The following is a 51,114-nucleotide window of genomic DNA, read 5'->3' on the forward strand; positions in this document are numbered from 1 at the left end:
TCTTTTATATCTACTAACGGCTTCAGTAAGAAGTTTTCTTTTGTAAACGCGAAGGGAAGCAGGATGTTTTTTGGGTGCCACTCCGATTTCAAAAGTTAAGTACAAACTATTCATCCCTTCAAGAATGTTCACCACATACCATCTAATATCCAAAAAAATCTCGAATAGTTGATCGGGTACACCCATGATAGGTTTCCCATTATGGATTGTTACAGGAAACATGTCTGAAGCGGCAGGGGAGAGAACGTAGGTATGGTCTAATTTTCCTCTAAACCCCCTCCTAAAGTTTTGAAACTCATGACTTAACTTATCAAGAAGTACAAGCTCCTGATTTTCAGGGTATAGTTCGAAAATTTTGTTTTTATTTTCTGTAGTTTTATCAAACATCTTACTTTTCTTTTTGGTTTGTTGTAATATGAAAATAAAATACAATAATAAAGAGGACAATTCAATGGTCGATAAAAACCAAGAAGGTTCAGCAATAGAAGCCCAAAAAATATTTGAAATGATTTTAAAAAGAAAAGGCATTGCTGATTACGGCTATAACGATGAAAGTCTTAAAGATTTTGAACCAGCTATAAAACTATCTTTTTTCAATTCTAACGATGCGTTTCTACCAAGCTGGATGTTAAGATCGGACGAAATCTCAGTAATGATGTCTGGAAAAAGGCTTTGGGATGTTTTGTATAGAGGCAATGCATCTGCAATGATGGGATACACAACCACCCCAATCAAGGATGGCATGGAAATTCCTGACTCGTATAAGAAGCATGATGTAGCAACATCTGATGATATACCTTTCGCTTTAAAAGTGTTGATGTGTCAATTAGCCCTCCAACAAAGATTGGTTTTAAAAGATAGAAAATTCAATGTTCAGAATGACGTTGGTTTTTATCTAGCGGGAAACGGTACTGTTGAAGATGGTGAAACCATAGAATTTCCCGATGTTGACTATTCATTAGCGTATGAATGGAATAAAATATCCTTTGATTTCAATAAGCAATATAAAGTAATTAAGCCTGAATTGGAAAATAATAAAGAAATTGAAGAGTTTAGTGTAGAGCTAAGCGAATAAGGTTAAAAAATGGAACAAGATTTCGACGCGATATACACTGGAAGAGCACAAACAGTTAACGTGCCATCAGTAAACCCTTCTGAAATAATAAAGAAAAAGCGTGAAGCTCAACAGAAGGATTCGGATTTCAAAAGCAAATCCGATGTTGTAAAACAAAGGAAATCACTGGAGATTAAGAAGAAATCTGCAAGAATTCGAGATTTTACGAATACAGTTTCGGAAATTTCTCCTTTGATTGATATTTCAGCTTCAAACTGTTCTTCGGATAATGATTTCAAAGAATCACTATTAACGTATTACTGTTTGCAGCAGAAGATCAAGCAGCATGTTTTTGAGAACATGGGGATAACGGCGTATACACCTGAGATAAAGTCATCTGGATTTAATCTTGGACACAATATTTCTAAGCTGATTAGCTCTGGTGCATTAAATAACTTTGAAGAAGAAAAAGTTAATCTAATTATTGATATGATTACTGAACTTAATAAGTCCAGTAACGTGGTTAGAGAACTATATGAACAGAATGTTATTACATCCGATACGCTCGTGAACATAAAATGCTCTATCTTTCCATATGCAATTAAGATAGAAAGTATTTTAGATCAGATGGGTTTCTATGGTGATAAGAAACTTGTTCATGTTAAGTGGTTCCACAATATGTCTCTTACTTTAGCTAAAGACATTGCATTCAATTGGGATAAATATAGCGGCTTCCGTGAACGAGAGGTATTGTTTGAGAATATGCTCAAATATTGCTGTGAAATATCAATGGATACATGGTTGGAACAAATTCTAGAGTCTTTAGACTCTGATTTCGTACATATAACTGAAACCAATTTGATTAATCATCTTCCTAAATTCAGGGCTGCGACTAGAAAGTTTACAATGGGATATGAGTCCCATCACAAATACAATTTTGAATGGCTTGAAAGTGAATTTTCATCGTATGTTTATGCCTTACTTTCTGATAAAAAAATTTCACACTTTAATAATAAACAGAACGGGATTTATATTGGAAAGCTTGTGAAACTAGTAGACGAAACACTTGAAAAGTCTTGGATTTCATGGTCAGAAGAAATGATTGAAATGGTTCAAAATATGTCTCAACAAGATAGAAAGGAATGGTTTCAGGGAGAGGGTAGTAAGCCTATGAAAACAATTGGAATTAAAGAGGATTTAATTTCATTCATAGATGAGGATATCCATAATCATTTAGAACTGTTTACTGATCAGTCCGACCTTGAGCAGCGCTCAAAAACTAGATTGGCAATTTTATGGGGTATGAGTAATGCGATTTGTAAGAAAAAAAGTAGCTAGTGTTGCTTTAGCCGTAGGGCTTGTATGTTCAGGGAATGCTTTAGCATTCCCAACAATCGATTATCCTGAAATTCCTCCTAGCGTTTTAGAGAATATTCGCAAGGTGAAGCAACACGGTGAATTGATTGCTACTTATACCACTTGGATTGACCAAAATGTAAATACTTACTTAATGAGGATTGAATCAACATTAGGTATTAGCTTTATGAAAAACAATAAAACACTAAAGCTAAATGAAAGCCTCCATAATCTTAAAGTGCAAGAGCAAAGCCAACCATTGACAAATGTTTGTGCGATCATCGCTAAAAGACCAACAGCTACAAGTAATACTGGGAACGCTCAGAAAACTGCTAATGAAGCAGATAATTACGCTTATAATTCAGTTGCATCTTACTCTTTGAATACCAAAGATAGAAGTGCTTCAGATCGTAAGGTGAAAATAATTTCATCTGATTCTGAGCGAAATATTAACACTCAGGCTGGAAGGGTAGCGGAGTTTAATAGTAAAATAGTAAATAACTATAAAGAATTAAAGCCTGGATTTTCTGATATAGAGCTTTCAGATTCTGAGCGTATTGAAGCATTGCAAGCACAAATAGAAGCACCAATGTCTACGCAAGGTGACTATATGATGAATCCAAATGCCTTTTTAAATTATTCACAAAAAGAAGAAGAGGCAATGAAGGATTTCGTTAACTTGGTTATTCCACCTTATGTTAATCCTAACGCGTATGCAAAAGCTGGTGATGATGATGAGTTAATAAAAGACCTTTCTCAACAAGTTAAACGATCTGCATTGCACTCGGTTCTTTCTAATAATGTTGCAGAAAGAATTCCAAACGATGAAGGAGTCTCTAAACTTGCGTTACTAAATGAAACTGATAAGTACTACTGGAAAGGTGAAGATTCATCTGGTGGTGTTGAGGATACATTTGTAACCAGATTGAATACTGAAGTTTTAACCATGACTTCAACACCAATCATGAGAGAACAGGCTCTGATGATGGCTACAAGAATTCAATATGCTATAGATGAGTATAAGCAAAATCTAGAAAAAGAATACATGCTGGCAAATGAAATTATAGAAAAAACCAACGGGTAATAAAATGAGCAAGAATAAAGGTTCAGATATTGCGAAAATTCTCCATGAAAGAATAAATAAATTCATTTCAGGTGAATTTCGAGAAGAATTAAGAGAGATAATTTATCAAGAAAATCAATCTGATAAGATGAAAAGTCAGATGGAAAATCTTGATAAGGTATATGCCGAAATGGGCATTGAGAAAGAACCTGAAGAGGGTGCGTACACATATGATGATGTAGATAACGACTTATGTAAGCGCATAAAACCTTGGATGGAAGGGTTCGAAAGATGGTTCCCTGAAGATTACATCCAGGCTTTTGACATCTACTTTAATAATACTAACACTTGGGATGCAATCAACACTTATGGCAATAATATTAGCCATACACGTCATGTAAACCAACTAAGAACTGTTGGTAAAGAGTTTAGCCCATTAGAAGCTGAATTTTCAGCAGAAAATTTATTAAAAATTTTCCACGAATATGGTTTTGATATCGCAGAACTAGACCACAAAAACAACGTTATATTGAAAGATTTAATTGATTACAAACTAGAACATGGAATGTTATCGCTAGAAGATTTAAAAGAGGTTGCAGCTATGCCCGAGTATAAAGATAAAGTAGATCCAGAAGAAATCAAAAAATTAGAAGAGCAGCAAGAGGCATTGAAAGCTGATGATACTGATATTGGTTTAGAGTCTGAAGCCAGCGATAAGGTTTCTAATAAGCCTGAAGATGAACCTGAATCAGATAATAAAGATGGTAAAGGAAATCGCTCAACTAACGATAACCCATACTCGAAGGGGGCTAAAAGCCCAAGGCAGTCTGTTGAGCAAGGTGGCATGTCTACACCTGACAATGACAAAGCTGATGCCATCCCTTCAGGCTTGCAACAGCAAGCGGCACCTCAGAGACAGTCTGGTGGACAACCAATATACGATCCTTTATATGGTGTAACGAAAGGTGTTTCAGGGATTTTTAGAGGCGCTAAAGACATTACGATGAGCGCTTTTAGTGCTTATGCTGCAAGAGGTAAACAAGCCCCAAGCCTATCAGAAATTGGTCATGAAATGACTTCAATTGCTGGTTCTCTATCTAGCCTTAGTGAACAGGATCGTCTTAAAGCATATTCTAAGCTTGATGAGAAAACAGCAGCTTTCAATGAGATTGCTAATTATAAGAGCCAAAAAGCCAATAATTCTCATGTTAAGAAAGACCTTGATGAGGGCATGGAGCTATTCAAGCAAACTAAGCAACAGATTGATGACTTTAAAAAATCAAATGAAAGTAGTCTAAGCGAAGAAGAGAAGTCGCGTTTAGAAAAAATGCAGGAAAAGCTTGCTGAAATCCAGAAGGCGATTTCTGAAATGCTTGAAAAGTTCTGCCAGAAAGTTAGTAGTATGTTAACTCGATAAAAAAGGAGCCGAAAGGCTCCTTTTTAGATTAAGCAACTTCCAAACTTAATTGCTCAATGATTGACTTACTTTTATCGCTAATATCGGCAGAAGCTATATAGGAATCAATAACTTCAGATAGATTTGTTTCGGCAACTTCTGTTTGAGATGCAATCATCAAGTTTTTAGCAAATTGATCTTTATTCTCTGCAATATTTGTTACTGGAACAAAGTTTTCTTCAAATACTACTTCCTGGTGTGGAACTTCAATTTTTGTTAAACCATCATCAGGAGTCCAAACTAGAAAGGATGGATCAGAGTCTTTTGGCGTTTCTCGCACAATGGAATTGCAAACAGATTTTCTTTCGTTTGGGCTGGACACTGAATCCCATGTTCCAAACACTATCGCATCTGCACTACAAAGCTCCATATCAATCTCATTGTACTTGTTGCATAGCACAACTGATTTGCCAGAAATTGCAAACGCATCATCTACAGGAATGTTTGTGAATCCGTTCGGAAGTTGATCGTTGTAGTAGATTTTCAAATTGTGAATATCTTCTTCATCTTCAATCTTAAAATCTTCTACTACAGTGTCGCTCCCAACGATATTGAACAAACCAATCTTTTTCAGCATGGAAATGGAGTTACACTCTGACCCGTTCTTCTGATAAACAATTGGATTACATTCAGAGAATAGATCTAAGAACATTTCTAAAGCTTCATATTCGAAATTCTTCCTAAATACATTTCCAAATAGAACAATCTTCAACTCATTTTCATTTGCATAATTAATAGCATATGAAAGCTTTTCTTTTAACGTTTGGGTGAAGCTATCATCTAAGCGCCCCTTTGGAGCACTTTTTTCTGCACATAAGTTGATGTTGTTTAGGAACATTAGACCTTTAAATACACACTGCATAAAATCCCCACTTAGTGCTTATGAATTGTTTGATTACAAAGAGGGCAAAAGCCTGTACTTTCCAAAAGAACTTGTTTTTGTCTTTTAGCGTTGTTCAGGTTAGCTTCTTCAGTTTTTAAGTTTTGACCGTGTGTTCTAATTTCACTTCGAACAGTGTTAATCTCAGAGATTAAAGACATAATATCATTCACGTTCTGAACTTTCGGAGTTAGATTGAACTCTTTAGGAAGTTTAGACAGCAAAGTGATAGTAGACTTACAATCTTCAATGCCGCTAATGATTTCCTGAAGCTCTGAAATTGGCTTCACATCAGGCTTAGGAAGTTCAACACCCTCAATCGACTTCAATGTTCGAATAGTGTGGTTAAGCGTGGTCATTTCATTGATTAAAGATTCAAGCTCAGTAGTTTCTACAACCTCAGGAACAACAACTTTCATATCTTTCAAATTGCTGATCTCAGTCATTACAGACTGAATCTTTTCCATTTCGAAAACAATCTGAGACAATTCGTTTGTGTCATAATATTCGACAGATTCTACTTTCATAGACTGAACTGCTGAAACCGCTTCAATAAAGCTTTGTTCGGCTTCCATCTGTTTGATGAGGTCAGTTAGTCCTTTCTCAGATTCTGAGTTTTTCTTGATAGTGCTAATGGCTTCATCTAGCTCTTCCAGGTCAGCATGAGATTTTTCCATTTCTCTCAGGGCTAGAAGTTTAGAGTCTAGCTTTGCTAGTGACTGTTTACTGCTTAGGTGATTCCTGCGATGCATGTCCACCAATTCATGATGGCGAGAAATCATCTTTTGAATTTTTTTGGAATTATCATCCAAGTTTAGCATTTCAGCTTTTTTATGCTCTGAAACGCTCTTGTCGAGAATGAATGACGCATCATGCTGATCACTAATATGAATGTTCACATCATTGACTAAAGGCATGAACAAAACTTCATCTAACCATTCAGGGGCTTTTTCACCGCTCGTAGAGCGATTAATCTCTTCCGCATTTTCATCAAACAATTGATAAAGGGTTTTCTTTTTGCCCTTTAATGAATATTTAAAGCTAAGTGTATAGTCTTCTTCAAGACCCAGTTCAACTTGTAAAAAGTCCATATTATCGCGAACTTGATTGTCGCGACCTTTATTGAGCATTACCGCTTCAATAGCTTGAACAATAGCTGTTTTACCAACATCGTTGTCACCAACGATGTAGTTTACAAATGGTGATAGCTCTAGATACGTGTTTTCATGTTGCTTGAAGTTGGTCAGGCGTAAATGCTTAATGCCAATGTTTTCGTGCAAAGCGCTTTCTTCACTTCCATCAAGACCTTGAACTTTAATATTTTCGTGGTCGATATCTGAAAGCACTTCACTTACAATTTTTCCACCCTTGCGCTTTAGGTGATGAATTCTACCTTTACCCATGAAGCGTTCTGGTTCTTTATGAGTGATGTAGATTACCTGTACACCAAGCATGGTAGAAAGTGAGTAGAGCATCGAAGCGAACGATTCTGCGTATCTTGGGCTAACTGCTGCATCAGCTTCATCTAAAACTAAGAATCGACGGTTTGTAGTTCGGCACAAGCAAATGAAGCGAAGACCAATAGCAATCAGGTTTTCGATACTACCACCTTTATCAAGGTAAACATCGCGAAGCTTGCCTGAAACGGTTTGAACCTCAATTGATAGTGTAGGTCTGCCGCGTTTGTAGCTGTTATTTAATACAACTCGGTCACACTCATCATTGTGAGGCATAATCTCTTTGATTTGAGTTGTAAGAAGATTCTCATACAGCTCTTTTGATGTGGCTTGTGTTTGAGAGTAAATGCCAGCCAGTGCTTGTGCTACTTCATCCTTATTTGCAAGGTATTCACTTGCCTCGTCTGAAGCAACCATTAGCTGAGACTTCTCAACAACAAGAGCCTGTTGATATCCTGACAGCTTGACCAAGCTGTTTGAAATATCAGTTCTGTAATTATCTAACTGCTGGACAGATACACTATTCATATTTACACCTATCACTGACCAATTTTTTGTTCAATGTTTCTGATGTTATCTCGAATATTGATTGCCTGTTGGTATGCCTGTGGAATCACCTGCTGATTATGAGCTTGGTTACTCGCAAGAAGCTCTTTCAGCTCTTTTAATGATTGAACGCCATACTTTTCTTTCGCGATTTGAGTAAGCTGCTTCATTCGCTTTTCTGATTCGCTTAGTCGAGTTTGCAGTTCAATTAACTTATTAGAAGAGGCTAATTCAATTTGTTGAATCTCACGGAATTGCTCAAGAAGTTGAGCATCACTTAATGAAGCGCCCTGTTCTTGGCTTACTAGACCGTTATGCTCTTGGTGATGCATATGCCCATTATCTTGTTGACCGATGTTTTGATCATGCTGAGTAAATTGTGATGTTTGAGTCATCATTTAATTCCTATATAAAAAATATTTGTTAAGTAAATAATACATAAAAAATGTTAAAAGTCAACTCATGCTTGGAGCGTTATCTTGCGATTTTTTAAGGGCAATTCTATGGATTTTAGTGCCAGCGCCTTTCTCAATCTCTTTAACAAATCTACTTGTATTAGTTTCAATTGTTGAGTTATCGAAAGTTTTTCTGTATTTCGCATAAGAGATAGTAAGTTTCTTTTTAGCTCTTGTGATTCCAACATAAGCAAGTCTTCGGGCTTCTTCAACATCCTCATAGCTCGGCTCGTCTGTCTTACCAATCATGCTTTCTTCATCAAATCCGATCATATAAACATTATCAAACTCTAGACCTTTGCTTGCATGTAGAGTCATAAGCTTAATTTTTGAGTCTCTTTCACGATCCAACTCTGGGTTTTTATCAACCATAAAAATTAAGTCATCAATAATGTCATCCATAGAGAAACCTTGGTCTAGATTTTTATGGATTCGATCAATTATAAACTTAACATCTTGTATGTGAGCTTCTAGCTCTGCTGACTCAACCTTTTTCTTATTTTTTCCATCTTTAGGTTTTAAGTACGCATCCCATACTTTAGCAAGCACATCGGTAATAAATTTTGGTGAATCTTTGTATTTAACAGCTTTTCTTAATTCTTCTGAAATTTCTAGAAGAGGTTGAATTTTTTGAGCATAAACCTTATATCTAGCGCCACTTTTTGCAGATTTTGAAGTCAGTTTGTCCTGGCTTTTAATCTTTAAAAACTCATGAACGTTAACACCATCAGCAGCCATTGATTTCTTCGCTGCATCAAGTGATACGCCTAGTGTAGATGCGTTAATTAGTCTCATGCCAGCCATGCTATCGTATGGGTGGAATATGAATCGGATAAGGGCAATTGCATCCTTTACATGTTTCTTCTGATAAAAGCTAACGTCACCAATGATTTCATATGGAATATCACTAGTAACTAAGAACTTTTCCAGTTCTCTCTTTGTATTCCTATTTCTATAAAGAACAGCAATTTCTTTTCCTTCAATTCCTGCAACCAAGTCTCTCTTAATTGCTCCTGCGATGGACTCTGCTTCATGCGTTTCATTGTAAAACTCTACAATTGAAGACATGTTAGACTTTCTTGCGGCTGCTACTGCTGGCTCTTCTACAACCTGTCTTTTGTTAATCATAATGCCTGAAGACAGTCTCTGATCCATAGCTGTAGCACAAGCATTGGCGAAATTAATAATGCTTGGGTAGGAGCGGTAGTTATTATTGATATCAATTATTACAGTGTCTTTGTAACGCTTTTTGAAACCTAAAATAATGCTAATATCAGCACCACGGAAAGCGTAGATACTTTGTTTTTCATCACCAACAGTACAGATATTGTTGTGGTGTTGAGCGATTGAATCCATGATGTTCTGTTGTACACGGTTTGTATCCTGATACTCATCTAGCATTAAGTACTTGAATTGTTCAGAAAGAGCCTTAGAAATATACTCATCTTCTTGAAGCATCTTATCTGCATGTAGCAAGATATCATCGAAGTCTACACCATTGTGATCGCGACATAGCTCATTGTATTTTTTCCATACGGTAGCAGTGATACGAGCTAATTCTTCATTTTCAGAACCTATCACATTAGTCGCAATATAATCTTTAAGATCTAGCGCATTGGCACGAGCAAGACTCATTTCCTTCTGCATATCTTTCCAAGTCCATTCATTGTCTTTAATGAATTCCTTATCAAGATCTGGAAGCTCAGAAATTGCTTGCTTAAGTAGGCTAGCTGCATCAGCATCATCAAGGATAGTTAGCTCTTCCGCATTAATACCAACTCTCTTCAGATAACTGCTTTCAGGAAACTTCGTCAGAATTTCTTTAAAAATGATGCCGTGGAATGTGCCTGCACAGATGTACTCAGCATTGGCTCCAATTTCTGGCATTTCTTCAAGACGCTGTTTGATCTCTTTGGCTGCTTTTGAGGTGAAAGTAACAACCATAATGTTTTTAGGAGATATGCCTTTTACAAGCATGGTTGCACATCTGTGAATCAGAGTCTTAGTTTTTCCCGCTCCAGCACTAGCAATGATCATAACGGGACCCTCAGTGGTAACGGCAGCTAAATACTGCTGTTCATTGAGTTCCCTGTTGATTTTTTTGATGATTTTATCTAGATCATTATCCATTTTAACTTCATTCATCTTATTAAAAAATTTAGTGATTTTTAAACATTATACAATATCTTAAGGGACTAGGAAACAGTAAGATTTTGCCTTGACTAATTTAAAAGCTAGATAAAAAATATCTTTTAGATTAAAATTCAGAATTAATATTAATTTAAAATAAAAAGACTAGTGAAATGTTTGAGTTACCACCAAACCTTCCACCTGTAAAGCCAGTTAGTGAAAGCGTTATTGAGCAGTGTGTTTCATACTCATCTCAATACTTCAGAATAAATTCAAATGTAATAAAGGCAATAATACTGGTCGAGGGTGGAAAATCAGGAACGATGTCCAGAAATAGTAATGGTACTTACGATATGGGTGTGATGCAGATCAATACCATTCACCTGCCTGACATCCAAAGGAAGTATCCAACTGTCACATGGCGCGATGTTGCTTATGACCCATGTGTAAATATTGGAATTGGAACCTGGATACTAAGCAAGCGATTAAAAGAAACTAATGATTATTGGGTTGGTGTTGGTAATTACCACAGTAAAACCCCTAAGTATAGAAATAGATACTTAAAGAAAATTTATAAAGCCTACAATGGTTTATTAAAAAGAAAAGGCAAATTAAAATGAAAATAATTATTTCTGAAAAATCCAGTGTTACCAAGGAGCTTGGTAAGGCTATGGGTTGGGTTCAGAGTGGTGCCATGATTAAGGGTAAGTTCGAAGGTGAAGATGTTATTGTAATATCTGCGGCTGGACACCTGATGGGACTTAAAGATCCTCAAGAGGTTCACCCTCACATGAGCTGGGATGACCCTGTATCACTTGTCCCACTACCAACTGACTACACCTTAGTACCTATCAAAGACAGACCTGGTTCAAAATCACACTTGCAGCCAAAAGCAAGGCTTAAAGTTTTCAAAGACGTTTACGAAAAAAATAAAAGAAACGTCACTGAGATTATTATTGCAACCGACTCGGATAGAGAAGGTGAAGCAATTGGATGGGAAATAATCAACCATCTGGGTTGGAAAGGTCGTATAAGAAGAGCTTGGTTTGCTGCTGGAGTTGATGAAAAGTCACTTAAAGAGGCGATGGAAAACCTAAGAGACGCTGATGTGACAAAATCTTGGTGGAGAGCCTCAGAAGCTCGAAATTGTTCAGATTATGGCTACATTAACTTAACTATGGGTTATACATTCTATGCTGGTTACGGCAAGTTTGGTCGTGAACTTTCGCAAGGTAAAGGCTCAGAAGGTGTAATGTCAGTTGGTCGTGTTCAAACCCCTGCGCTTGGCATGATCGTTAAACGTGAACTTGAAATTAAAAACTTTATTGCTAGAGACCATTTCAAAGTATCTGCGAATTTTGATGCATTAGGCGCTGAGTTGTTCGCTGATTACCTGCCTTACGTTACAGAAGATGTAATTGCCAACAATCAAGATGGTATTTATTGGCAACCATCAAAAGTCGTACCAAAAGAGGGTGAGGCTGCACCACTGGACACACCTCTATTCGTTGATGAAGCGAAAGTTAACGCCTTTATGGATAGACTTAAACAATTTGCATCAAAAGCGGTAATTACAGGTTATAAGGAAGGATCATCCAGCCAATCACCAGATAAAACTTATGCTCTATCTGGCGCTCAGAGCGCGATTGTTGGCGCGTGTGGTATTTCTGCACAAACAGCTCAGTCGATTCTTGAGGATTTGTATTTAAAAGGGTATTTGTCTTATGCTCGCACCTCTAAAGCTGAAATACCAATAAACTACCATCAGCCTCAGCGTAGAAACGAAATGCTTCAAGCTACAATGCAAATTCCTGAGCTTTCAAAGCAAGCAAAAGAGGTTGCTGATATCCACAATGGCAAACATCCAAATTACAAGCCATTCACACCTAAAACTTACTCCAAAAAAGATATGGAGCACCACGGCATAGTCCCTACTACAAAAGTAATGACGAAAAGCGATTTTGATACGCTTAAGCCTGATGGTAAAGGTTACACAACCGAACATATGCAGAAAGCCTATGTAATTGTTTGTAAGAGATATATCCAAGCACTGTATCCACCTGCACAGTATGCAACTCAAGAGATTGAAGTCACTGTACCTTGCGAAGATCTACTTAAAAGAGATGTTTCAGTATTTAGGGCGCGAGGAAAACGCGTAATCGATCTTGGTTGGAAAGCTGCATTTGGTGGAAGCACTAAAGAGTCTGTACTTCCTAAGCTTGAAAAGGGTGATTCAACACCATTACTTGAGGCATTCAAAAAAGCGGCAACAACTAAGCCACCAGAAAGATACAAAGAAGAGGACTTTCCAGATGCTATGGCTAACCTTGCTAGGTATGAGTCAGACCCAGAGCTTAGAAGGGCTTTAGCAAAAAGTGAAGGTATCGGTACTCCTGCTACACGCGCTTCAATTATTGAAATCATCAAAAAGAGAAAATATGTTGAAGTCAAAAAAGGCGTTTTCTATGCCACACAAAAAGGCATGGATTTAATTGAGGCGGTGCCTGAGTTCTTGCGCAACGCTTCATTTACTGCTAAGTGGGAAGACTATCTAATCAAGCTTTGTACACTTCGTGATGATAATAAAGCTGTTCAGATGAGAGATGCGTTCATCAAAAAACAAAGGGACGCTGTTGAGTTTCTGATAAACGACATGATTCAAAAATATCAGAACAACTTAGGTCAAAAAATTGCGAAAGCTCCTAAAGAAGTGTCACCAAACATGATTAAAGCTATTAAGACCATCTGTAAAGTGAAGGGGCTTAATCCACCAGCAAACGCAAGTTCTGATCCTGTTGTGGCTATGACATTTATTACAGAGCATCAAGATGTACTAAGAGTGCCTTCACAAGCACAGCTCAACTTAATTGAGAGAATTATAGCTGAGATCCCAGAAGCTGAAATTCCTGAGAATTATGTTGAAGACAAAAAAGTGTGTAGTGAAATAATTGAAAAGTACAAAGATCAGTTATTCAGTAAACCTACTCCTGGCATGGTGAAGTACATGAATGACCTTGCTTCTAAATGCACTGTAGAATTCCAAATGCCAGAAAATGCTGAAACTAGCGCTGAAGTTTGTTCTGCAACCATTGAAACATTGAAAAAATTAACTTCTAAACCTGTTACTGAAGGTCAGTTGAAGTTTATCGACCAAATTGCAGAAGTCGCTTCAGAGAAGCAGCAGCCAACAGAAGATGATAGGAAGTATGCGTACTGCGCTTCTCAATATATTGAAAAATACAAAAATCTTCTTAATGCTAAAGGCAGCAAATCTGGCTCAGGCTCAAAAGGAAGAGGTCGTGGTAAAGCTGGAACTGGCGGTGCTAAATCTGGTGCAGGAACTGCTAGAAAGGTTCCAAGAGGAAAGAAAACCTCAGCATAAAAAAATCAGGGTGAAAACCCTGATTTTTTATATTGAGTATCCTGAATCACTTGCGTTTTTCATGTTAGGGCTTGGCTCTGCTAAGTAAAACCCTTGAGCATAATCAATGCCTAATCCCTTTACAGCTTCGAGAATTTCCTGTGAGTCAACAAATTCAGCGGTTACAGTAATGTCATTCTGTTTAGCGTAAGAAATAATATTCTTAACTCTTTCAAGATCTTCCTTAGAATTCATCATTCCTTGAACAAGATTTCTGTCTATTTTTATATTGTTAAAAGGTAAGCTTTTTACCACTTTCTCATCCATGAACCCTGATGAAAAATCATCAGCGGAGATTTTTATGCCAGCATCTTGCAGTATCTCAAAATACTCTCTTAACTTAGGGATATCTGGAGAATGACCCGTTTCAGTTAACTCAATTGAAATTAATGATTTATTCTTACACGCTCTCAGCTCATTACACAATGCGGAAAAAAAATCATCATTCATAAGGCTTGATGAAGAAACGTTCACAGCAATAGGTTTGGAAGTGGAGTTTTTATTTATTTTATTAATAGCAAACGACACGTTTGCAAGATCCAATTGAGGTATCTCTCCATTTCTTTCCATTTCTTGAATATCGTGGAACGCAGTACTTCCATCTGTTTTTCGCAAGAGCATTTCGTAATGATGTACAGAGTTATCATTCGAAGACATTATTGGCTGAAAATAACGGACGTAGTTGGTGAAATATTTATTCATATATTTTTCTCTTTATATTGTTATCTTCAATTCTATTTATATATTTATATCTTTGCAATGAAAGACTGCGAATTGTATACTTTTAAATAAAAAGGAAACTAAAAAGATGAGTAATAACCCAGCTTTTAAATCAATTAAAAATATTGTTTCTGATATTTACTCCAAAACGACTTCAGACAACTTTTCTCAAGAAACGCTGAATGAATATAGGGGAAGTGTTTCAGAGACTGTTTCTAGGCTCTCAGACCTTCAGGGAGAGTTCGTAGATAAAGGCGATAACATGGGCGCTTATCTATGTGAATTGAAATCACTAGGGCTTTCTAGCAGCGTGGACTTAATCGCTTCCACAAGTAAGGTATCGACAGGTCAGATAAATATCGATCAGCAAGCGTCTCTGTTTATGAACAACATACAAAACGGATTATCGAAGCTGACTCTTATTTCAAAGATGGATACGCCTGAGGATGTTGAGCGAAAGCAATTTATGGCTGATGCACAATCGTTTTATGATCAAAAAACTCCTGAGCATCTCGATAGCATCAACAATCAAATCGATAGCGTGGTTAAATCGGTAATGTCTGGAGACAAGGTGTATTCAGTTACTGAAGATCTAATGTCCTGCGTTGATAAGTATGGTAAAGAGTTCTGTGACGCTGTATACACGCCTCGTCAAAGAGAGGCATTAGTAGAGTACTCTGAGCCAAAACAAGATAAGGGCTTGGTTAAAGGGTTTGGTCTTGATGGCTACAGCCAGGATGACATTGCTCGTATAGAAAGAGAGTTCCAAAATCATGCAAAAGAAAAGAACTGGGGTAAATTAGAATGGTAAGAGACTTTCTTGATTCAGAGAAGAATGTGTTTATTAGATACCTTTTGTTACTGTGGGTGGTTGTGTCCGCAATAGCATCGGTAAGCGCAAGTATATCTATTTTATTGGCATCAAATGCGACTGATGCGATGATACTAAATGCGGTGCAAAGTGATGACTTTAATGTGTGGGGTATGGTTTCCACTGTCATTACAAGTGGTGGATACATCAAAAGTGCATCATTGACTATGCTGATTGTTTATGTGGTTGTTTCATACATTTCACTGTATTTCTCATCAAGCATATTGAACCTCTATGTGAAAGACCTTCCTATTAAAACGCTGTTTAGAGCTAAATACTGGACTAGTTTCTATAGGGGAGGGGTTATGTACGATGAGTACATTCCCAAGGCAAAGGCGAAGAAAAAGCTATAAAAAAGCGGGGCATATCCCCGCTTTATTATTAGATAATTTTCTTTTCTTCGTAGGTAACTTTAATACCTTGGATCTTGTTCATGAGATTGGCTTTAGCATCACTAGATTTAGCCTCAACCTCGTAATCGAGCTTGGCGCGTTTCAAGTCGAGAATGTTAGCTTCAGACTTATTAAACTCAATTGAGATTTCATGTGACCTTGGCAAGTCTGAAATATCAGCATATCCAATGTCCTTAGCTTTCTTTCTCAAGATTCGCTGAGCTACTTGAATACGTCTAATCTGAACGTCGATTAGCTTGAGTGGATCCATAGCCGCTTCTGCTCTAGCAATGGCATCTCTAGTCTCTTTAATTTGAGACTCTACCTGCTTAAGCTTCTGACTTAGAGGTGTTTTCTTGCGACCTTGCTTATTAGCGCGTTCTGGCTCGTCAACAGGGTTATTGATAGCGTGAACAATTTCTTCCTGCTTGCGAAGTAGTAGCAGTAAGTCTTTGTCAAGCTTACCTAAATTGTCTAGTTTTCGAGCGGGACCGCCCGACAACTTACGATTAGAAAGCTCTTCCTTAATAACTTCTTCAAAGTTACGCGGAGGAATGCCTGCTGCTTTTTCTTCTTTTCTGTATTCCTTCTGAGCCGCACCAAGCCGTTGTTTTGCTCGGTAAAAAACAAGCTCAATCGGAAGTGGTGACTTGCCTGGTTTACGCTTTAGGTCTTTTTGTGCCTCTTGAAACTCATCCCAATCATCAAGAGACATACCAACAGGCGGAAGATCCGCTAGGTCTTCACTTAACCCTTCTTTTCTTTCAGTTAGTGACTTGATTTTAGCTTTAATTTCAAGTGCCTTAGCTGACTTCTTGTTAGAGATCGCTTTAAGCTCAGCTTTAAGTGCGCGAATCTGAGTCGATAAGTTATCAACTTCAACAGCAAGCTTAGTTCTTGCATTGAACAGATTTAGAATCGATTCAGACTCTTCCTTGGTCTCACAGTTATCCAAATCAAGCTCGAAATCGATTGCTGCTTTAGCCTCAAGGTAAGCAGTCCTAGAATCAGATAACTCTTTAGCAGCAATTTCTAAAGCGGTCTTTTTCGGTCTACCCTGCGTTTTCGTCTGAGTTGATTCAGTCATATGTATTCTCCACACTTAAATCGACGCGAGCAATATTATATCAAATATATAATAAATAATAGCATTTTTTAACTGAAGTAGAATTTATCTCATAAATTAACAAAAAAGGCAGCTTACGCTGCCTTTTGTAGACCTGTCATTTTGATTAGCTGGTCAACATCATCAGGTGTTACTTTCACACCTTTAAACATGCCATCTAGATTACCAGACTGGACTTTACCAGCTTTCTCCAAATCACCAAATCCACGCTGTCTCATGTCTTCTTCAGCTATGTCGTAACCCTTTTCGAATCTAACCAGAAGCTCCAATCGGTTTCGGCTTTTCTCAGACATTTCGTTCGTGAATTTATCAACGCCCATCAAGAAGATACCCTTACCACCTTTACGTGATACGCGCCCTCTAAATTGGTGTAACGTTGATGCGCCGTACCTATCAGCATCTTTAACGTATAATCCCATCAAATCAGGTACAGTAAGACCGATCTCAATCACAGAGGTTGTAATGATGACATCACAAAGACCATCTTTCGCTATCTGAAGAGCTTTGCTCTTCTCTTCAGCCGATAAGCCACCATGAATCTTAACGACTCGACCTGGATAAATCTTATCCCACATTAGATAAGCTGATTCAACATTACGCTTGTTTTCTTCATGATCTTCAAGGTCTTCTCTTTCAATAATATCAATATCGATTTTATTCATTTTAAGAAGCTTGTCGAACTTGGTTTTCTCAGCTTTTCTTAATAGTACCTGAATGTATGGAATTTCGCTCTTAACACCATCACGAGTACATTCCGAAAGCAATTCAAGTATTTTACCTTCGATAGGTTGACCTTTTAAATTGAGATCAAAAATCGAATAGTCTTTTTCCCTTACAGGATAGAGCACCGCAATTTGTTTTTTCTCTTTCTCAACAATTTTCCTCAGAGTATTCATTACTTGTTTTTGATGCTCTTTACCTACAATAGCTGTACGGATATTTTTCTCAACAGGACACTCTGTAAGGTAGGAAACTTTTTTATTACCGTAAATAACCAAAGCTGTTGTACGAGGAATAGAGGTAGCTGTAGCTTCTAGGAAGTTAGTGTGCTCACTCATAATGCATACTTTTTGTTGGCTACCTAGCTTCTGCTGCTCATCGACAATCAAGAAATCAACAACATACTCACCTTCATAAGCATCCAACCAGTGAAGGATTGCAGATGTACCAACAATTATTGGTTTTTGTTTTAACTCTTCTTCAGTTGGTCTAGGCTCATCATCACTAATAACTAGTTTGACACCATCAACATTGAATGTTTCTCTGATCTCATCAGCAATCTGAATAGCAAGTAAGGTATTAGGTGTAAGAATAACAACCGAAGAATCACTACGGTGCGCACAAACAGCAGGAATCGCGTAAGTTAGTGTTTTACCGAAACCAACGTCACCTGATAACAATCGATCCATTGGGTAGTCTGAATTTAAGTCTTTACAAATATCCCAAACAGAACGCTTTTGGCTTGGAGTAAGGTTGTAAGGAAGCATTTTTAGACACCTAGTGATCTCATTAACTTCAAATGAAATCCTAGATCTTTCATTTCGTTCTGGCTGGCTACTAGATAGGGCTGTTTTTAACGCAGTTTTAGCATTAATAACCTTAATAATGCTCATCGCGGCTTCAGATTCTTCAACGCTACTTGGATTATGAATTGCGTTAAATACATCATATAGATTAGTGAATTTGTTGCTGAACATTTGAATGTCCTGGTCAGTCACATTGTATTCTTCACGAACAAAATCCACGAACATGTCAAAGTGATTTTGAAGCATGATTTTTATGTTTTGAGCAATTGTAAAAGGAGAGACAACCCCTTTTTCACCCTTGTAGATTGGAACAACCTTACCCAAATCATACCCTTCAACCAATTCAGGGTTTGAAATATTTATGTACTTACCCTTTTGCTCAGCCTTTCCTTCTACATAAATAATATCGCCTTTATTCAATTCTGAAATGCGATTTGAATTATGGAAGAAAAAGATAGAAAGGTTAGTGTAACCATCAGAAACAAATAGTTTTGTGTATTTTTTTTGGTTGTTTCGTTCTGGCATAGAAAGAAGTTTCAGCTTAAACAGGTGAGTGTCAGGCATACCTAACATGTGGGTTACTGATGGCGCAACCACGCTGAAATCTTTGTATTTTGTTGGGAGGTACAGTAAAAGTTCCTCCATTCGTTCTATACCAATTTTTTTTACATTGGTTAGAAATCTGGCGCTAATATCTTCAACTTTCATTGTTCATTTTTTTCTTTTTTATGGTTTATTTATTTTACATTTTAAATTAAAATTGTCAAATAACACAGGGGCATATGACCTCTAAAATATAAATAAATAAATAATGGTGAAATAAATGAATGAACAATATGATCTAAAAGTCACAAGTATAGCGAAAGAAAAAATTAAAGAACATTTAGATAGCGCGAAGGACGATTGTGAATTCCCTCTGGGATTCAGGCTTGCAGTTGCTGGTGGTGGTTGTAGCGGATTCCGATATGAAATGGCGTTAGAAGAAATGGAATCAGAAAGGGATATTGACTACAACTTTGAGATCGAGGGAATCCCCTTTCTAGTGGATATGATGTCGTGGAACTACATTGAAGGTGCAACTCTAGATTTTAACGATTCACTTCTTCAATCTGGATTTATGATAAAAGACAACCCTAACGCATCTTCAACGTGCGGTTGCGGTGAAAGTTTCTCGATTTAAAAAGCGACAAAATTAATGCCTCCTTACGGAGGCATTTTTTTTATACAATACTATATGTTTTCTTGTTTTTTACTATGAGAGGGCTTAAAGAGCAAGCCTGATAGATTGCGGCTTTTGTGTACTTGTTTGATATCTTTTCTTCGATATCCATAAGCTCAAGCTCGCCAGAGCTTTGAAGAAGTGAGTAAATATCACTTTCAATTTCACTGAAAGAAACAGTAGGTTTATCATTGAAAATAATATCTGTACTGCTTACTTTACAATCAATACATAGCTTTATAATTTTAACTAGAACACTAGGCTCTAGGTCTTTAAAGCTTCTATCTCTATGCGAGATAGATTGATTTATGGCATCGCAAGCTCTCTTGATGTTAACCTCTGAACGAAATGCAGCAATCTTCTTAACTCTCGTTAGTACCTTATTTCTCGAATCGATAAAAGTTACATTTCTCTTGCTGATCCAAGCGGCACCATCAATACAGTTAAGAATATCAATAATACTTTGAGTTTTTACTGAGATTTTGGCTTTTCCAAGTTTTTTCGATAGTTCGGTAGTGTTTACATATCCATTTTTTGAGCTTTCGTTACGGGACTGTTTCTCAATCTCAATAACCAATCCTCGCTTATTGCTATCACAAATGATGAATCCGCTACCTACTTGTTGAATGCAAAGTGAGTCTTTATTTTTTCTTGAAAACATGGATATGCAAGAAACAAAAGACTTTTCATTCAAACCTTCAAGATCAAACCCTTTTTGAAGCATTGATTCTTTGAGTCTTTCAAAGCCAATAGGAGTTTGTTTAATAGTTTCTTTACATAGGTCATCAAAGATATGGGCAACAGAACCCGCTGCTGATTCGACTTTTAGCTTGTTCTTCTCTAGAATAATCCTAACCGCTTCTTTTGTAATACCAAACTCTTCACCAAGCTCTTTCATTTTTATACTTTCGCCGTCTAGGTGGTGATATTTTTTTACTATATATTTATCTCTTTCTTTAATATCACAATTGGTAAAAACGTCTTCAATCAATGAAGCTATCTTAATGTTTGTATTCTTGTTATTCATTGTTTATTCCTATATTATTATTAGGATTAAATTTAACAATGAAATCAATTCAAGTCAATAATTAAGTTGGTAAAAAACATGCCTAGAAGTAAGCCACCTAGAAAAAAAAGAAAAAAGATACTTAGTACAGGAGAGAGGTATTTGAACAATTCCTGGTTAGCTATGTATAACCAAATGAAATTCGTAGATCAAATGCTGACAGATAAGAATGGCAACATGAAAAAGAGCCATGTTCTATTCAATAAATTACTCCTTGAATACCTTGTTGACTGCCAAAAAGAAAGTTACTTACCTTCAAAAGATGCTCTTGAAGACAAATGCCAAGAGATTTTCTATTTTGCTTCTAATAAAGTGCAGTTTACAAATATAGAACCAAACCGTATGGAGCTTGACCACTTGCTGGATGCTATCGAAAGCGCGTCCTTAGAAGTGTTTAATAAAAAACAAGAAGATGGGAAATATATTGTCGATGGGTATTTAATTGTTGATTGTCGAAATTTATCACAAGATGAAACCAATTATGTTATTAAAAAGTTTAATGCAAATTACGACAATGAACTAGATAGTCTTACATATCAATGTTTAGAGTATCCAATTAGGCAATTTCTCACTCCACAAAAAGAGAGAAAGGTAAGGGATTTCTGTGTAAAGAAAGGAAAACAAGACCTGATCCGATTGTTCAATAATGACTTTCAGTTAACCATGAAAATCGAAGAATCAATTTTAGAGCGAATTAGAGATAAATGGCTTTTATTTACATTATAAAAAAACCCCATATCTTAGATATGGGGTTCTCTTTTAGGACATAACCATCATAGCCTGATCTAACAGCCTTGCAATATTCTTATGTCTTTCAGGTCGTGTACGAGCACCTTCTTCAAGCTCTTCTTTCGTAGCTTCAACGTTTCTCGCTGGTGTTTTATTGGTTTTCTTTTCATCACTCTTATAGTTGATGATAACACTGTCTTTACCAAAGATATTAGTAAGTGCAGCGGAAAGCTCATCATCATAACGATACTTTTTACTACCAATAGACAACTCCGAGGATTCACTCTCACTCTTTATGTATATCGCACGGAGACCACAGCCACCTTCAGGTTGATGTTTCAAAAACTCATTAAGTTTTTGTAGCTTAGCCTGAATTTCTTGTTTAGGTAGTTTTGTACTATCAAGCTTAATAGATACGGAATCAATTCTTTTCTCTCTAAGAGAGTCAAGTGATTCAACCTCAAAGGCTATCAGCTTATGGCTTTCAGTTTTCTTATCCATAACCAGCTTACCTTTGATGTAAACAATATTATGGTCATAGATGTACTGTTGAGATTTATGGAATGAATTGTTGAACACAACACAATCCAACTGTCTTGAGCCATCATCAATAGTAAGAAGTGCTCTTTGACCTGTTTTACCCGTTCTAATATCAGTCGTATTGATTACACAAAGCGTACTGATCACCTTATCTCGCCAAATTGATTGAGAGTCATCTTCTGAATCTGCTGAGGACTCCATCGAGATTTCAGCCAGATCTGCAAGCTTTCCTGTGGAAAGCAATCTACAATCTTCCTTGTAGTCATCTAGTAAGTGTCCAGAAACACTCAACCCTAATGTTTGAATCTCTCCGATAAGTCTTTCTCTATGACTCATTTCTTCTTTTTCAATTAAAATTCCTGAGTCTTGGATGGATTCATCAAGTAAAGATAATTGATGTTTTGCTGCTTCCGAATTGTTTTGTTTACCGTACTTAACAATAACGTCCACATTTTCAAGCAACGTTCTTCTGTTGAAGCCAAACTCATCAAAAAGACCAGCTCTAATACATGAAGCGAAAGCGTTTTTGTTTAGTCCACATTTTTCTTTGAAATCGAATATGTCTTTGAAAGGCTCATGGCGTTTGCTGATTAAATCATTAATAGCAGCATCACCAAAACTCTTGATAGCGCTTAACCCGAAGTAGATTTTGTCGTTACCTTCGCTTACAAAGGCTTTTTCAGACTTATTCACGCTTGGTGGAATAATCTGAACACCCATTCGTTTAGCTTCTTCCGCAAAGTTAACTACTTTTTCCATGCTATCAGAATCAGCAGATAAAACTGATGCCATGAACGCAGCAGGGTAGTGTGTTTTTAACCACGCTGTTTGATAAGAAACAAGAGCGTATGCAGCAGAGTGAGATTTGTTGAATCCGTAACCAGCAAACTTCTCTACTAGGTCGAAGATTTTCATAGATAAATCGCCATCTATACCATTATCAATCGCACCTTGTTTAAATACTTCACGCTGCTTAGCCATTTCTTCAGGTTTCTTTTTACCCATTGCACGACGAAGCATGTCAGCGCCACCAAGAGTGTATCCCGCCAGAACCTGAGCAATTTTCATTACCTGTTCTTGATAAAGGATGATCCCATACGTAGGCTCAAGAACTTCTTTCAGAGAAGGGTGTTGATAATTAACGTCTGGATAGCTTATTTCTTCACGTCCGTGCTTACGGTCAATAAAGTTATCAACCATGCCTGATTGTAAAGGACCTGGACGGAAAAGCGCCACTAGAGCGATTAAATCCTCAAATCGGTCAGGTTTTAGACGTTTTAGAAGCTCTTTCATGCCTCGTGATTCCACTTGGAATACAGCAGTTGTTTCACCCTTTTGATACATCTCGTAAACAGCAGGGTCATCTAGCGGAATTTGCTCAATGTTAATTGGAGGCAAGCCTTCAGCAGCGCGTTCCTTATTTACTGCCTTAATTGCATTATCAATAATAGTAAGCGTCTTAAGACCCAAAAAGTCGAACTTAACAAGACCTGCTGTCTCTACGTCATTTTTATCAAATTGACTTACATAACCAGTACCATCTGCTAAACAGTAAGTTGGAGTGAAATCAGTAAGTGTGGTAGGGCTGATTAATACACCACCAGCGTGTTTACCTGTTTGTCTTGATAGACCTTCAATTTGAAGAGCAAAATCAATAATCTTCTTGGCATCTAGATCGCTTCCGTATAAGGCATTCAAATCAAGACTGACCTCTAGTGCTTTACTTAATTTGATGCCTGGTTCATTTGGAATGGCTTTTGATAATCTATCTGCAACGCCGTATGGATAGCCCATTGTACGTGCTGCTGATTTTACTGCTGCTTTTGCAGCCAAGGTGCCAAATGTAATAATCTGAGATACTGCTTTATGACCGTATTTGTTTGCACAGTATTGAATAACCCTATCACGCTTATCCATACAAAAATCGACATCAAAGTCTGGCATGGATACGCGTTCTGGGTTCAAGAATCTTTCGAATAGCAAATCATACGGCAAAGGGTCTAAGTCAGTGATTTTTAATGCGTAAGCTACAAGTGATCCTGCACCCGAACCGCGACCTGGACCGACTGGAATGTCATTATCTTTACTCCATTGAATGAAGTCACCAACAATCAAGAAGTAACCAGGAAATCCCATCTGAATGATTGTATTTAATTCAAAATCTAGTCTGTCCGTATATGTTTTGACGAATTCAGCATCATTAAGCTTTTCAGGATAATTTTGCTTAAGTCGCAACATCAGCCCTTCGTATGATAGGTTTTTTAGGTATTCTGATTCCGTTTCACCGTTTGGAGTAGGGAATACAGGTAGGTAGTTCTTGTATAATTCAATATCAACCGAGCAACGGTTCGCGATATGAACGGTATTCTCGATAGCCGAAGGAATATCACTGAACAACTCAGCCATTTCTTCAGACGATTTGAAGTATTGGTGCGGTGTGTACTTATCGCCGTACTTATCTCTAACTTCTGATACAGTAATACCTAGTGAGTCAGCTACTCTAACCTCATGAGCAGGGAATTGATGATCATCAATAAATCTGACTTTGTTTGTGGCAACAACTGGAATGCCAGCTAGTGTAGCTAGTTTAACTGCGGTGGAGACGTACTGATTGTCTTGGAAGTTACCTGTTCTCTGAAGCTCAATGTAAAAACGGTCTCCAAAATCTTCGCGAAGCTGAATTATGAATTTCTTCGCCATATCCATGTTGCCTGACAAGATGGAACGACCAATAATTCCTTCGTTGGCACCGCTAAGGACAATCAAATTATCACAGTTTTCTTTTACATATTCATAAGGGATTACAGGTAAATCATCATCAGAAGGTCTTCCTCTATCATAAGCATCACTTATGATTTTGATCAGATTTTTATATCCCTTAGTATTCATAGAAATTAAGGTCAGTTTGCCAAACGAGTTTCCGTAAGAAACAGTGATCTCTGAGCTGATGATAGGTTTGATGCCAGCAGCCATAGCTTTTTGGTAGAAGCTAACGGCAGCAAACATGTTGCTATCGTCCGAAATGGAAATCGCAGACATGTTGCATTCAACAGCTTTCTTCACTAATTGATCGACCTTGATAAGGGAATCGTAAAGTGAGAATTGGCTATGAACGCCAAGATGAACAAATTGCGTATCTTTCATTTATTGATTCTTTTTTAATGTCTATAATATTCCCCATATTATACATTGCTTTCCACACCCCATGCAATGCCATAATCTTGTTGAAGCAGCACTACAACTTTGCTAGTATCCTGCAATCAACACAAACACAAATAAATACTGAATAAAAAATGAATGATTTAAACGATTTGTACTCGGATGAAATTGAGTATGCGATAATCGGTGCTTTGATTCTGGATGAAAACACAGATCAGGAAGCTGATAAGCCAAAATCAAAGGCTTACTACAAAGCACTTGAAAGATTGAAACCATCATATTTTTATGAACCGAGCAACAGAGCTGCTTTTAAACAAATTATTAATTTACATAAAAAAGGCTGTTCTCCAGATGATGCTATCATGCGAGCACAGTTGCTTGCTGAATGCACTGAAGAGTTTGATGAAGAGGGTATTGAAGAGTACTTCGAAGGTTTCCAAGAGTTAAGTCAATCAAAGTTAAACGATTACGTTGAAACCATCATTGAGTTGTGGGGTAAGCGAAAAATAATCAAGGAATATGACAAATTACAAGAGCAAGTCTCTCTTGGTCAAATATCCCTTGATGAAATGCTTGTTCAGCAAAAGAAAGTTGCTGAACAAATTGAAGGAACAAGAACTAAAGAAGTTGCTTCACGAACCTATAAGGATATGAAACGCGGTCTTCTTGAAAAAATGAAGAAGAACGCTGAATCAGGCTCAACGGTAACGGGTTTATCGACGGGATACAAAGAGCTTGATGAGCTTACTTGTGGTCTTCAAGATTCTGACTTAATCATAATTGCAGGGCGACCTTCAATGGGTAAAACAACCCTTGCCTGTAACATTATGGACAACATAGCTTCGACAGGTAAGCGTACTCTAACGTTCAGTATCGAAATGCCTGGTGATCAGCTACTCCTAAGAAGCTGGGCATCAGTTGGTACAATTAACCAAACAGCATTGCGAACTGGTAGATTAAATGAGTTGGAGCAGGGGCGATTATCTGCTGCTATTGAAAAAGTAGATCTGTGGGATGCGCATGTTATCGATGATGGTAAGATGAACATTCAGCAAATAGTGAATGAAGCTAAAAAACTTCACGAAGAGTCGCCAATATCTGTAATCATGCTGGATTATTTACAGTTAATGAAATTACCTGAAAACAATAGCAAAGCTGATGCTATTGGTGAGGTAAGCCGAGAATTAAAGCATCTAGCAGGTGAATTAGGGGTTCCAATTATTGTTTTATCCCAGTTATCACGAAACCTTGAAAACAGACAGGATAAAAGACCAATCAACTCTGACTTACGTGATTCAGGCGCTATCGAGCAGGATGCCGATTTAATTTTGTTCGTATACAGAGATGAAGTATACAACCCAGATTCAGAAGACAAGGGGTTTGCAGAGATTATCATTGGTAAACAGCGAAATGGACCACTTGGAACAGTAAAAGTCAAGTTTGAAGGTCAATATTCACGCTTTATTGATATTCCAGAGACGGAAAAAAACGATCCTGTAGAAGACTACCTAAAAACAGCAGAACCTCTTGATCTAAACTCTGCAACGTCTCCATTGTAATTATTGCTATTAATTAATAAAATGTAATTAAATAAAGATTAAAAGACAAAAACTATGGAAGAATTATCAAATAACAGAATGATTGTTCTCGATACCGAGACTACTGGTTTTCATCCGAGAGATGAGAATGACAACATTTTTAACCGAATTTTTGAAATCGGTTGTGTAGAAATCATTGACCGAAAAGTTACAGGTGTAACATTCCACGAATTCATGGATCCTCAGAGAGAAGTGGAAGAGGATGCGAAAGAAGTACACGGTTACTCTTGGGAAGAAATAAAAGCAGAGTTGAAAGAGAGAGGCTGTCCTGGTCAGAGATTTCACGATATTGCTCAGAAGTTTATCAATTTTGTAAACGGCTCACCATTAGTTATCCATAACGCCGAGTTCGATACAAAATTCTTGGATAGTGAGCTTAGAAATGCAGGTTTTCCAACGTTAGCTGAGTTAAACATTCCTGTATTCTGTACCTACAAATTTGCTTCCAATAAATACCCTGGTCGAAGAAATAATCTTGATGCACTCTGTGACCGACTAGGTGTAGATAAAAGTGGTCGTGACCTTCACGGAGCTTTGATAGATGCTGATTTGACCGCTCAGGTATATTTGATGATGACGCAATATCAAGGCAACATCCTCTCAAATGATAAACCTAAAGTTAAGCTAGCATCTAATTTAAATATCCAACGCCTCGATCCGTCTATAAACGAGAAGCTGAAAGTTGTGACTCCGAATGAAGCGGAAGTTTTGGAGCACAATAAGCTCAAAGAGAGAATCGATAAAAGCGCTGGTGGATCTTCCTTTGTTTTAGGTCTATAAAAAAACGCAATCTTAGGAAGAGCCGTTTACGAAACGTGGAGCTAATGCTCCACGTTTTTTAATCTACTCTTAACTCCCAATCGCTTAGATGCTTATCAAAGATAAATAAAGCTAAAAAATGCGGCTGCAAGCCTAGAAATTTAAAGAATGGGGATCTATTAATAGACCCACTGCTTTTTGTTATTGTATTACGGATTTTATTTATTGAAATAAAAGCCTATCTTGAAGGGGTGTTGTCAGGAGACTTTTCACGCTTCAAATCCCACTTCTTATTTCCAACCATGCATTGGTATCCCAAGAACACCGATGTCTTAACAAACTTCTTCATTAAAGGAACTTTGTTAACAGGAACCTGATCGCCAAAGTCAATATCTAAGCCTTTTGTCAGCATCACACCGAAATCAGAAGAAAACTCATCGATAGTTTTATTTGTCTTTTTAATGTAGTTAAGACAAGAAAATAGAGCAAATTGACCAACAGTATTAAGGTCTGTCCTTTCTCCATTTCTATCAAGCTCCTGTTCATAAACAGAAATCACAAAGTCAAATAGATCACCCTCAGCATGAAGCTTGTAAAGGTTGTTCTTGTGTCTATCAACCAGCTTTTCATAAGTGTAAGCGTTCTTATCGAAAACCTCACCAATGTTTTTGGTGTCCTTTTTCTTAGGTGGAGCGTTAAATACCCACTGATTAGAACTCATAGACTTTTCAGCTTGCTCTTTGGCTGCGTTCACAATTTTATTAATTTGAAGAACAAAGCTTGGATCTGAATCAATGATGTTCTTCTTAAACTTTCTATAACCGTTTAGGATAAGATCATTAAGCTCATCAGGCGTATTTCCGTGTTGTAACCATTTTGAACCGTGACTTCTGGTTGTTCTATAAATAAACTGAACAACGTTGTACCAGTCAACCTGCTTTCCACCAGCTAGAATTTCACTAGCGGTAACGCCTCGCGCAAAGGCGTGTCTTTTATCGCTGATATCAAGTTCTTTTATGTGCTTGGCATGTCGCTCTACTAAAGACTCGTAATCATAATCTTTTGAGCTTCCGATCCTGTCATAATGATTTACTTTAGCGCCAGAGAAGTGTTCATTTTCCACATAGGTAGTACTAACCTTTCCAAAAGTCTTATCAACGAACTCACGCTCATCATCCGACATTTCTCTAGGGAAATTCTTAGCTATATTCTTCGCGTCATTAATTGTTAAAGATTTGCCAGTGCTATGCTTAAACATTGGAGCAATACCAGCATCAACGCTGATCGAAGGAAGCAAGTAGTTACGGGATAAGTTCTTACACATCTCATCGATTTTGATTGCTTGAGCAATCTCCCACAAAAACTCATTCCAATTGCTTGCATCAATTGGCTCATCGAGCTTAACTAAAATACGTGCTTTGTAAGGCGTTTCTTTAGAATAGCTGTGTGTTGAATACATGATATATTCAAAACCAGCAAAGGCTTTCTCAGCCTGCTCCATAGCACCTTCTTCATCAAGGTCAAAAACCGCCATTGTTATAGATTGAACGTTTTGGTCAATCCTGTAATGTTCAGGTTTGTCTCCCTTCTTTTCTGAAATCCAATCAGATTCAGGCTTAAACTTTACAGGCATGAATGCTGTGCCATCTTTATGGTCTCTAACGTCATGCTTGGAAAAAAGAGAGACAATAGTACTCCAAGGTAAACTTTCCCTTCTTGTAACAATGTCGGTACTTGCCAAAGTTGGAAGAAATGTAATATCAAGTTTTTTTGTATATGAATCCCACATGGGTAACACCAATTTGATCTTTATTAACGTAATAATACCATGACTTTATACCTGATAAAACATCCAGTTTGATTGACTTTCATAACTGAAGTCTGGATAATTCACGAAACTTAATTAATAAACGGAATAAAAAATGGAATATATACTATTGATTTCAAAATCCATTGTATTTTTCTCACTCTTAATTTTCGTAGTTGTAGGGTTCCATGAATATGGGCATTTTATTACTGCGAAGAAACTTGGAATTAAAGTCTTGAAATTCTCAATCGGTATGGGAAAAGAAGCCTACGGTTGGACAGGTAAAGACGGTGTTAGATACTCTATTTCTTGGCTTCCTATTGGTGGCTACGTTCAGATGCTGGATTCAACAGAGATGGATGCTGAGGATTTAAAACAATACAGTAAAGATGATTTAAATCGATCATTTGACAAAGCTCCTAGATGGAAGAGATTTCTTGTGGTCGCTTTTGGACCTATATTCAACCTTATAATGGCTATTATTGGCTTTACAGTCATTTCATACGGCACATTGACCATGCCATCAACCATCGTAGACTATGTTTCAAATGACATTAAATATGAAGAAAACGGAACTTTGGTTATTGAAAAGGGTGACGTGATTACTTCAGTAAATGGAACAAATGTTGAAACATGGACAGAACTTGACCATGCATTCATTGGTTCCATAGGCTCTAATCGAGTAAATGTAGAGGTAAAAGGAAAAGGCGAGATCTACATTGATTTGGAAGATAAGGTTTTGGATTCAAAAGTTAAAGATCTTTCATATTTCATCGGAATTTTACCTCAGTACAAGAACCACACGAATGTTGTTGGAGCGGTTTTAAAGGATAGCCCCGCTGAAAAGGCAGGATTAAAGCAGGAAGATCAGGTTGTTTCAATTGATGGTGTTAGCGTTGGGAACTTCTTTGAATTATCAAAGATTGTTAATGTAAGACCCGCTAAGAGTGTCGAAATTGTTGTTAAACGAGAGGGTCAGCTACATACTCTAAATGTTGAACTAGGTGAAAAGGGTAATCCAATAGACGGTAAGACGGGTTTCTTGGGTGTTGCTCCTATGATGCAAAAGATTGACGAATCTCACTTAATTGTTAAAGAGGTCGGTGTTAAAGATGCAATCATTACAGGTTTAGAGAGAACATATGATGGCGCTACCTTGATTATAAATACTCTATACAAGCTTGTGACTGGTCATGTAAGCCCTACCTCTTTGAGTGGCGCTATAGGTATTGCAGATACAGCCCAAAAAGCCGCATCATTTGGTTTAATGAGCTTTATCGGTTTTGTTTCCATGTTTAGCATTAATTTGATGGTATTAAATCTTTTACCAATAAAGCCCCTTGATGGCGGTCACTTGTTTAGCTACACAGTAGAAGCTATTACAGGCAAGCAGGTTCCAGAAATGGTAGATAAGGCATTTACCATTACAGGTCTAGTTCTTGTATCCACATTGATGGTTGTTGGATTAGGAGCTGATATAATGAGAATCATCTTTTAACATAAAAGGCGCTCAATGAGCGCCTTTTTAATTGAAAAATAAAAACTAATAATTTATCATTTCATAAAATATCAATAATAAAAGAACCTATTATGTCAACTGAAGAAAAAGAACTAAAAAAGAAAAAAGGTTTCGGCTTTTCCTCTGTAGCGTTAGGTGTTCTCATGTTAGGAGCATCTATAACGATCATTAATACGCCAGCATTGCTTGATCTAAAAATTTGGAAAGAGCAGCCTGTAGGTGAGGGTAAGGCGTATTCTACATTGAATAGTATGGAACTATCTGAAATTAACAAAAAATTAGATAGTGCGTTAGGCGGAAAGCTACCGCTAGTCGCGGCAGCAAAAACAAGTATTCCAGGTCTGTATCTCGTTATGAGTGAGTTTGACCAGTTTTACTTCCATCCAGATTCTGGGAGGTTTATCCGTGGTGACATATACAATTCTGAAACCAAAAAGAATGAAACACAGATCGTTTCAGATATCCTAAAAAAAGAAGCTGAGCTTAAAGGTCACACTGTAACAATTAAAAGCGCTCCAGCTTCAGTATCAACAGATAAATCATCTAAACCTGAAAAGATGAATTTAGGTTCGAGCTTGAAGGATGAGCTTAACAAGCTAAAGAACTCAACGGACGTTAAAAAGGAGATTGCTTCAATAGCTCCTGCATCATCAATAGCGATTCATACAAATAGCTCTGAGCAAGAAAAGGCTGAAGCAAGAGATGAAACACCTCAGGAGGTGATTGATGAGCAGCTAAAGGGCTACGGGGGTGAAAGAGTTAGTGCTGATATGGCTAAATACAGCCTAAATGGTCGCGTTAACCCTGAGGACGTTACAAGTTATCGCACATACATCAAATACAAGGACAAAGTGATTCCTAAGATTGGGTTTGATAAAGACGGTAAAGAACTCTCACCAGAAGTAACTAAGAAACAGATCCAGGCTATAGTGAAATTTGTCGAAAAAGCTGGTGATAGATGGTCAGTTGTTTACAAGGCTGAAAATGAAAAAGCCTCAATGGTGATATTTACTGATCCAACTTGTCCATTCTGTAGAAAGCTGCATAGCGAAGTGGAGGATTACACTAAAAATGGAATATCAGTGTATTACCTATTTTACCCAAGATATATGGGGTTAGGTCTTGAAGACGATAAGCTCAAGCACTCTGTTCGCCTGATGGATAGCATCTGGTACAACAAAGATAGAAACAAAGCTGCTGATGATGTGTATGCAGGATATCGAGCTGAAGGTGATGAGGTTATGGGTGATATTCAAAACCCAGTGTTTGAGCACTATCTTATCGGTGAAATGATTGGTGTTAGAGGCACTCCTAAAATCATCATGAGTAATGGTGAAACTATGGAAGGGTACTTGAACTGGAAATACATTGCCAAGAAAGCGCTTAAGTAGACTAAACAAAACTAAAAAAGCAGATCATAATGATCTGCTTTTTATTTAACTAAAAGTGAATGAATAAATATTTTAGAAATGAGTTTCTAAAAGCTCTTTTGCTCCAGCGCTACCAAGCTTGGAAGCTGTAACTAGTAATCTATGAGCTTTTTCTTTGTTCAATTCAACTTCATAGTCTGAAAGGTAAAACTTAGCTAGATCAACCATAGCATCAACTTTTCCGAGTTTCGCGTCAGTTGATACCTGCTCGAAGTTAATAAGAGTGTTTAGAGCCTTATCTACCTTGATTCTGGCAGATTCAGCAGGTTCAAAACCATTTGCTTGGGACTGACTCAACCAGAACATACCCAAATCACGGTCTTTAGCAACGCCTTTACCAAGGATGTAGTGAGTACCAACAACATATTGAGCTACAGGGTCGCCTACATAAGCGCCATCAAGGAACATGCTCATTGCCAATTGCTCTCTTTCTTCTTGAGTCAGAGAGTCATGAGGGTCGGCAAGACCTTTTGTTGTTTTATCAACGTCACTATACCCCATCAAGAAATAAGCGTACTCGATAAGAGCAGGAGCAAACTTCGCTTCTACAGCTTCGAGCAGAAGCTGGTGAGCCTTCAGATAGTCTGACTTATAGACGATTCCGTACTTGTACATCTCGTACAGTACAAACTTACTCTTTGCATCTCCGTTATCAGCATCTTTCACTAAACGCTTCATTCCACCAGCACTAGTAATGCTGTCATTAATTTTGTCTATTTTACTATCACGATCCACACGGTATTGGAACTCGGTGACTTTATCGCTGATAACTGGTTGAGCATCGAATTTGACATTAGCATGTGATGCGAATGGAATGGTTCCAATAGCTAATGCAATACCTAAGATTAATTTATTTGCTTTCATATTGTTTTGCCTGTTAAAGAGAAAATTCATCTAGTTTATTTAGTCTTTTCAGGACATCTTTTGGCTTTTCTTCTTTAGAGTTTCGGCTCTCGATATTCGCCCCGTATTTACGAGCTAAATCAAAATCCTCTTTATTACCAAAAAGAGCGATACGATGAAGTAAGTTTCCGCATTCTTGTCCTTTTTTACTTCCAGTCATTATAACGGAGCGTTTATTAATGTCCATACCGCGATCAATAAGCCCTTTTAATAACTTTTCATTAATATGAGATTTAAAAGCTAATGCAGGAGGGTTCCCATTTTTATCACGCATATTAATCAGCTCTGGGTCATCACCTAAAAGCAAAGCAATATCAACAGCATTGTTTTTTATTGCAACGTTAAGTAGTGATTCACCATCATCATTGCAAACTGTTTTTTCCACGAATTCGCTATTCATATACATGCTAATGAATTTTTTTGTATTTCTATCTTTAGCGCATTTGAACAATGCTCTTTCACTGTGACTTAATTTAATTCTTTTCATGAAGAAGATTCTTTACTTGTTTCTTTTATATAAATTATATCAGGAATCTTGTTATTTATAAGAAAAAAATATTAAAAAGGGTGGTTGCGACTAAGTCACAACCACCCTATATCTGGCAACTTGTTATTAGATAACCATTTCTGAAGATTTTGAAATATTCGCTTCTCTTTGAAGGTTCAATTCATACTCTTCATCATACATATAATTAAACATCAACTGAACCCTTCTAAATCCTTGCCACTCATTAATATCCAATGTGTACACACTATCAATGACATGATTTACTTGTACTCTTGGAGGCTCACTAGGTGAGCAGCAATTCCATAAGAGTGCTTCATACCTGTGATCACTTCCTATAGGGGATACAACAAGTTTAAGATGATTTTGTTCTTTTCCTATAGGCTTAAATTCCCTAACAACAAATTGACCAGAGAATACAGGGGATTCAAATTTTTGCCCCCAAGGTTCAAATGAGTTGATAAGCTCTGCTGTCTCTAAGCTAATGTATGCAGGATCTACGTTATGTATATCCACAACAACAGAGTCCTCAATCATATAAGGCTCAATGACTTCTTCACATGCTTTATCAAAAGCTTTTTTGAAAGCTTCAAACTGATTGTATGGAATGCTTATACCAGCAGCCATTGCGTGACCACCAAACTTAGCAATCATCCCAGGGTTTTCTGTATTAATATGATCCATAACATGTCTAACATGCACACCTGGAATGGAACGTGCTGAGCCTTTGATTAGGCTGTTATCCATTTCTTCCTTTAGTTGCGCAATAGTTTTTGGATCGTGATTGTTCTCAAGAGCAAACTCATACTTTTCACGAGCAGCTTTTGCCTCATGGGTTTCTGTTAAGCAGATAACAGGTCTATTGACTTTTTCTTTTACTCGCGAGGCTGTGATTCCAACCACACCTTCATGCCAATCAGGTTGGAATACTACCACACCCATATTAACTTCTTCGTTATCTAGAATACATTCAGTATCAAGCTCCATTTCTCTACCGATTTGTTTACGAGTTTCATTTAACTCAATCAGCTCACTTACTCGATCTGTAACACGACCTGGATTTCGGTCTAGTAGCATCTCAATACCTTTGGTCATATTCTCCAATCGACCAGCAGAGTTAAGAATTGGACCCATCATAAAGCCCCAATCAGAAGATTTTACTTTAAAAATGTCTTTGTTTTTTTGCTTAAATACTTCGTTGATTGCTTCTCTAGCCAAACCTCTTTTGGTTCTATCTAAACCAAGTTTAACAAGAATTCTATTATTTCTATCTAACGGAACAACGTCAGCAACAGTACCCAAGGAGACTAAATCGAATAACTGACCAAGGTTCGGCTCAGCCATACCTCTTTGTTGGAATATTCCGTAATCACGCATTTTCTTTCTTAATGCGACCATTAGGTAAAAAGCTACACCACATCCCGCGAGGTTTTTAGATGGAAAAGGGCAGTCATTTCTATTGATGTTAACAGCAGCTTCACACTTAGGCAGTTTACCACTACTGTCTTGCAAGTGGTGGTCAGTAATTATCAACTCCATGCCAAGATCGTAAACTCTATCAGCGCCATCAAATGAAGAGATCCCGCAGTCAACTGTAACAATAACATCTGGCTTTTTAGTTTCATAAGCCAGATCAACAATTGATGGTGTCAAGCCATATCCATGTTTTTGCCTATCAGGAACAATATAGGACACGTTTTCAAAGCCTAACAATTTCAAACCTTCAGCCATGATGCTGGTGGATGTAGCCCCATCACAGTCGAAGTCACCAACAATACAGATGTTTGTTCCTTCCATTAAGTGATCAATCAAGCTGTCAGTTGCTTTGTCCATATCCTTGATCAGAAATGGGTCTAATAGGTTTTTTATGTCTAAATCTAATTCTTCAAGTGATTTAATACCTCGATTCTGAAGAACCCTGTTTATAACAGGGTTTTCATGTAGGAAGGCATCGCTTTGTGGCGTTCTTTCTTTGATTGATTTTTTAGTCATTATTAAATTACTCGAATTGTATATCTAAAATACCTAAAGAATGAGACCAAACACCAACACCATTCTTTTTCGCTGTTTCCTGAGCGTAAATCACGGTTTTCTCCATGCTACCAAGCTGAATCGTCTCTGGATCATATTCAAAGACTGACAATCCTGACTCTATGATAGCTCTGTTATAGTTCATGCGTATTTCTTCATTGTCTTCATTTACAAGATTGGAAAAAATAATGCATGAAGGCATACCGCTGGTTGTGACTGATGTGCAATATACATCAACCGATTTACCTTCAATGGCATTGCTAGCAATAGTATTGGCTTCAACCCAGTATTCTTTAAGTTTTGGATTTTTAGTAAATTTGTATTTCTCTGATTTTACACCAAAAGCCTCTACCTTTAAAGCTTTGTGCTCTCTTCGATAGTTATTACTTGTAGTGAACTTAGTGGCTCTTTTGAAAGTTTCATCATCAAATTTAATCCATAAATGCTCAGAGCTTTCAGCAAGCACCCCCGTTCCACTAGCAATAAATGGGTATTTATCACTGATATTATTGTTTAAGTTGATATCTGCATTTGCTGAAAATGCGGCATTTAAAGCTAAAAATGCCAAAAGTGTTTTTTTTATCATTATTTCACCTTACCGTTTTTTGCCAATTATAGTAAAATGTCATAAGCATAACAATAAATGAAAAAAGGTACGGGGTAATGTCATTTATCAAGGTAAAGGTTATTTCCTATAATAACATCAATAAAAATGACTCTTACATTTCTTTGAAAGTAAAACCTGTAGATGAAAAATCTAAAAGTTTTATTTCTGAAAATTTCGAGAGCAGCGGTAAAAGCTTCATTATACATACGAGCGGTAGGGCGTTTTACACACCTAGCGTAGATGATACCGTTGTTATTCGAGGCAAGGTTTCAGAAAACAATGATGGCTTTAAGTATTTTGAGTTTAATTCAATTTTCCCTGCTCACTTTCTTGAAAAGTCCAATCCAAACATTCAAGAAATTTTAGAATCTAAAATCTTTGAATCAATTGATTCAAAAGATGCACAACAAATTGGAGTTAAGTATGGAAAAGGGATTATTCCTATTCTTGAAAAAGAGCCAGAGAAGCTTGTAAATGATGGATTCAAACTAGATATCCAAGCGGTAAAGAGAGATTGGTCAAAAGCAAAGATGATTGCCCATGATGTTGAGTTCATGAAGCAGTTAGGCTTTTCTTATGATGACATCGCTAAATTGTTTGATATTTTCAATGAGCACCCACACGGGGCTTTAAATGCGATTTCAAGAAATCCTTATAGACTGATTGATTATTTCCCAATCTCTACAATTGATAGCTATATTAAGAATCTGTATTGGGAAGAAGATTCATATGCTCGCTTAAGTAGTATTGTGGACTTCTTTTATAACCAGTCAATTAGCGGTGGTTCTACGGGTATTTACCCTAAAAATCTATTAGATAGTGTAAAAGCTGAAGGAGTAAACCCACACCTTATCCTAAATCACATGAGAAGTGATATGAGGGTTGGTATTTACAATATGATTGGAGATGTTCTTCAAAGCAAATTACACGCAAGGCTTGAAGAAGAGACAGCTCAACATCTTGCTGATTACCTTACATCCTATAAGATTGATGACTACTCAAATCTTGATCCTGATGAAGATTTTCTGACTGATGAGCAAAGAACTGCTGTAAAAAATTGTGTATCAACAAAATTAGCAATACTTACAGGGGGACCTGGTAGGGGTAAGACTACTGTAATTAAAGCAATCATGGGATTGATTAGAAAAGCGTCTAACAATACTCAAAAAATTGTTTGTATGGCACCTACCAGTCAAGCTGCAAAAAGAATGTCCGAGTCTATTGGAGAGGATTGCTTCACTGTGCATGAGGCAATAGGATTCAATCAGGATAGCGGGTTCTATTCAAAGGTAAACAAGCAAGTTGATGCAGACGTTATTATTGTTGATGAAGTATCAATGCTTGATCTATACGGTCTGTCTAGATTGATTAAATCGTTAAAATCTACAACAAGATTGATTTTAGTAGGCGATAAAGACCAGCTACCTTCAGTTGAGATTGGAAATGTAATCGAAGATTTGATTTCAATAGAACAGGTAAAAACAAGCTACTTAACAACTCCAATTCGCTTTGGAGAGCACTCAGAGATAAATGATAACGCCATGCTTATCAATCAAGGGGAAACGCCTGCGCTTAATCAGAACCGTCATGGTTCATGGCACGTTATCCCTACTGAGAATGACTTCCAAACACAAGATAAGGTAATTAAGTTATGTCAAGGCTTTATCCCTGGTGAGCTTGGGATAGATCACTCTAGGATTCAGGTTCTGTCTGCGCAATATGAAACGCCTATCGGCGTAAATACGATGAATGAAAAGCTCAAGCCTATATTCAACCCTCCAGGGCGCAACTCGTTCAATGCTAAGCTTGGTGGTAAAGAGTTTAGGGTAGGGGATAGAATCGTTATCACGAAGCGAATCAAAGATAAAAATATCCCTAATGGAGCGGTTGGCGAAATTAAATATATCGACTTCAAAGGGAAAAAAGTAAGCATTGAATTCGATGGAGAAACTGTTGCATTACCTCTATCAATTGGTCGTCAAATGGAGCTGTCTTACTCTAAGACAATTCACAAATCACAAGGTACTGAGTGTGACGCGATTATCATCCCTATTTCAAAAAGCAACAAAAGAATGCTGAATAGAAAACTTATCTATACCGCAGTAACAAGGGCTAAACAGCAGGTGTTTATTGTTGGTGATGTGAATGCATTCTTGGAATGTATTAAGGATGAAAACCAAGAGGAAAGAATCTCGTTCCTTTCTCATCGCATAAAAGAAAACATTGAAAAGAATCTCAAAATGTCCAAAGAGATCTCAGCCAAAAGTGAAGAACTTGGCGTTCCTTTTCAATAAAAAGACAAATAAAAAAGCGCATCATTGGATGCGCTTTTCTTTGTTTCGATTAACCACCGTAGGCAAGTAATTTAACGCCTTGGAGTATGATTAGTACAACACTTGAAGTTAAGAATGCTGCGGTAGTTAGCTTAAACACAGTGTTTGATTTTTGCGTTTCAATCAGCATGGTTCTATACATTTTAATTGCTTTTTTGTACTTCTTAATCTTAGCTGTTAATGAACCGATTTTCTTTGCTTTTTGCTCATTAGCTTTAGATAGCTCATCTACTTTAGCATCATATGTAGCTTTCATAGCAATTAGCTCAGCATTTTGCGCTTCAATCTCTTGGATTTTTTGCGCGGAGATGTCAGTTGCTGAGATTTCACCACTAACAATCTTGGCTTGTAGTTCCTCTAGCTGAGCTTTGAAAGACATCGATTTCTGCTCATATTGAGCAAGGCTTTCAGTCAGACTTTGATTGGTTATTTCAAGCTTACTGTTATTGTCATTCAGGCTTTGAACTTCTAATAGCATAGCCTGACTTTTCTCTCTTTCTTTAGACAGAGAAAGCTCAACTTCACGATGCTTACTAATTGCAACATATTCACCTAGAATACGCTCAATTTCAGCTTTATGGTCTTCTTTTAGAGAAAGAATCTGACCTTGTAGCTTGTCTACTTCTTCTTGGTGCTTATGATTTGCCAAAAGTAATTTATTATTAATTTCTTCAATCACGATAGAGTGTTGAGCCTCAAGAGCTGCTTTTTGTTCACTTAGCTTTTCTGCTGCCAACATCTCATTTGCTTTAAGGGCAGTTGCTTTCTGCTTTTCTAGATCTTGAATTTCCTGCTTGTGTGCTAGTTTGGTAGCATCAAGAAGTTCATTAAGTTTAGAGATTTCACTTTCAGCATTTTGACTTTGGAATTCTAAAGTTTGAACTTTGCTCTCAAGCTCACTAACGTTACGACGATGCTTTGCTTGAAGTTCGTTCTTTACATTAGTAAAAAAATTGTCTCGTTCCACATGATATTCTTCTTCACTGATTGGCTCTCGACCAATGAAGTTTTTAATATCATTAAACTGTTTAACAATCTGAGATTTGTCTGTTAAGTGGATAGAGTATCGTTTTTTTAGCATTGTCGCTTGAATGGTTTCAGCCCACTCATTCCAGTCCATTGCCAGACCAAGCGCAGAACCTGTGCGCGTAATGAACTGATGCATTGTTTGATGTTGTAAGCGACCAGCCTTAGAGCTTGCTGGGATAGATGCTTCTGGGTTTAGCAATTGATCTTCAGGCAACGAACATGCTTTAGAGACAATCTCAGAGACATGCCACCAGTCCATGATATTGATCTTATTCTGCAAGTCTGCAAGCTCAGATGCTACTATAGGGGTAACATTAGACCCGATTTCTTGTTTTAGAGCACTCATTTATTTAGCCTTATTTTTGGTTTTTATCTTTTTATTTAATTCAGAATTCTACAATATGGTTAAAGCTAACGCAACTTTTATGTATTGGAAAATCAGTATTAATACATAAAATAAATTGTGGTATAATAAGCAAATAGAATAAATGAGAATAAAAAATGAACAAAGATCCAAGTCAAATTCTTAAAGAGTATTGGGGCTATGACGGGTTTAGACCAGGGCAAGCCGAAATTGTTGATAATGTAATCAGTGGTAAAGACTCATTAGCCATCATGACAACAGGTGGTGGTAAGTCAATTTGTTTCCAAGTTCCAGCATTGGCGCTCGATGGAACGTGTGTGGTAATTAGCCCACTTATTTCATTGATGAAAGACCAAGTTGATAATTTGCTTAAAAGAAATATTCCTGCAACATACATCAACTCTTCTTTAGAGCCTCAAGAAATCTTCAACCGCGTTAGACTAACTGGTGAAAACGCATACAAACTTGTATACATGGCTCCAGAAAGGCTAGAGGACGAGAAAATGCTTGAAGCCTTGGCGAGAGCTAAGATTTCATTTATTGCAATCGATGAAGCGCACTGTGCGTCTTTGTGGGGGCATGACTTCCGTATTGCATATTCTCGAATAAATGATTCGTTACAGAAAATTGAGTCGGTTCAAAATCGTAGAATCCCTAGAGCGGCGTATACAGCTACAGCAACTGAAAGGGTGCGCGAAGATATCCTTCAAACTCTTGGGATGGAAGATCCATATATTCAAGTTGGTAACTTTGATAGACCAAACATTAGATTCCATGTAAAAGAACCGAACAGTAAGACTGAGGCACTAACAGAATTGTTAGACCATCATAAAGGTCAGGATACAATAATTTATGTCCCAACAGTAAAGCTGGCTGAAACATTAGGTGCAAGCTTGAATTCAAGGGGGCTTAATGTTGGTGTGTATCACGGTAAATTAACACCAGAACAGAAAAATAGCGTACAAGACGCTTTCATTGAAAGCCGCTTGAAAACTATTGTTGCTACGAATGCTTTCGGTATGGGGGTTGATAAACCAACTGTCAGAGCAGTCATACACTTTAACATGCCGCAAAACCTTGAAAACTATTATCAAGAAGCGGGTAGGGCTGGTCGTGACGGAAAAGATTCTGATGCTTACTTGTTATACAGCAAAAAGGATAGGGTGCTAAATGAGTTCTTTATTGCAACGTCATATCCAACAATAGCGAATGTAATTGCTGTAAGAAATGCACTCTTCCAGTTAGTTGGTGATCGTGTTGATTACATGAAATTTGAAACTATTTCAGATTTTGTAGCGGAAAAGATTAGCGCATACGAAGTTCAAAGCATCATGAACATCCTAGAAGACCAGGGTGTTATTAAGATGAAAGGCTCTGAAGGCGATTATTTGGGCGTAGAAGTGTCAATCGAGAACATTGAGGCTCCTTTAGACTTAGACTACCTTCAAGAGCGAAGAAAGACCACACAAGCAGCGCTAAACACTATGGAGCGATACTGCCAAACTAAACTGTGTAAGCGCACTGCGATTATGAAGTATTTTGGTGACTCTCATCAAGATAACTGTGGTACGTGTTCTTCATGCCTTGAAAAGAGCTTGGAAGGGCAAAAAATCAGCAAGTACAGCGACGAAGATTTAAGAGCTGCCTTATCTTTGATTGAAGACACAAATGGTCAACTTACCACTCAAAGGTATGCTGATATTCTTGTAGGTCTCCAAAAAGAGTCATTAATTAGAAGAAACTACGACCAACTCAACCAGTTCGGTCTTCTAAAGCATATGACTACAATTAAGGTCAAAAGACTGATGGAGGATATGATTGATGACCAGATCATCCACGTATCTAAAATGGAGGGTAACTACAAGATCACTCCAAAAGGAAAAGAGCTTTTAGAAGGTAAAAGCCAAGAAAGAGTGATCAGCGACTTTGGAACAGTGAAGAAGTCCAATGAAGCTGGCGTAATGAAAGTTAAGCAGATATATGACCCAGAGCTTTATAAAGTCATTCTTGAAAAGCGTAGCTTGTTAGCAATGAAGAGGTCTTACCCTCCACACATGATCTTCAGCGATAGAGCGGCAAGAAAGCTTGCTACTATCAAGCCGCTGAACAAGGAGTCAATGTCGCAATGTGATATATCTGATCAAAGAATCAGAATGTATGGTGATGACATCATTGCGACAATCAGTGGATATATATCATTGAATAATATTGACGCTCCATTTTCCGATAATTCGAATTCTGGCAAAGAAGATACTGAAAAGAGTCCGAATGTGAACGCGGAACATGAAGGCAATGATGTTCATGTTGTGGAAACTTCTTCTGTTAATGGCTTAATGACATTGAGAGCAAAACTTGCACAAACTTTCGATGAAAACGAAATGCTTATCTTTAGTGAGAATGTTGCGAAAGCAATTTCTGAAAAGATGCCAACATCAATTGATGATCTTACAAATTGCGGTATGACGTTGCGCAGAGCCAAAAAATATGGAAAATACATCCTTCAAGAGATTAATAAAGATAATAAAAAAGATTCGGAGCTTGAAATTTAATGTTTATTGTTATTGAAGGTGTTGATGGAGCAGGTAAAAGTGAACAAATATCAAGAGTTTGCTCTTACTTTGCTTCATTAGGTTTTGATGTTGAGATTACTAGAGAGCCAGGAGGCACTCCTGCTGCTGAAGCCATTAGAAGTGTGCTTTTAGACGATTCCTTTGAAGAGGTTATCCATAGTGAAACAGAGATGCTTTTATTTTTAGCTTCTAGAAATCAGCATTATAAGAACAAAATTAAGGAAAATCTTCAAAAAGGCAAATTCGTAGTCTGTGATAGATTTGAACCATCAACCTATGTATACCAATGTATGAATGACAATAGTCTATTTAGCTCATACAACGCCCTTAAAAAGGCGATAGGTTTTAAGTGTGAACCAGACCTTACATTCGTTCTAGATATTCCATATGAAACGTATGAGGAAAGAATGATTAGTAGAGGGAAAAGGAACAGACTTGATCCTAACGGTAAAGAGGATTTCGATAAGATTCGAAATAGATACAAAGAATACTGTTGGCTCAACCCACACGCTATTTGTATCGATGGGGTAGGAACAATGGACGAAGTGTTCGAAAGAATAAAGAACCATTTGGATAATGAGAGCCGCTTATAGCGGCTCTTTTAATGCATTATCATAAAGATTATGGAACTGACTTATGCTCAATTTATATTCATTAAAAGTATCAAGCTCCCTTATAATTATAGGATAAAGCCTATTTTTTTGTTCCCATCCAAGGACTTTAAAGGTGCCATTATCTGCAATTAATACTTCATCAATAGCCATTATTGGTAGTCTATATCGGTTCGCATATTTGATGTATTCGTTGCGAATGAAGTTTTCGTATTCGGAAAGATTCTTAACCTTAATGGAGATTGATATTTCACCGTTTTCATTTTTAATATCAAATTTATTAAGGATTAATCCTGGCAAATTACGAACAATATCTTCAATTTTTGAAGTTTCATTCAATAAAAATTGTACATCGCTACTCATTTAAATCTAAGCCACCACCAATAGAAACAAGGATGTATTCTTTAACTTTTGTTGGGTGAGCATTGAATTCTCTACCATCTGAAGTAATTAGTCTGATGCAGTGTTCACCGCCATCCAAATCCAAGCCGATAATTTTCACTTCCTGATGAACGTCAGGATAGAAAAACTTGATTTTTAACCATTCCTCTTTGAATCCAGAATTTGCGCACCACTCACAGTACGCTTCGCTCATGATCTGCTTATAATTTCCTTTGTATACTGAAAGATTGCAAATCATAACGTTGTTAAAGTTCAAATACGAAAAGTCTGGTGAAGAGTATCCTTTCTTAGCAAGGTAGTTTTTAATCGTGTCCTTTAATCCATCCATAACCTCTACGTCACTTTGATGCAAATTACTCATAACGGTATCTCGGAGTGTAATTTAAATATTGATCCACGAAATCTTTCTGTCTTTCAACCCAGTAACTATTAGCATCTGACTCACTCAAGCAAGCTTGCTCTTTACTTAGCCCTGAACGAGATAAATTGATAAATGCATCAACTTGAGTTGAAAGAATTTCAAATTTTGAAGAACTTACATTTTTGGTTAAAGCACAAATTTGAATTGGTAAACCGTCATAGCTAACAGGAGGCAATCCATTCTTAATTCGGTTTTTATTTACCATTGGAGTTTCTGGATCAAAACTATACTGCTCATAATTTACCATGTTGTCGTCTTGGTAAATTTTTATGCCATTGAATGTGACATTATCATCCCACTTACTTTTTAGCTCTTCATGCTGAGTTTTCATTATATAGAAAATTGCATCTTCTACTTCAGATTGACTGTGCTCAGTTTTTAATACAGAAAGAGACTGTAAGCTTGACAGGAGAAGATCGTTTTCTTCTTTAGTGTTTTCAGCAACAATTTTCTCTTGTTGGCTATGTGGTTTTCTTAGGAGCTGGAACCCGCTATAAGCGTCATCGAAAACACCAACTTTGTCGAGTGAGCCACCATTTGCGAAAGATGAAGCAGAGGCAAAAGCAATGCTTAAGGCAATAATTTTAGATTTCATATTACTTTTCATATTTATTTCATTTATTAATCAGGACATGTCCACACATTGTAATATCTATCTAATTCCTCATCAACATACAGTCCATTGATTTCTTCAATTACTGAAGATACAACAGCTTTTGCTTTGTCTAAATCGATTTCGAAAAACTCTCTAGAGTCATTACAACGATATGCGTTTAATCTGTTGAAAATTTCAGTTTCAGCTCTATATGATTCCATTACTTGGCTATAGAAAAGAAGATCAAATGGGTAAGGAACACTCGTATTAAATAATGAGGACAATCTGCCCTCAATATCTGTAGTTGTTCCTATCTTTAATATTCCAGGCATTGCCTTATTAGATAGGATGTAAATGTAACCATCCATAATTACCCCAAGTCGGCAGTTGCAAACTGCATCATTGGTACAATGGTAAGTCCGAAGAGAACTGCGCCTGCTAGACAAAGGAATACAACAGAAACACCCTGAAGAATTGGTGCAAGCATTCTCACTCTCGCGCCATAGATGTTCTTATATTGAATCGCAATAGCATCGAGAGAAAGAGCAATATTTTTTCTGTCTTCTGATGATGAAAGTGCGGCAACATCGGTTGGGTGCAAAGATTTCAACTCCATAGCCCAGTCTCTACCAGCGCCGCGTCCAATAGCATCTGCTGAGTTTACTAGCTCCTGTCTTAATTGACCCTTTTCAGCAACGCTAGCAGAGAGGTAGAGTGCCTCTTGCATTCTCACGTCTGATTTCGTTAGCATACTTAAGCCAAATAGAGCAATGTATGAGTTTTTAGATAATGCGAGATCTTTGTAGTAAGGGATCTTTAGAATGATTTTATCTACTAAAAGTGGAGCAAAGTTTCTACCCCATTTATTCATTGCCCACAATACAAACATCATTAGGGCAAATGACCCCATCATTACTTCACAGAACTTGCCTAGAGTGATCGCCCAGTCTACATCGATAGAGTCACCAGCAATTACCATAAGGTCTGATTCAAGCGTTTGGGGACCCATATATCGTGTTGTACCAAATGTAATACCCACAGCAGAGAAAAAGCCCGTTAAAGCACTACCAATCCCAGCGCCACTTTCACGCTTAATTCGATCCATTTCGATTTCAAAATCCGCTGCATTTCTCAGGGCAGATGCAGTATCACCGCCGATGATTCCCGCTTTGATCAGGGCAACTGTTGTTGCAGGGAACTCTTTTGGACCAAGAGACTCAATTGCATCTGGTAAGCTTTTACCTGTAGAAATATGCCTAAGAAGCCTTGATGAAATCTTTTTTATTTTTCCTTTAAATGTTGATTCCATTAAAGCCAAAGATTCAGAGACAGGCATTTTAGAGCCTGTCATCGCGGCTAATCGCTGAAGAAAGATTTGTCGGTCAGCAGTTTCAAATGCTGGCTCCCACTTGCCCATTGAGAAGGCTTTTTTACAAGATATGACCTTTCCATATGTCTTGGCAATTTTCATTGCATCAAGCTGGTCAGGAGCCTCAATCTCTCTAGTGATCAGTTTCCCTTTATGTTCTATAACGCATTTAAATAATTTCATTTTTTATAGTTCTGTAATGTGAAGGTTATCTTTTATTAATAATTGATATTTTTCTTCAAATTCATCTTTCCAGTTTGGCTCTAAATCAGAAAGTGACTCTTTAATTTCATTTATTTGATATGTGTTATATTCTAAGAATTTAGCGCTTTCCGTCAAGCTAACTTTCTTTAGCATTCTACGCATTAATTCATATTCAAGCATTGAAAGACCCTTGTCACCAAATACACGATCAATCTCTTTGAAATTAGTAATGCTTTTTTCATACTTTAAAAATGCGTTTTGGATTATTGTTTTCCAAAGGGGTTTTTTCTCAACAAGAACCTTTTCAATTTCTTCATCAGTATTGAAGTAATAACATTCAGAAACGATTGTTCGACCTGAATACCCAGAATCCAAGCATTTAGGACAACCAGAGCCACCACATGATAAACAAAGAGTCCTAATCAGGGTTTGGCACAATACAGAGCGCAAGATATCTTTTAATTCATGTGGAGGAACGCCGATATCCCTAAATCGGTTAAATGCGCCTAAAATTGAGTTAGTGTGGATTGTCGCAAACACCAAGTGACCTGTTTCCGCCGCTTTAACTGCGTTACGCGCTGTTTCTTCATCACGAATTTCACCCAAAATAATGATGTCTGGATCCGAACGCATAAAGGCTTTAAGTGCTCTAGGATAGTTATATCCAACCGCATCATTCATATTACATTGAACTATGTAAGGAATTTGATATTCCACAGGGTCTTCAGCGGTAAATATTGCTTTTGAAATCTTATCCAAACCTTTAACTGTAGCATTTAGGGTGGTAGTTTTACCTGAACCCGTAGCACCACAAATAAGGTTGATTCCATTGATCAAGCTTGCGCCTTTCTTCCACTCGTTAATTCCTTCGATACCCAAATCATCAATTTTTTTATTGGCATTCTGAGGGTCAAGAATACGCATTACGATTGTTTCACCATTGGTTTCCACTACGGTAGCAACACGTAAATCAACCATGCGACCATCATGCTCAATCGAAAAACCACCATCTTGTGGGATTCGCCTTTCAGCCATATCAATTCTTGATTTATCCTTTATCCTTGAGGTCAAGACTTGATATTCTTCAAGCTCACCTTCGTGATAAAGTGTTCGAACACCAAGATATCGAACTAAAATCGTGTATGACTCAACTTTAGGGTTTATGTGTATGTCAGATACACCCTTAATAATGCAATCTCTTAAAAGGCTTTCTAGAGTAAGCCCATCTTCATCACTCGATTCTCCAAGCTTATCCAGATAGGATTCAATAGCTTCCAGACTCGACTCAATAAAAACAATTTCTTGAGCAGGAAAGTAGGGTTTAAGTAAGAACCTAACTATGGCTTCATCAGTAAAAGTGCTTATGTAAACATTTTTAACAGTGTCTGCGGAAATTTTAGTTTTCGTCTTAACTAATATCTCAGTTGGGACATGAGCAAGAATTATTTCTTCATGCTCAAGACCGTCTTGAGAGATTTTAAGCATGGAATCAACATACACATCTTGAGATATGAATCCGTTTTTAACGAGGATATGACCAAGTTTTCTACCAGTGACGGAAGACTCCATTTCACTGGCTTTCAACTCTTTATCAGTCACTAAGTTATTCTTTAATAGATGCTCTTTTAGTTGTTCGTTTCTTGAGCTGGAATTTACTTTATTATTCATTGGTTACAGTTCCAATTACTTCTATTTGTTGTAATTTTATTATTTACGCTTTCAGAAGTTCCGCTGGTGTTACTAATAGAATCGGAGAATAACAATCCAGTCCAACATGTTTCAGATGTAATATTAGCGTTATCACCATAAACACCTAGACCAGACTCATCAACAATCGCTGTTACGTTTACACCTGTTAGGCTTAAATCCGTGCTTTCAGACAAACCTAACTGACCACCATTTTTTAATGTTATTGCGTATTTACTTTTAGAGATATTTATATCACTTCCAATTATATCCATTTTCCCTTGATTTACAATTGGGGAATAGTTTGCTTTAGTGGAAATATTTAGTGTTGATTTTTTAATTGCTACACTGGATGATTCATCGATAAAGATCGCTGACTTTAGATTATCCGTGGCTCCAGAAGTAATAACATTTACAGAAGAAGAGTTTATGTCTAGTTTAGAACCATCTAAAGAAACGACTCTTCCGTTATTATTTTTAACTCTGAAGTTTAATGTCGAATCTTTTACATTTACCTTGCCACTACTAACGCTCAAAACATTATCGTAAATGCCAGCAGTCATGTTTACGGTTCCATTAACAACAAATTCACTATTGACTGCGTTCATATCATTAATGTTGCTGTCTTCAACATAAATTGTGCTATTCAAGGCATCTATATAGATGCCATCTAACGATAGGTCTTTTACGTATAGTGATGCGTTACAAAGCTTTATCTTTGATGATGATGCACTTGTAAGTTGTGAAATGTTGGAACCATCAAAGGAACCGTTTAGATAAACCTTTCTAGGGTAAATATCTTTACTAAAGCAGAAGTCTATATCGCCAGAAACAGTGAATGTGTCAGGGTCAATCATTATGTTGTACTGGATTGCCGAACCCATTTTCCATGCGCTGGACATTGCAGATAAGTCCTGCGCATTTCCTGATAATAGAGGTATAGTTTTGGTGATTTTGTCATTCGAAGCCTGCTCTGACGAGATAGCTGTAACTATAGCGCCAGGAACTGTATAAATACCATCTGTCAGCTTAACTTCAGAGCAGGAAGGGGCATTACTGTCTTTAGAGTATGGTGATAGAATAAGTGCTGAAATAGATTTTTTGTTAATTGAAGAATCAATATTTAGATTGGATTCAGCCACATACTTTTTACCATTTACAGTAAGCAATGAAACATTGTAAGTGCTAAGGTCGCCTTCAATTTTACCTGTTTTTACAGTTGCTGATTCATAACCAACACCACCAATACTTTCTCCAATAGGGCAGTATACATAGTAACGACCAAAAGCGTTTACTTTAGGTAAACCATACCCGTCAGGAAGCACATGAAAACTAATATCGCTTATTCCGTTTCCATTGTAGTCTTGCTCTAAGTTCAATCCGAATGGCGCGATCAGCCTGCCAGTAGTTGGATCCTCAACCCTGTCGTTTTCTAACGCAATGACCCATTTGCTAGTAATATCTTTATCAGATTGGGTGGAGTAAAGCATGTTAGTTGAATGTGTCATATTCATAAAACTAAAACCAATGGCTCCCACAAAAGCCATGAATATGAGCGCAAGCACCATCAAATGAATCATTACATTTTTACCTTATTATATATGTTATCTTTTTATTTACAGGAAAAGTTACTGGCAAAACTTCAGTTTTTGACCCGCAGGTATCTGAAATAATGAAGTTTCCTTGAAGCTCATCACCACTGATTGCCTTTAACATTTTCAGTGAGCTTTCAGCTTTTATCTCTACATCGAAGCACAGCTCTACAGTCCCATTAACATGGTTATTTTCAAACTGAGAAAGCGACATGTTTTTTGGTAGTTTTGGTTGAGAAATGATGTCTGGTATGAACTGATCAGTACCAGTAGGATATTTGCTGTGAATCATCTTGTAATTCATAACTCCAGACGAGTATTGAATCAGTGATGATTTTATTAGAGTCTTACTTCCAATATCATCTATAACTGTGGGGTTTATGTAGTTAGCCCCAGCAGTTAAAAAAGCGGCAAATACGGCAATGGAGATAATCGTAATAATTAGATGCCCCATAATTAGATCGCTCTAGGCTTCTTTACCACTTTTGCAACTAGATGATCAGCAATTCTTGAAGGTCTATAGGTAGCCAATGCTAAACCCAGCCAGCCTGCAACTAGAAACAGCATGTCCCACGTATAACTACCGTAAGCAATGGCAGATAGTGCAAGGATATAATCCGATAAAATCATGCCTTTAGAGTCTAAGAAACCTTTTAATTTTATTATTGCGTTCATATTGTTTTCCTAATATTTTTTATAATTAATTTATTTGAATATGTTATTTATTGTTCTTATTAATGTCAATGAAGTAATTAATGTTTTATCAATAAAAAAGCAGCTTCTGGACATAGGCTTAAGAATTTATTTATTGTTTCACTGTTCGATAATTTACTCTTAATATCAGAGTCTTGGTATCGTGAGAACGCTTGCAAATCCTTTAATGAAATTTCCGTGCTTGAGTACTTTTTAATGAACTCTGTGATAGCAATATTGTGTGAAGGATCTCCATAACCACCCAGACTTTTCAGCTCCCACTTAGATACATCGTCGTAAGGAACAAACGGTATAAATGCGGCTTGATGCGATAATCTTGGTAGCAATAAACAAGCATAACCATCACACCGCCCTAAGAGCTTCATGTGCTTTTTTTTGTTGATTGCAAAGAACCTTTTATTAGGTGCGCAATCGAAAGTCTTAACATCGATACGTAGTCTGCCAGGATGGTTATCCAAAAAGAGGTCGGCATACGTATGTTTACTTCCGCCACCCAAGCTAAACATATTTTTAAGTGCGTTAATTTTTTCATCATTAGATAGGTACTGACCAAACCATTTGATTGCAATTAACTCACCTATAGAACCCATTAGATCATTGAGAATGTTTTTATCTCTTCCTCGGTCTCTGGAGATATTTCTTTTATTTTCATTTGATCTTCTCCGAGCCTCACCAATTAAAGCAGCTAACGCCCATTGTTCAGCGGATATCTTTACCATAAAACCACCAATAAAAAAGGCCGCATATGAATGCGGCCTGTTTGTTTCAGACTATTAGATAGTCATGTGAACTTTAGCTTTAGCAGTGCCAGAGCTAACGTCAATTGCATCAACATCAACATCAGCAGAGCCAGCGCCAGCTACTAGGTTTGCATCAGTGAAAGTACCGTCAGCAGCAAC

The 51,114-nt window shown here is 37.2% G+C and carries 43 protein-coding genes (1 of these 43 running past the window's edge); 17 read left to right on the top strand and 26 right to left on the bottom strand.

The genetic code is table 11. The features are described 5' to 3' along the window. Positions 1-387: the 5' portion of a hypothetical protein gene (locus R7P80_RS01435; protein WP_021486115.1), read on the bottom strand. It extends 108 nt beyond the left edge of the window; the window shows 387 of its 495 coding nt (coding positions 1-387); its start codon is at positions 385-387; the stop codon falls past the left edge of the window. Between the two features lie 64 nt (positions 388-451). On the opposite strand from R7P80_RS01435, the gene R7P80_RS01440 reads away from it, so the two are divergent. Genes R7P80_RS01440 through R7P80_RS01455 form a run of 4 tightly spaced genes read left to right on the top strand, consistent with a single transcriptional unit; the run spans position 452 to position 4,890 of the window. Further along, entirely contained in the window at positions 452-1,075 is a 624-nt protein-coding gene (locus R7P80_RS01440; protein ID WP_116921125.1) for a hypothetical protein, read from the top strand. A gap of 9 nt (positions 1,076-1,084) precedes the next feature. Continuing rightward, the gene (locus R7P80_RS01445) at positions 1,085-2,392 is read left to right on the top strand and encodes a hypothetical protein (protein ID WP_318096562.1); all 1,308 of its coding nucleotides are present in this window, start codon (positions 1,085-1,087) and stop codon (positions 2,390-2,392) included. After that, positions 2,364-3,494, top strand: a complete 1,131-nt coding sequence (locus R7P80_RS01450) for a hypothetical protein (RefSeq protein WP_085762323.1) — start codon at positions 2,364-2,366, stop codon at positions 3,492-3,494. The genes R7P80_RS01445 and R7P80_RS01450 overlap by 29 nt, the downstream gene beginning before the upstream one ends. 4 nt (positions 3,495-3,498) lie before the next feature. Then, positions 3,499-4,890 (top strand): hypothetical protein, encoded by a 1,392-nt coding sequence (locus R7P80_RS01455; protein WP_318096564.1) that lies wholly within the window; start codon positions 3,499-3,501, stop codon positions 4,888-4,890. Positions 4,891-4,918: 28 nt separating this feature from the next. On the opposite strand, the gene R7P80_RS01460 is transcribed toward R7P80_RS01455, so the two are convergent. Genes R7P80_RS01460 through R7P80_RS01475 form a run of 4 tightly spaced genes read right to left on the bottom strand, consistent with a single transcriptional unit; the run spans position 4,919 to position 10,397 of the window. Then, the gene (locus R7P80_RS01460; protein WP_318096566.1) at positions 4,919-5,791 is read right to left on the bottom strand and encodes a hypothetical protein; all 873 of its coding nucleotides are present in this window, start codon (positions 5,789-5,791) and stop codon (positions 4,919-4,921) included. Positions 5,792-5,802: 11 nt separating this feature from the next. Beyond that, positions 5,803-7,794 carry an AAA family ATPase gene (locus tag R7P80_RS01465; RefSeq protein ID WP_318096568.1) on the bottom strand — a complete coding sequence of 664 codons (1,992 nt, stop codon included), beginning with the start codon at positions 7,792-7,794 and terminating at the stop codon, positions 5,803-5,805. A gap of 11 nt (positions 7,795-7,805) precedes the next feature. After that, a complete protein-coding gene (locus tag R7P80_RS01470) occupies positions 7,806-8,210 on the bottom strand; it encodes a hypothetical protein (RefSeq protein WP_318096570.1) in 405 nt (134 codons plus the stop codon). A 57-nt stretch (positions 8,211-8,267) separates the two neighbouring features. Then, a complete protein-coding gene (locus R7P80_RS01475) occupies positions 8,268-10,397 on the bottom strand; it encodes an ATP-dependent helicase (RefSeq protein ID WP_318096572.1) in 2,130 nt (709 codons plus the stop codon). A gap of 173 nt (positions 10,398-10,570) precedes the next feature. On the opposite strand from R7P80_RS01475, the gene R7P80_RS01480 reads away from it, so the two are divergent. Together R7P80_RS01480 and R7P80_RS01485 are read left to right on the top strand one after the other, a co-directional pair. Then, a complete protein-coding gene (locus tag R7P80_RS01480; protein WP_045592689.1) occupies positions 10,571-11,017 on the top strand; it encodes a lytic transglycosylase domain-containing protein in 447 nt (148 codons plus the stop codon). Then, positions 11,014-13,779 carry a DNA topoisomerase gene (locus R7P80_RS01485; protein ID WP_318096575.1) on the top strand — a complete coding sequence of 922 codons (2,766 nt, stop codon included), beginning with the start codon at positions 11,014-11,016 and terminating at the stop codon, positions 13,777-13,779. The genes R7P80_RS01480 and R7P80_RS01485 overlap by 4 nt, the downstream gene beginning before the upstream one ends. Positions 13,780-13,806: 27 nt before the next feature. Here the strand turns inward: R7P80_RS01485 and R7P80_RS01490 are convergent, their stop codons facing one another. Next, positions 13,807-14,520: an EAL domain-containing protein gene (locus R7P80_RS01490; protein WP_053318316.1), complete on the bottom strand. Its 714-nt coding sequence runs from the start codon at positions 14,518-14,520 to the stop codon at positions 13,807-13,809. Between the two features lie 106 nt (positions 14,521-14,626). Here R7P80_RS01490 and R7P80_RS01495 point away from each other — a divergent pair, with 106 nt between their 5' ends. Next, on the top strand, positions 14,627-15,349 hold the full coding sequence (locus R7P80_RS01495) for a hypothetical protein (protein ID WP_020331513.1): 723 nt from the start codon (positions 14,627-14,629) through the stop codon (positions 15,347-15,349). Continuing rightward, positions 15,343-15,762: a hypothetical protein gene (locus tag R7P80_RS01500; RefSeq protein ID WP_038129295.1), complete on the top strand. Its 420-nt coding sequence runs from the start codon at positions 15,343-15,345 to the stop codon at positions 15,760-15,762. Before R7P80_RS01495 ends, R7P80_RS01500 begins: the two co-directional genes overlap by 7 nt. A 28-nt stretch (positions 15,763-15,790) precedes the next feature. On the opposite strand, the gene R7P80_RS01505 is transcribed toward R7P80_RS01500, so the two are convergent. Further along, positions 15,791-16,888, bottom strand: a complete 1,098-nt coding sequence (locus R7P80_RS01505; RefSeq protein WP_273981014.1) for a hypothetical protein — start codon at positions 16,886-16,888, stop codon at positions 15,791-15,793. Between the two features lie 113 nt (positions 16,889-17,001). Then, complete coding sequence (locus R7P80_RS01510) at positions 17,002-19,161, bottom strand: DEAD/DEAH box helicase (RefSeq protein WP_318096579.1); 2,160 nt, start codon at positions 19,159-19,161, stop codon at positions 17,002-17,004. A 115-nt stretch (positions 19,162-19,276) separates the two neighbouring features. Here R7P80_RS01510 and R7P80_RS01515 point away from each other — a divergent pair, with 115 nt between their 5' ends. Then, a complete protein-coding gene (locus R7P80_RS01515; RefSeq protein ID WP_020331510.1) occupies positions 19,277-19,633 on the top strand; it encodes a HesB/IscA family protein in 357 nt (118 codons plus the stop codon). A gap of 40 nt (positions 19,634-19,673) precedes the next feature. Here the strand turns inward: R7P80_RS01515 and R7P80_RS01520 are convergent, their stop codons facing one another. Further along, positions 19,674-20,699 carry a hypothetical protein gene (locus R7P80_RS01520; RefSeq protein WP_318096580.1) on the bottom strand — a complete coding sequence of 342 codons (1,026 nt, stop codon included), beginning with the start codon at positions 20,697-20,699 and terminating at the stop codon, positions 19,674-19,676. A 78-nt stretch (positions 20,700-20,777) separates the two neighbouring features. Here R7P80_RS01520 and R7P80_RS01525 point away from each other — a divergent pair, with 78 nt between their 5' ends. Further along, complete coding sequence (locus tag R7P80_RS01525) at positions 20,778-21,464, top strand: hypothetical protein (RefSeq protein ID WP_053318319.1); 687 nt, start codon at positions 20,778-20,780, stop codon at positions 21,462-21,464. 33 nt (positions 21,465-21,497) lie between these two features. Here the strand turns inward: R7P80_RS01525 and dnaE are convergent, their stop codons facing one another. Continuing rightward, complete coding sequence (gene dnaE / locus R7P80_RS01530) at positions 21,498-25,151, bottom strand: DNA polymerase III subunit alpha (RefSeq protein ID WP_052697526.1); 3,654 nt, start codon at positions 25,149-25,151, stop codon at positions 21,498-21,500. 149 nt (positions 25,152-25,300) lie between these two features. Between dnaE and dnaB the strand changes: the two genes are divergently transcribed. Then, positions 25,301-26,725: a replicative DNA helicase gene (gene dnaB / locus R7P80_RS01535; RefSeq protein WP_267411139.1), complete on the top strand. Its 1,425-nt coding sequence runs from the start codon at positions 25,301-25,303 to the stop codon at positions 26,723-26,725. Between the two features lie 54 nt (positions 26,726-26,779). Continuing rightward, complete coding sequence (gene dnaQ / locus R7P80_RS01540) at positions 26,780-27,544, top strand: DNA polymerase III subunit epsilon (RefSeq protein WP_020331504.1); 765 nt, start codon at positions 26,780-26,782, stop codon at positions 27,542-27,544. 217 nt (positions 27,545-27,761) lie between these two features. Here dnaQ and R7P80_RS01545 read toward each other — a convergent pair whose 3' ends face one another. Then, on the bottom strand, positions 27,762-29,312 hold the full coding sequence (locus R7P80_RS01545; protein WP_116921133.1) for a hypothetical protein: 1,551 nt from the start codon (positions 29,310-29,312) through the stop codon (positions 27,762-27,764). A gap of 133 nt (positions 29,313-29,445) precedes the next feature. Here R7P80_RS01545 and rseP point away from each other — a divergent pair, with 133 nt between their 5' ends. Continuing rightward, positions 29,446-30,828: an RIP metalloprotease RseP gene (rseP, locus tag R7P80_RS01550; RefSeq protein WP_318096583.1), complete on the top strand. Its 1,383-nt coding sequence runs from the start codon at positions 29,446-29,448 to the stop codon at positions 30,826-30,828. 92 nt (positions 30,829-30,920) lie between these two features. After that, entirely contained in the window at positions 30,921-32,240 is a 1,320-nt protein-coding gene (locus R7P80_RS01555) for a thioredoxin fold domain-containing protein (protein WP_318096585.1), read from the top strand. Positions 32,241-32,312: 72 nt separating this feature from the next. Here R7P80_RS01555 and R7P80_RS01560 read toward each other — a convergent pair whose 3' ends face one another. From R7P80_RS01560 to R7P80_RS01575, 4 genes are all read right to left on the bottom strand, one after another. Then, on the bottom strand, positions 32,313-33,143 hold the full coding sequence (locus R7P80_RS01560) for a hypothetical protein (RefSeq protein ID WP_318096587.1): 831 nt from the start codon (positions 33,141-33,143) through the stop codon (positions 32,313-32,315). 13 nt (positions 33,144-33,156) lie between these two features. Beyond that, entirely contained in the window at positions 33,157-33,669 is a 513-nt protein-coding gene (locus R7P80_RS01565; protein ID WP_038129288.1) for an ankyrin repeat domain-containing protein, read from the bottom strand. 126 nt (positions 33,670-33,795) lie between these two features. After that, complete coding sequence (locus tag R7P80_RS01570) at positions 33,796-35,679, bottom strand: single-stranded-DNA-specific exonuclease RecJ (protein ID WP_048515812.1); 1,884 nt, start codon at positions 35,677-35,679, stop codon at positions 33,796-33,798. Positions 35,680-35,686: 7 nt separating this feature from the next. Then, positions 35,687-36,304, bottom strand: coding sequence for a hypothetical protein (locus R7P80_RS01575; RefSeq protein WP_038129285.1), 618 nt, complete (start codon positions 36,302-36,304; stop codon positions 35,687-35,689). 77 nt (positions 36,305-36,381) lie between these two features. Between R7P80_RS01575 and R7P80_RS01580 the strand changes: the two genes are divergently transcribed. Then, entirely contained in the window at positions 36,382-38,619 is a 2,238-nt protein-coding gene (locus R7P80_RS01580; RefSeq protein WP_048515813.1) for an AAA family ATPase, read from the top strand. 49 nt (positions 38,620-38,668) lie between these two features. On the opposite strand, the gene R7P80_RS01585 is transcribed toward R7P80_RS01580, so the two are convergent. Beyond that, entirely contained in the window at positions 38,669-40,033 is a 1,365-nt protein-coding gene (locus tag R7P80_RS01585; RefSeq protein WP_020331495.1) for a hypothetical protein, read from the bottom strand. 155 nt (positions 40,034-40,188) lie between these two features. On the opposite strand from R7P80_RS01585, the gene R7P80_RS01590 reads away from it, so the two are divergent. Next, on the top strand, positions 40,189-42,600 hold the full coding sequence (locus R7P80_RS01590; RefSeq protein ID WP_318096591.1) for a RecQ family ATP-dependent DNA helicase: 2,412 nt from the start codon (positions 40,189-40,191) through the stop codon (positions 42,598-42,600). Beyond that, on the top strand, positions 42,600-43,214 hold the full coding sequence (tmk, locus tag R7P80_RS01595; protein ID WP_020331493.1) for a dTMP kinase: 615 nt from the start codon (positions 42,600-42,602) through the stop codon (positions 43,212-43,214). The genes R7P80_RS01590 and tmk overlap by 1 nt, the downstream gene beginning before the upstream one ends. Here tmk and R7P80_RS01600 read toward each other — a convergent pair. The 10 genes from R7P80_RS01600 to R7P80_RS01645 form a co-directional block, all read right to left on the bottom strand. Beyond that, the gene (locus R7P80_RS01600) at positions 43,209-43,595 is read right to left on the bottom strand and encodes a hypothetical protein (protein WP_118895356.1); all 387 of its coding nucleotides are present in this window, start codon (positions 43,593-43,595) and stop codon (positions 43,209-43,211) included. The genes tmk and R7P80_RS01600 overlap by 6 nt on opposite strands. Next, positions 43,588-43,995 carry a hypothetical protein gene (locus R7P80_RS01605; RefSeq protein WP_045592715.1) on the bottom strand — a complete coding sequence of 136 codons (408 nt, stop codon included), beginning with the start codon at positions 43,993-43,995 and terminating at the stop codon, positions 43,588-43,590. Before R7P80_RS01605 ends, R7P80_RS01600 begins: the two co-directional genes overlap by 8 nt. Then, positions 43,988-44,662 (bottom strand): hypothetical protein, encoded by a 675-nt coding sequence (locus R7P80_RS01610; RefSeq protein WP_318096594.1) that lies wholly within the window; start codon positions 44,660-44,662, stop codon positions 43,988-43,990. The genes R7P80_RS01605 and R7P80_RS01610 overlap by 8 nt, the downstream gene beginning before the upstream one ends. A 14-nt stretch (positions 44,663-44,676) precedes the next feature. Beyond that, on the bottom strand, positions 44,677-45,018 hold the full coding sequence (locus R7P80_RS01615) for a GIY-YIG nuclease family protein (RefSeq protein WP_318096595.1): 342 nt from the start codon (positions 45,016-45,018) through the stop codon (positions 44,677-44,679). A gap of 2 nt (positions 45,019-45,020) precedes the next feature. Further along, a complete protein-coding gene (locus R7P80_RS01620) occupies positions 45,021-46,202 on the bottom strand; it encodes a type II secretion system F family protein (RefSeq protein ID WP_045592718.1) in 1,182 nt (393 codons plus the stop codon). Positions 46,203-46,205: 3 nt separating this feature from the next. After that, the gene (locus R7P80_RS01625; RefSeq protein WP_020331488.1) at positions 46,206-47,891 is read right to left on the bottom strand and encodes a GspE/PulE family protein; all 1,686 of its coding nucleotides are present in this window, start codon (positions 47,889-47,891) and stop codon (positions 46,206-46,208) included. Beyond that, positions 47,888-49,489, bottom strand: a complete 1,602-nt coding sequence (locus R7P80_RS01630) for a hypothetical protein (protein WP_318096598.1) — start codon at positions 49,487-49,489, stop codon at positions 47,888-47,890. Before R7P80_RS01630 ends, R7P80_RS01625 begins: the two co-directional genes overlap by 4 nt. Positions 49,490-49,496: 7 nt before the next feature. Then, positions 49,497-49,955 carry a hypothetical protein gene (locus tag R7P80_RS01635; RefSeq protein WP_318096600.1) on the bottom strand — a complete coding sequence of 153 codons (459 nt, stop codon included), beginning with the start codon at positions 49,953-49,955 and terminating at the stop codon, positions 49,497-49,499. Positions 49,956-49,957: 2 nt separating this feature from the next. Next, positions 49,958-50,176: a hypothetical protein gene (locus R7P80_RS01640; protein WP_038129273.1), complete on the bottom strand. Its 219-nt coding sequence runs from the start codon at positions 50,174-50,176 to the stop codon at positions 49,958-49,960. A gap of 77 nt (positions 50,177-50,253) precedes the next feature. After that, positions 50,254-50,934, bottom strand: a complete 681-nt coding sequence (locus R7P80_RS01645) for a hypothetical protein (RefSeq protein ID WP_318096602.1) — start codon at positions 50,932-50,934, stop codon at positions 50,254-50,256. Positions 50,935-51,114: the final 180 nt, after the last annotated feature.

This window comes from Vibrio sp. 2092, assembly GCF_033339635.1.
GTDB classification, from domain to species: domain Bacteria; phylum Pseudomonadota; class Gammaproteobacteria; order Enterobacterales; family Vibrionaceae; genus Vibrio; species Vibrio alginolyticus.

Coding starts and splice junctions, on each gene's coding strand:
- R7P80_RS01440 (WP_116921125.1), top strand. CDS start 452: ATGGTCGATAAAAACCAAGAAGGTTCAGCAATAGAAGCCCAAAAAATA.
- R7P80_RS01445 (WP_318096562.1), top strand. CDS start 1,085: ATGGAACAAGATTTCGACGCGATATACACTGGAAGAGCACAAACAGTT.
- R7P80_RS01450 (WP_085762323.1), top strand. CDS start 2,364: ATGCGATTTGTAAGAAAAAAAGTAGCTAGTGTTGCTTTAGCCGTAGGG.
- R7P80_RS01455 (WP_318096564.1), top strand. CDS start 3,499: ATGAGCAAGAATAAAGGTTCAGATATTGCGAAAATTCTCCATGAAAGA.
- R7P80_RS01460 (WP_318096566.1), bottom strand. CDS start 5,791: ATGCAGTGTGTATTTAAAGGTCTAATGTTCCTAAACAACATCAACTTA.
- R7P80_RS01465 (WP_318096568.1), bottom strand. CDS start 7,794: ATGAATAGTGTATCTGTCCAGCAGTTAGATAATTACAGAACTGATATT.
- R7P80_RS01470 (WP_318096570.1), bottom strand. CDS start 8,210: ATGATGACTCAAACATCACAATTTACTCAGCATGATCAAAACATCGGT.
- R7P80_RS01475 (WP_318096572.1), bottom strand. CDS start 10,397: ATGGATAATGATCTAGATAAAATCATCAAAAAAATCAACAGGGAACTC.
- R7P80_RS01480 (WP_045592689.1), top strand. CDS start 10,571: ATGTTTGAGTTACCACCAAACCTTCCACCTGTAAAGCCAGTTAGTGAA.
- R7P80_RS01485 (WP_318096575.1), top strand. CDS start 11,014: ATGAAAATAATTATTTCTGAAAAATCCAGTGTTACCAAGGAGCTTGGT.
- R7P80_RS01490 (WP_053318316.1), bottom strand. CDS start 14,520: ATGAATAAATATTTCACCAACTACGTCCGTTATTTTCAGCCAATAATG.
- R7P80_RS01495 (WP_020331513.1), top strand. CDS start 14,627: ATGAGTAATAACCCAGCTTTTAAATCAATTAAAAATATTGTTTCTGAT.
- R7P80_RS01500 (WP_038129295.1), top strand. CDS start 15,343: ATGGTAAGAGACTTTCTTGATTCAGAGAAGAATGTGTTTATTAGATAC.
- R7P80_RS01505 (WP_273981014.1), bottom strand. CDS start 16,888: ATGACTGAATCAACTCAGACGAAAACGCAGGGTAGACCGAAAAAGACC.
- R7P80_RS01510 (WP_318096579.1), bottom strand. CDS start 19,161: ATGAAAGTTGAAGATATTAGCGCCAGATTTCTAACCAATGTAAAAAAA.
- R7P80_RS01515 (WP_020331510.1), top strand. CDS start 19,277: ATGAATGAACAATATGATCTAAAAGTCACAAGTATAGCGAAAGAAAAA.
- R7P80_RS01520 (WP_318096580.1), bottom strand. CDS start 20,699: ATGAATAACAAGAATACAAACATTAAGATAGCTTCATTGATTGAAGAC.
- R7P80_RS01525 (WP_053318319.1), top strand. CDS start 20,778: ATGCCTAGAAGTAAGCCACCTAGAAAAAAAAGAAAAAAGATACTTAGT.
- dnaE (WP_052697526.1), bottom strand. CDS start 25,151: ATGAAAGATACGCAATTTGTTCATCTTGGCGTTCATAGCCAATTCTCA.
- dnaB (WP_267411139.1), top strand. CDS start 25,301: ATGAATGATTTAAACGATTTGTACTCGGATGAAATTGAGTATGCGATA.
- dnaQ (WP_020331504.1), top strand. CDS start 26,780: ATGGAAGAATTATCAAATAACAGAATGATTGTTCTCGATACCGAGACT.
- R7P80_RS01545 (WP_116921133.1), bottom strand. CDS start 29,312: ATGTGGGATTCATATACAAAAAAACTTGATATTACATTTCTTCCAACT.
- rseP (WP_318096583.1), top strand. CDS start 29,446: ATGGAATATATACTATTGATTTCAAAATCCATTGTATTTTTCTCACTC.
- R7P80_RS01555 (WP_318096585.1), top strand. CDS start 30,921: ATGTCAACTGAAGAAAAAGAACTAAAAAAGAAAAAAGGTTTCGGCTTT.
- R7P80_RS01560 (WP_318096587.1), bottom strand. CDS start 33,143: ATGAAAGCAAATAAATTAATCTTAGGTATTGCATTAGCTATTGGAACC.
- R7P80_RS01565 (WP_038129288.1), bottom strand. CDS start 33,669: ATGAAAAGAATTAAATTAAGTCACAGTGAAAGAGCATTGTTCAAATGC.
- R7P80_RS01570 (WP_048515812.1), bottom strand. CDS start 35,679: ATGACTAAAAAATCAATCAAAGAAAGAACGCCACAAAGCGATGCCTTC.
- R7P80_RS01575 (WP_038129285.1), bottom strand. CDS start 36,304: ATGATAAAAAAAACACTTTTGGCATTTTTAGCTTTAAATGCCGCATTT.
- R7P80_RS01580 (WP_048515813.1), top strand. CDS start 36,382: ATGTCATTTATCAAGGTAAAGGTTATTTCCTATAATAACATCAATAAA.
- R7P80_RS01585 (WP_020331495.1), bottom strand. CDS start 40,033: ATGAGTGCTCTAAAACAAGAAATCGGGTCTAATGTTACCCCTATAGTA.
- R7P80_RS01590 (WP_318096591.1), top strand. CDS start 40,189: ATGAACAAAGATCCAAGTCAAATTCTTAAAGAGTATTGGGGCTATGAC.
- tmk (WP_020331493.1), top strand. CDS start 42,600: ATGTTTATTGTTATTGAAGGTGTTGATGGAGCAGGTAAAAGTGAACAA.
- R7P80_RS01600 (WP_118895356.1), bottom strand. CDS start 43,595: ATGAGTAGCGATGTACAATTTTTATTGAATGAAACTTCAAAAATTGAA.
- R7P80_RS01605 (WP_045592715.1), bottom strand. CDS start 43,995: ATGAGTAATTTGCATCAAAGTGACGTAGAGGTTATGGATGGATTAAAG.
- R7P80_RS01610 (WP_318096594.1), bottom strand. CDS start 44,662: ATGAAAAGTAATATGAAATCTAAAATTATTGCCTTAAGCATTGCTTTT.
- R7P80_RS01615 (WP_318096595.1), bottom strand. CDS start 45,018: ATGGATGGTTACATTTACATCCTATCTAATAAGGCAATGCCTGGAATA.
- R7P80_RS01620 (WP_045592718.1), bottom strand. CDS start 46,202: ATGAAATTATTTAAATGCGTTATAGAACATAAAGGGAAACTGATCACT.
- R7P80_RS01625 (WP_020331488.1), bottom strand. CDS start 47,891: ATGAATAATAAAGTAAATTCCAGCTCAAGAAACGAACAACTAAAAGAG.
- R7P80_RS01630 (WP_318096598.1), bottom strand. CDS start 49,489: ATGATTCATTTGATGGTGCTTGCGCTCATATTCATGGCTTTTGTGGGA.
- R7P80_RS01635 (WP_318096600.1), bottom strand. CDS start 49,955: ATGGGGCATCTAATTATTACGATTATCTCCATTGCCGTATTTGCCGCT.
- R7P80_RS01640 (WP_038129273.1), bottom strand. CDS start 50,176: ATGAACGCAATAATAAAATTAAAAGGTTTCTTAGACTCTAAAGGCATG.
- R7P80_RS01645 (WP_318096602.1), bottom strand. CDS start 50,934: ATGGTAAAGATATCCGCTGAACAATGGGCGTTAGCTGCTTTAATTGGT.